The sequence below is a fragment of the Pseudodesulfovibrio nedwellii genome, assembly GCF_027923765.1.
Lineage (GTDB): Bacteria > Desulfobacterota > Desulfovibrionia > Desulfovibrionales > Desulfovibrionaceae > Pseudodesulfovibrio > Pseudodesulfovibrio nedwellii.
Genome location: NZ_AP026709.1, coordinates 480,864 through 538,534 on the forward strand (window position 1 = coordinate 480,864; position 57,671 = coordinate 538,534).

Here is a 57,671-nt window from a genome sequence, read left to right on the forward strand (position 1 = left end):
GAGGGCTGTCAGTTATCGAGACACCGCCGGTTGACCGTAAACCTGTTGAAACGGCGCTTATGGAACGTGAAGCTTTGGAACTCAAGGCCGTTCTGGAGCGGGAGCTTGCACGTGGTGGTCAGATCTACTGGGTGTACAATCGGGTGAACGGGCTGGCGCGAGTCGCTGATTTTGTAAAAGAATTAGTCCCTGGAGCCAAAGTCGGCATGGCCCATGGGCGGATGAATGAAAAAACTTTGGAAGAGGCCATGCGCAATTTTTGGCATGGTGAACTCGACGTGCTTGTTTGTACGGCCATTGTTGAATCCGGGTTGGATTTCCCCAATGCCAACACGTTGATTGTGGATCAGGCGCAATTGTTTGGCCTTGGTCAGTTGTATCAACTGAGAGGGCGCGTTGGCCGAAGTGAACGGCAGGCCTATGCGTATTTTGTGGTTCCCTCCATTAAGGATATTTCCGAAATTGTGCGCAAACGCTTGCGTATCATTCTGGACATGGATTATCTGGGAGCAGGATTCAAGGTGGCCATGGAAGATTTACGTCTTCGTGGTGCTGGTAATATTTTGGGGGAGACCCAGTCTGGTCAGATTGCCAAAGTCGGGCTGGAACTCTTTTTGGAAATGTTGGAGGAAGAGGTTCGACGGTTGCGAGGCGAAGCCGAAACGCGAGCCAGTGATCCGGAACTTAATTTTGTTTTCGAGGCACATATTCCGAGTGGATATGTACCTGATTCAAAGGAAAGACTTCGGTATTACAAGGCGTTGTCGTCAGCCTCTACCGATTTGGAACTCCGTGAATTCGAAGCGGAACTTCGAGATCGTTTTGGGCCATTGCCGGAAGAGTTGGATTCCTTTTTCGGTGTGTTACGCTTGAAGCAGACGTTGTCAAGATTGCAGGCAGCCAGAGCGGAGTTGTATCCGGGGCGGGCTGTTGTTACGTGGAGTGACAACGCTATTGCTGTCAGTCCTGAAAAATTGATGCAATGGGTCGCAGCTCGTGGCGACATGACCCGAATTGTTCCTCCGGCTAAGTTGGAAATTCGATATGGAGAAATAGACTCCATGCGACAGGCCCTTGAAGAAACGGCTATTGATCTGGAAGCAATGTTGGATATGGAATCCGACACCGCAAACGATACAAAATAAGAGTCAACATGTTGCGTAACATTATTTTTTTATTGATTATTGTAGTCATGGCCGGTTGTTCGGGCGATTCCGACGATATCGGGATTGTTGCCAGAGTTAACGAGGCGCCTATCTATTTGACACAGCTGGAATTTCAGCATGATCAATTTCAGGCTGATTCTGTTGGAACCTATGTCCCTAGTGTAGAAAAGCTCAGGAATGAGTATGGAGATATTCTGGCCGATTTGGTTGTGCAGGAATTGGTCGTTCAGGATTTAGTGCGTCGGGATATGGCCGTGACCGATGAAGAGGTGCAAAAAGCCGAAGAGGTTGTTCGGGCGGATTATCCCGAGGGCGCTTTTGAACAGGTTTTGGTCGAAGAATATATTGATTTGAAATCCTGGCGTCGGCAGTTGAAATATTATCTTGCGCAAAAGAAACTTTTTCAACAGGTACTTAGAGCGCAGATCAAAATTGATTATAAAGAGGCTGAAGCCTACTATCGTGAGCATATTTCCGATTTTTATTTGCCGGAAAGCATGCGTATACTCGTTGTGCGCGGCCCTAGTCGGGAGCTGGTGGTCAGGGCTGTTGAGAAATTTAGTCAGGATCAAAATCAGATGGATTTGGCAACGGCCTTTGGCGAAGTGGAAACACGTGAGGTTGTTGTACGTGAAGGGAGACTCTCCGCAGCATGGCGGAGTGCTTTGGAAGGGTTGAAACCAGGCCAGTCAAGCGATGTCCTGACGGATCGACTCGGTTTTGAAGCCTTGGTTCTTCTGGAACGGAGTGAGGCCAAAGTTTTGGCTCCGGCACAGGCGTACCCTCTTGTTGAAGAGGCGTTGCTTGAAAGAAAGTTACATGATGCCTTTGATGCATGGCTTTCAGAAAATCTGGCAACGGCAACGATAACCGTGAGTGAACATCTTTTGGCTGAAGCCATGGAGAAGGACGAGGCAGAAGCTGTCGAGCCGGATATGTCGGCAATTCAGGAAAACATGGAAGAATCAGGCAGTGATGTGTCAACAGAGGGCGCCCTGGGAAATTAAATCGGCGGCTCATTCGTTGCATAGTCTGTCCAAAGTGACTAGAATTCGTCAAAATATCGGTGGAACACACAGTCCGTTTCACTTTTTAAGGAGTAAATGCGTGGTTAAATTTTTCTCGTTGCTCATTGGAGCCATGCTTATGATATCCACGGCCCAAGCGTGGGCTGCTGAGACGGTAATTAACCGTATCTTGGTGAAAATTAACGATAATATCATTACAGAATATGACCTTGATGAAGAAATGAGTCCGATTTTTGATAAGCTTAAAGGACGACAGCTGAGTGCTGCGGAAAAGCAACAACTCGGCAGGATTCGTAAACAGGCTTTGAATAATCTGGTCAATCAGGTGCTTGTGGATCAGGAGGTTGCTCGATACGGCATCAATGTTACTGATGAGGACATTGATAAGGAAATCAAGCGCGTCATGGAGGCCCAAAAATTGGATGATGCCGGTTTTGAAGCCTTGGTTGCCAAAGATGGATTAACCGTTGACGATTTTCGGGTTAAGTTAAAAAAATTGCTCGAAAAGCAGGAGCTTATTGGCTATATGGTCAATAAAAAGGTGCTGGTCACCGATACGGAAATCCAAGAAGAATACACAGCCAGAAAGGATGACTACACGCTCGATAAGATGGTCGAACTCGCCATTATTCTCTTGCCTTCAGACATTTCTGCCGTCGAAGTGAAAGAACGGATTAATGACGACGAATTGACGTTTGCAGAGGCTGTTGCGAAATACAGCGTCGGTCCAGGCAAGGAATCCGGTGGTTCCATCGGTGAACTTGGGTATGCTGATCTGGCTGAAGATTGGAAAAATGCATTGAAAGGCCTCAAGCCGGGTGCGGTCAGTGAGCCTTTGACAATTCAGGGGAAGGAAGCACTTCTTTCACCTGTGAATATTTCGAAAGATCGTCTTGTCCCACTTGAAGAAGTGCGTGACGGGATTTATCAGGAACTGATGCAGAAAAAACGGGATACCATCTTTACTGAGTATTTCGATAAGCTGAAACAAAGTTCGGTCATCGTCTATATGGATGATTCCGCCAAGCCCGATAATGGAGTAGCTCAATGAATTTTCAGGAACTCGGACAAGCGTTGCAAGAAGGGCGCGAAGCCAAGGGTATGACTATAGAGGCGGTCATGGAGGCCACCAAAATCAGCCGGATTAATTTGATTGCCCTTGAGAGCGGCGATAGTTCGTCCATGCCTCATCCTGTTTATACGAAGGGGTTCGTCAAGAGTTACGCTCGGTTGCTTGGCTTGGATGCTGACGAATTATCCATGGTGGTGGACAGGGAATATCAACTTGATGAGCAGAATGCTGATGAAGTTGATTATGAAGTTTCTCCGTCTGCGGAAAAGGCATTTCAGGAGGCAGATGCTCCGGCTGTCAAGAAGCGTTCAGTATGGCCTTCTATTCTTCTTGTTGTTGTGTTGAGTTGTTCTATTATAGCTCTCGTCATGTACTTGAATAAGAGCGAAGAAATTTCGACTCCGGTTCAGACCAGTGAAACCTCCGAATCTGTTGAGACACCAGAATCGTCTGTTGTCATGGAACCGATCGAAGATGCTGTCGAAACAGTTGAACCGGCTGAAGGCGAAGCTGTTGTGGAAGAAGCTGTTACTCCGGTCGAAGTACCTGAAGAGATTAAGCCTGAACCTGCGCCTGCAACGCCTCAACCTGAAGCCGAAAAGCCTGTTGCGGCTCAGCCTGCGATTCCTCAGCCTGGTGCCGGCGAAAAAGAAGTTGTCGCGACACAAGAAGCGGCTCCAGGACAAACTCGATACGCCCATGTGATGATTATCACTGCAACAACGAATAAGGGCTGTTGGATTGGCGTTTGGAAGGGCGATGAGTCAAAAATGGCTCGTGATTTTGTTTTGAAGAAAGGTGAACCTCTTCGGTTGATGTTTAATTATCCCCGGAGAATTCGCATTGGTAACGTGGCTGGTGTAACTGTGACATACAATGGTAAGCCATATGCTCTTGATAAAAACAAAAGCAATATTCAGACATTATTCGTCGGTATGGAATAGACCCTCATTACAAGGATGATCGTATGAGCTCCACTGAAAAAGCTCTAGTACTCAAGGTGGGGCGTTTTCGGGAGGCAGATTGCTGGGTTAAACTTCTCACGCCCGGACGTGGCATTTTTAATGCCTTTGCCTTTGGCGGGTCCCGTAGTCGTCGTCGATTCGTTGGGTGCCTTGATCCTTTAAGCCTTGTTTTATTTACGATTGGAACCAACAAGACCGGGACATATACGGTTCTTGAAGAAGGTTCCCTGCTTCATAATTTCCCTGCAATTCGTGAAGATCCCACCAGAACTGGCCTTGCTGTCAATTGTATCAAATTTATTGAAGCCGTGGAAATCGATCCGTCTGATGCTCGTCCTGTGTATGAGCTTTTGTTGGAAACGCTCCATATGCTGGAAAAGGGTGGTGGAAGCAGCGATTTTACTCCATGGTTGTTTCGTGCGAAATTGGCCTTTGAAATGGGGTTTCATCCGGATTTCCTTTCCTGCGGAATATGTGGTCAATCTGTTGTTTCTCTTGATGGTTGCCATTTCGGAATTGAAGGGGGGCAAGTGGCCTGCCGGACTTGTCTTTCAGGCGGGAAACCGTTAGAGGGACTTGCTCGGCCAGTTTCCACCGGGGTGCTTCGTGCTTTTGATTGGATTCAACATAGTCGTCCTTTGGATTGGCTGACTGTATCCATGAATAATGAAGTCCGGCGGCAAACGAGTCAATTGATCGAGCTTTTCGTTGCGTATCACCTGGGCCTGTCCTGGGATAATGGCATGTATAAAAAGGTATGAGTTGGAGTAAGCAATGAATTTTCAGGATGTTATACTGAAATTGCAGAATTTTTGGGCAGACTATGGCTGTGCCGTTGTCCAGCCCATGGACATTGAGTGTGGGGCTGGGACGTTTAACCCCTCCACATTTTTCCGTGTTATCGGCCCTGAGCCGTGGAAAACCGCGTATGTCGAACCTTCCCGCCGTCCCACTGACGGTCGGTATGGCGAGAATCCCAACCGGTTACAGCATTACTATCAGTTTCAGGTCGTTCTGAAACCTTCTCCTGATAATATTCAGGAATTGTATCTGGAAAGTCTGGCTGCCATCGGTATTGATGCCGCAGCCCATGACATTCGTTTTGTCGAGGATGATTGGGAGTCTCCGACTCTTGGTGCATGGGGATTGGGCTGGGAAGTTTGGCTCAACGGTATGGAAGTGACGCAGTTCACTTATTTCCAACAGGTTGGTGGTATTGATCTCAAACCCATATCCGTGGAAATTACATACGGTCTTGAACGCCTTTCCATGTATTTGCAGGAGAAGGAGTCTGTATACGATCTCATGTGGAATAATGAGATAAAATACGGACATATTTTCCATCAGAATGAAGTTGAGATGTCCAAGTACAACTTTGAGTTGGCGAATACGGATATGCTGTTCGATCTTTTCAACAAGTTTGAAGCGGAATGCCTCATGCTGTGTGAAGAAGGATTGCCCTGGCCTGCGTATGACTGCTGTCTCAAGTGTTCTCACTCGTTCAATATGCTGGATGCCCGAAGCGCGATTTCTATCACTGAACGCGCCTCTTATATTGGTCGTGTGCGTAATCTGGCTTCTAAAATTGCCAGACTTTATGCGGACCAGCGGGAAGAAATGGGCTATCCCATGCTTAATAAGTAGTCGACGCAACAGACACGAATATAGAGAATAAAGAGAAGTACAATGGCCGAATTCATTCTGGAAATCGGAACAGAGGAAATGCCAGCCCGTTTCGTACCCAAGTTGGCTGCCGAGCTGGAAGGCGTCTTTGCCAAGTCTCTCGATGAGGCTATGGTCGAGAATGGGGGCGTGAAATGTTACGCTACTCCTCGCCGTATCACCGCACATGTCGCATCCATTGCCCTGAAGCAACATCAGGAAGAGGAGACTGTGACTGGGCCACCGACCCGTATCGCTTATGATGCAGAGGGTAATCTGACCAAGGCAGGACAGGGGTTCGCTAAAACTCAGGGTGTGTCTGAAGATGCTCTGTTTAAGATGGAAACCGGCAAAGGTGAATATTTGGCCGCCAAGAAGACTGTCGGCGGCGGTAATACCGTTGATATTTTGCCTGATATTTGCATTAAGGGAATCGAATCTCTTTCTTTCCCCAAGAAAATGCATTGGGGCGATTATGATTTTACCTTTGGTCGTCCTTTGCGGTGGCTTTTGGCCCTGCTGGATGATCAGGTTGTTGAATTCACCGTGGAAAACTTGACCACCGGACGAGAAACTCGTGGGCATCGAGTAATGGGGCATGGTCCTCATGTGGTGAATTCCACTGCCGATTATTTTTCTGTCATCAAGAATGATTGCAAGGTTGTCATCGACCCGGAAGAACGGAAGAAGACCATAATTGCAGAAGGCGATCGTCTGGCCAAGGAGCTTGGTGGGGAAATCGTTTGGCATGCCGGATTGCTTGAAGAGGTTGCCAATCTCGTCGAGTATCCCAAGCCGCTCATTGGTGACATTGAAGCCTTGTATCTTGAATTGCCGCGCGAGGTCTTGCTGACGTCCATGCAGTCGCACCAGAAAAGCTTTGGTGTGCAAGGCCCGGATGGCAAATTGATGCCGCATTTCTTGACGACCTTGAACATTGAGCCGCTGGATGTGGCTCTGGTCAAGAAAGGATGGGAACGTGTGCTCAAGGCCCGCCTGGAAGACGCGCGTTTCTTCTGGGAAGCTGATTGCAAGGTTGAATTCGAAACATGGTTGGACAAGCTGGAAAACGTTGTTTTTCTCGGTCCCCTTGGTTCCGTAGGCGACAAGTCTCGTCGTATCGAAACCCTGTGTGGCAAATTGGCTGAAGTTCTTGGCGAGTCCAAGTCCATCATGCCGGGTGAAATTGAAAAATATGCCATGGCTGGTCGTTTGGCCAAAGCCGACCTCGTATCGGAAATGGTCATCGAGTTTGACAGTTTGCAAGGCAAAATGGGTGGCATATACGCGGAACTCGCCGGAAAGGGCGACATCGTTTCTCAGGGAATCTATGAGCAGTATCTCCCGGCAGGTCCTGACACTCCTGTGCCATCCAGTCTGGCTGGTGCGCTTGTGTCCATGGCTGACAAAGTTGATACCATGGCCGGTTGTTTCGGGTTGGGCAAAGTACCTACTGGTGCTAATGATCCGTATGCCCTCAGACGTTGCGCTCTGGGCATTTCCCGTATCATTATGGAACATGAGCTTGATGTGGATCTTGATGTGCTTCTCCGTGAAGCTCAGGGGGCCTATGCAGATGTAAAGTGGAAGGTTGAGCAACCGGAAGCTTTTGTTAAGCTCAAGGATTTCTTTGGACAGCGTCTCCGTGCTTTGTTCATTGGACATGGTTTTGAAACCCGCGTGGTCGATGCGGCTCTAGGTGCCGGATTTAACGACATCCGAACCTTGAAAGCTCGTTTGAAGGCGTTGAGCGAGTTCAGCAAAGAAGCCGATTTCGAACAGGCCGTGCTGACGTTTAAACGTGCTTCGAATATTATCCGCAAGCAAGGGAACGAAGCAGGGCAGACCCTGACGGGTTCTTATGATGCGGATTTGTTTGAAGGTGAGCATGAACAGTCTTTCGGCAGCAAGCTGGAAGAGATCGCGCCCCGTTTTGACGATCTGTGGGAAAGCGGTGAGTTTGGTGGTTTGTTTGGACTTCTCGGAGAGTTGCGTCCTTCCGTGGATGGTTTCTTCGACAACGTCATGGTTATGTGCGATGATGCGGATATCCGGTTGAATCGGTTAAATCTGTTGAAAGCACTGGTTGACCGTTTGAGTCGTTTGGCTGATTTTAACGCATTGCAAGTCTAGTTTCTATTTAGAAAACACTTGACATCAGAGGAAGAGTCCATATAAAAGGCTCTCCCTTTGGGAATAATAACAAGCAATAGTATTTTACTACGATAATAAATTGATCAGGAGAAATTACCTTGGCTAATCACAAGTCCGCCTTGAAGAGGCACCGTCAGAGCTTGAAGCGTCGCGCCCGCAACCGCATTTCCAAGACCCGTATCAAGAACACCGTTAAGGCTGTTCGCGTGGCCATCGAGGAGAAGGATGTTGCAAAGGCTATGGAGGCCCTGAAGGACGCTACGTCCATTCTGGACAGAGCTGCCCGTAAAAAGATCATCCACCAGCGTCAGGCTCAGCGCCGTATTGCTCGCCTTCAGGTGGCAATCAACAAGATCGCTGAATAGCCGTATTTTTGCTGCTATGAAAGTAGCCCGCTGTACATATGTACAGCGGGCTTTTTGTGGTTGGAGTTTTGAGTCGGCGTTTTATCGGCCTTGATCCGCGATATCCTGAAGGGCGGTTTCATCCAGAATGGTAATGTCCTTGCCGCTGACTTCGATAATTTTATCTTCTGCAAAGCGCTTGAAAATGCGGGATAATGTTTCCTGTATTGTGCCAAGGTAGTGCGCGATTTGACCTTTGGGAAGATCAAGTTTGAAGGTCGCTGAATCCTGTGAAGAACGCAGCAGGAGAAGATACGACGCGACGCGTGCAGGTGTCTCTTTGAGGCTTAGGTCATCAATCTTGTTGACCAGAATACGGAGACGTTGAGAAAGCATGGCCATCATTTTCATGGCCAAATCCGGGTCCTCTCGGATAATGCGTTCAAAGTCTTTGCGCGGGAAAAAAAGGGTTTCCAGTTTTTCTAAAGCCTGACCATTCGCTGGGAATGTGCCTCCTTGAAATACCGGCACCTCGCCCACCGCTTCACCAGGGCCAAAAATGTGAAGTATCTGTTCCTTACCAGCCGGGGATGTTCTGAAAATCTTTACTCTGCCAATGACTGGCGCAAAGAATCCGTGGGCTGGCACATCGCCAAGGAACAACGTCTCTCCTTTCTTGAACTTTTTTATAACGGCAATATCTGCAAGCTTAGTGAATTTTTCTTCGGGGAGTCCTTCGAAGAAGGCTATACCTTTGACTGCTGCAAGTTTATCCATGAAATAATTTGCTCCATTTTTCGTTATGATACGGTAATTTGACCTAAGTCATGGTTCCCGTCAAAAAAAAAGTTCATTGTCTGTGTACGGAGAACGAAACAGTGAAAAAGTTTTTTTGGATCATACCTTTGCTTGCCTTACTTTTGCTGGCAGCCCATTCGCTTAGACAAGGCGATTTTGGCTTAATGGCTTCTTTTGTCATTCTGGCCGGACTCCTGTTTACCCGACAGGCGTGGGTGCGCTGGGGTGTCGTTGCAGCTCTTTTGTGGGGTGGATTTATTTGGGCGGACGCCACCGTGGATTTTGTTAGTTTTCGACAGGCGTTTGATCTGCCATGGAAGCGACTGACTGCTATAATGGCGGGTGTTATTGTATTTGATGGCTTTGCCCTGATGGCCATGCTGAGTCAGCGAGCCAAGGATTACTTTTTTGTTGCTCACGACAAGTCTGCGGCGCGTACTGCAATATTTATTTTGACGATTTTGGGACTGGCTTTGGCTCGAACCAAGGTTCCTTTTCCTGTCTTGTTGGCTGACCGGTACCTGCCAGGGTGGGGGTGGGCAGAAATTTTTGCGTTGGGTGTATACGCTCAATGGATTGGTGGGCGCATGATGCAACCTCGTGGGCACCGTACGCTTCGTCCTCGCATATGGGGATTGTTCTCGGTATTGTTTTTTTTGCAATTGAGTTTGGGATTGATGGGCATGGAACAAATGCTCATGACCGGCAATCTCCATTTGCCGGTTCCTGCCTTGATCCTTGGAGGGCCTGTCTTCAGAGGCGGTGGGTTCTTCATGCTCATCCTGTTCTCCGTCACTATATTTTTGGTCGGTCCGGCGTGGTGCAGTCATCTTTGCTATATTGGTGCATGGGATGACACCATGAGCCGCCTTGGTTCGCGTCCTGCGCCCAGTGGGATCCTGAGGCGTCTGAGTATTGTTGGACGTGGTACAACCTTGCTTCTGACAATTGCTACAGCGTGGATTTTGAGGTCCATGGGGATGCCTGGTACTTCGGCCGTCTTATTCGCAGTCTTTTTTGGTCTGGTCGGTGTGGGGATAATGGCATTTGTTTCGCGGAAGGCTGGTATGATGACCCATTGCATCACGTTTTGCCCCATGGGTCTGATTGCAAATATCATGGGTAAGATTTCACCTTGGCGCATTCGTATTAATTCCGATTGCACCAAGTGCGGTGCCTGTTACACGAGATGTCGCTACAATGCGCTGGATGAAAGTAGGATGGAATTGGGGCGTCCGGCTCTTTCCTGTACTCTTTGCGGCGATTGCGTGTCCGCTTGTGTGCACAAGCATATAGGATATAGTTTTCCGGGATTGTCCGGTGAGAATGCCAGAACACTGTTTATAGTTCTGGTTGTCACCCTACACGCCATCTTTCTTGGCGTGGCAAGAATGTAAAGATAAGAGAAAAGAGAGGATATCACCATGTTGAGCACGAGAAAAATGATCACTATTGATGAGGAACTGTGCAACGGTTGTGGCGAATGTGTCCCGTCCTGTGAAGAGGGCGCGCTGGCTATCGTTGATGGTAAGGCACGATTGGTTAAGGAAATCTATTGCGACGGATTGGGTGCGTGTTTGGGCGATTGTCCAACCGGTGCGCTCAAAGTTGAAGTGCGTGAGGCTGAAGATTTCAACCCTAAAGCTGTAACGGAACATCTGAAGGCACAAGGGCGAGAAGTGCCGGATCACATGCCTTCCCCGGAAAGTTTGCGTCTGGATAAGCCTGCCGGTTCTCCCAAGCCCATGGGCGGTTGTCCTGGTGCTGCTATGCATACCATGTCTCCCTGTGAACGGGCCAACATTCCCATGGCGTCGCCTGCCGGTGGTTCTGCATTGTCTCATTGGCCAGTACAGTTGCGGCTTGTTCCGCCGAATGCACCGTTTCTCAAAGGCGCAGATCTGCTTTTGACGGCAGATTGTGTCCCTGTAGCCATGCCATCTTATCATAGTGAATATGTCGCCGGACGTGTTGTGGTTTTGGGTTGCCCCAAGTTTGACAATCAAATGGAATATGTAGAAAAGCTGGCCGATATTTTGACCGAGAATGATTTGAAATCCATCACAGTTTTGGAAATGGAAGTGCCATGTTGTTCCTCCATGTCAGTGATTTTGCGTGAAGCCGTGAAGCGCGCCGGAAAAAAGGTCGATACTGTTCGACTGACAGTCGGTAGAAATGGTAACGTTCTGGAAACTGTTCCTTTGGAATTTTAGCAAGGAGTTTATCCCATGAAGAAGACTGAATTATTCAATGAGCATGGTTTCAAGGACTTGACGTTTTCCAACTTCTTGGTGCACGAATCAGAGTTCATGAAGGTGATCAATTTCAACTTTCGGGCCGGGCAGCAACTTCCTGTGCATTCCCATGAACTGGAAGGAGAATTGACCCTGACCATTCTTGAAGGTGAAGGTGAATTCCTGGCTGCGGATGGTGCGACCATGCCAGCTCGTACCGGTGATATATTGGTGTCGGAAATTGCAGAACCTCACGGCGTGAGGGCCACGACTGATATGCGTGTCCTCGTAACCATAGCTCCCCCTATTTAAGATGGAAATTAAAGAATATATAAAAGAACTCCCAATGCGAGCCGTCAAGCCCCGAGGTGACGGCTCGTTTACTGTGGTGCCTCAGATGAGCCAGGGGCAGGTAGCAGCCAGGCAACTCGCCGCCATTCAGAGCGTTGTGGAAGAATACGGTTTGCCCGGAATTCGTGTCACGGCAGGGCAGCGTGTCATGATCGATGGTGTATCCGCTGATATTCTTCGGGAAGTGGTGGAAAAAGTAGGGCCTGTCGGAGATGTTTTTAGACATAAGGTCCAATCCTGCTTGGGAACGACCGGCTGTAGGCTTGCCATGCAGGATTCCATGGGATTGGCAGCAAGGATGGAGGAATTTTTGAAGGATTACTCTTTGCCTACCAAACTCAAGTCCAGTGTTTCCGGCTGTTCAATGTGCTGCGCGGAGTCCTTGATTCGCGATATCGGATTGATCGGGCGCAAGACTGGCTGGACTGTTTCTTTTGGTGGAAATGGAGGGAAACGTGTTCGTCAAGGAGATGTCCTTGCGCAGGATGTCACCGAAATTGAAGCCTTTGAAATAATCGGAAAGGCGCTTGATTTTTATGCGGAAAACGCCAAGGTTAAAGAACGCACTGCGCGATTTGCAGAGCGTGTTGGTGTGGACGCTATCAAGAAAGCAATCTTTGGCGAATAACTATTCTTATATTTGGAGTTTGTAATCATGGCTCAGAAAGAGACACCCAAGGGCGCGATACTTCAGCGTGACAAGAAAACTTATGCCATCGTTCCCAGAACGCCTGTAGGGTTGGTCACGCCGGATGTCCTTGAAGCCCTCGCCCGGGTCGGTCGGAAATTTGAAATTCCGATTATGAAAATTACATCGGGTCAGCGGATTGCTCTTGTCGGTCTCGAAGAAGAGCAAGTGGATGCCGTTTGGGAAGACCTCAAGATGGACATCGGTCCAGCAGTGGGGTTGTGCGTGCATTATGTGCAGGCGTGCCCCGGCACTGAAGTTTGCAAGCTCGGTATTCGTGATTCATTGGGACTTGGCTTGGAACTCGAAGAGATGTTTGTGGGTAAGGAATTGCCTGCAAAACTTAAAGTTGGCGTGTCCGGCTGTCCCATGTGTTGCGCTGAAAGTTATGTGCGTGATGTAGGCCTTATTGGAAAACCGAAAGGGTGGACTATGGTCGTTGGTGGTAATGCTTCGGGCAGGCCGCGCATTGCGGATGTACTGGCAGAAGAACTAACTCGACAGGAAGCAGTCGAGTTGGTGAAACGTTTTCTTGATTATTATCGTGACAATGCCGGGAAACGCAGTCGTTCTGCGCGTTTGTTGAAAAAAGTCGGTATTGACGAAGTCAAGAAAGCCATATTATAGGCGTGCTGAAAAAAATATGAATGCGGCTCTGAGTGATCAGGGCCGTTGTTGTTTGTAACGATCTAATATTATTGATTCGTACAGTTTTTCATGATGTTGCACTGGATGGGAAACACGCGTAGAAGGGATGGGGTTTTTACTCTCATCCACACAGGAGTTGTCTTTTGAGGGTTATCATCATTGGAGCCGGCGAGGTCGGATTTCACCTCTCTCAGCGGTTGGCGGTAGAAAACAAAGAAGTCGTCGTTATTGATACGAGCGACGAAGCTTTGAGGAAAATCGCTGAAACTTCGGATGTGCAGACTATTAAAGGGTCGGGCAGCAGTCCGAAGGTTCTCGAAGAAGCCGGTGTCGACAAGGCTGATATTTTTTTAGCTGTGACCGATTCTGATGAGATCAATCTTCTTGCTTGTTCTTTTGCCAATCTGTTAAATCCAAATGTCACCAAACTTGCCCGTGTCCGTAGTGAGATGTATACTGATTACAAGAGTTTACTTACTGAACACGGAGCAAAGATCACCAAGATAATCAACCCGGACGAAGAGGTTGTGAATTCGGTTTTACGCCTTATGAGTGTGCCGGGGGCTGTGGAAATCAATGAATTTGCCAATGGCAAAATTCGTTTGATTGGTGTCAATTTACCTGAAGATAGCCATTTAATCGGAAGCAAATTGTATAATTTGCGAGAGAAGATTGGTGATGATCTTGGTATCGTTATCGCTGCTTTGGTCAGGGATGGCGAGTTGATTATTCCTAGCGGTTTGGATGTCATTAAAAAGGACGATCTCGTGTATTTCGTCTGTGATATCCGGGATCAGGATGAAATTCTCCGACAGCTTGGAATTTTTGCTGAGCCTGTGCGCAAGGTTATGATTATTGGCGGCGGCAACATCGGCTTCCGTTTGGCCAAAGCTCTGGATAATAAATACTATCACACCCGTTTGCTCGAAAATAGGCAAAAGCGGTGTGAATATCTCTCTGAGCATTTGGATCGTCCTATTGTTCTCATGGGGGATTCAACAGATCAGGAAATTCTTCGGGAAGAGAACATTCAAGATATGGATATGGTCATTGCCGTGACTGGTGATGAAGAGACTAATATTTTGTCTTGTCTTCTAGCCAAGAGTCTTGGTGCCAAGAGTACTGTTACTCGTGTGAATAATTTTGGGTATATGCCTTTGATCGAGCCGATTGGTATCGATTATGTGGTCTGTCCACGCCAGTCGGCAATCAACACGTTGCTTCATTTTATTCGACGTGGAAAGATTATTTCCTCTGTCTCTATCAAAGGAGAGGCCGCGGAAGCTCTTGAAGCTGTTGCTCAGGAGGATTCTCCTATTGTGGGCAAAGAGGTTAAGGATCTTGGATTTCCCAGAGGGTGTCTTGTTTTGTGTTTCCAGCGTGGTGACGACGTTGTTATTCCTCGAGGTGATACTGTGGTGGAACCCAATGACAGATTGATCATTATTTCCACCAGACAAAATATTCCCAAAGTGGAAAAAGTGCTGACCACGACGGTGGAGTTTTTCTAGATGCGTTGGAAATATGTTCTCCACATCATCGGTGCGCTGGTCGCCTGTATCGGGCTGACCATGGTTTTACCTTTCGGTTGGGGGTTGTATTACGGTGATGGTACCGCTTATCCCATAGGTCTATCCATGGGGATCACTGTTATCGCTGGCGGTCTGGCTTTTGCCTTTTTCCGTGACTCAGAAGCTTCGAAAAAATCTTCTGTCATGACCCACCGCGAGGGCATGGCCATTGTTGCCTTGGGCTGGTTTGCGGCCGGAGTTTTCGGAGGACTGCCGTTCTATCTGGGCGGTACGTTTGAATCCGTGGTGGATTGTGTTTTTGAATCTTTGTCTGGTTTCAGTACAACTGGATCATCGGTTTTGGTTGATATCGAGAGCGTACCCCGTGGCCTGTTATTCTGGCGGAGTCTTACACATTGGCTTGGCGGCATGGGGATTATTGTATTTTCCCTTGCCATTCTGCCGTTTTTGGGGATTGGTGGCATGCAGCTGTACAAGGCTGAGGTGCCGGGACCATCTCCTGATAAGCTCAAGCCGCGTATTAAGGATACAGCCATGACCTTATGGAAGGTCTATCTGTTGTTCAGTGCTGTGGAAACAGTGTTGCTTATGTTTGGCGGCATGGATCTTTTTGACGCCCTATGCCACACCTTCGGCACCATGGCGACAGGGGGATTCTCTACCAGAAATACTTCGGTTGCCGCTTTTGATAGCGCGTATATTGACTACGTCATTACTGTGTTCATGGTTATTGCCGGTGTTAATTTCTCTTTACATTATCTTTTGTTGAAAGGGCGGTTCAAAGTCCTTATCAAAGATCCGGAATTTCGGGTTTTTGCCTTTATGATTGCCATTTTTATCGCAATTATAACTGTATTTGTTTATGCGGAAGGAAATTACGATACTGTTTCCGATTCCATCAGATATACGTCATTTCAAGTTGCTTCTATCTTGACCACAACGGGTTTTGCCACGGCAGACTATGAATTGTGGCCCGGGGTTACTCAGGCCATATTGTTGTTTTGCATGTTCGTGGGCGGATGTGCCGGTTCGACTGGCGGTGGCATGAAGGTCATGCGCATCATGCTGCTGTTCAAGCAGTCCTACCAGGAATTGTTTAGACTCATTCATCCTAGGGCTGTTAGTCATGTGAAGATGGGTAGAACTGTGGTTAAGGATGACGTCATCAGCGGTGTATGGGGCTTCTTTATACTTTGGCTCGGCCTGTTGGTCCTTGCGGCCTTTATTGTTGCTTCCACGGGGGTTGATGTTGTTACTTCGTTTGCCGCCGCTTTGGCTTGCATCGGTAATATTGGTCCTGGTATTGGAGGGGTCGGCCCAACGGATAATTTTGCGTGGCTTCCCGACATTGCAAAATGGGTTCTGACTTTTTGTATGGTTTTAGGAAGGCTTGAAATTTATACTGTTATTATTCTCTTCGTACCGGAGTTTTGGCGAAAATAATTGAATTGTTAAGAAATGGAAAAGCCCGGCAATACATGTGTTGCCGGGCTTTTTATGGTTCCCAATATACGTTTTATTTATCTAGAAATATACTATATTTTTTCTAGAGTCGTTGTTGGGCAACGGTTTCTGTCCTGTGATTTAAGAATCCTTTCAAAAGAGCTGTGTGAATATGTTGTGTTGTGAGATGGTAAAAAAAAGGGTGAAATTCATAATTATTATGAATTTCACCTGAACAGTTGGTGTAAGAAGAAAGCTCGTCAGGTTTAGTCAATGCGATAGTGACAGCCTTTTGTCTTTGTGTTTCTTAGGGCAGCAAGAGTGATGATGTATGCGGCCTGTGACCCATGGAAAAGATCAATGATGTTTTTGCTGACTTCGGTTTCGCGATAGAAATCCTGAAGATTTTTCGTTAATTTGCGCATGTCGGAGAAGGCGCGGCCCAATCTGTTGCTTGTTCGCGCGATGCCCACGTAATTCCACATGGTGTTACGAATGTTAGACCAGTCCTGAGCGATCAGAGCTGGGTCTTCATTGTGCTCGTGTCCAATGCTGATCCAGTCTGGGATTGATTCATTGAGTTTACGACTGAGGGCGGCAGAATGGTTCATGCGCGAAATCATATCTTGTCCGGCACTGTAACCCCAGAGCATTCCTTCCAGTAGTGACGTGCTTGCTAGTCTGTTGGCACCGTGGACGCCGGTACAGCTGCATTCGCCAGCTGCGTAAAGCTTTTCAAGCGTAGAGCGACCTCGGTTGTCTACGAGAATACCACCGCAGAAATAGTGCGCGGCAGGGACGACAGGGACCGGATCTTTGCTTATGTCTATGCCCATCTCTCGACATTTTTTGGAAATGGTAGGGAAGCGTTTGTTGACGTCTTCCTTGATGCCGGAGGTGTCGAGATACACACAGTCGTCGTCGATTTGGAGCATCTCGTCCATGATTGCACGGGTAACAATGTCGCGCGGAGCAAGGTCTGCGCGGGTGTCGTACCGTGGCATGAACGGGTCGCCTTTGGAGTTAATGAGTACCGCTCCTTCACCACGTACAGCCTCAGACACCAGAAAACGCCGTTCTCCGCGTTTTGAGCCTTCGTAAAGAGCTGTAGGGTGGAACTGTACATATTCACAGTTCATAAGCCTTGCACCGGCTCTGTGGGCCATTGCAAGGCCGGAGCCTATCGAGCTGGAAGTGTTTGTTGTGTGCAGGTAAATTTGTCCGATGCCGCCTGTAGCCAGCATGGTGAATTTAGACAAGATGGTTTCCACTTTGCCCAGATTTTCATTGAAGACATAGGCGCCAATGCATTGATTGGAAAGATTGTATTTGAAATCAAGGTGTTTGGCGTGATGCTGTGTGGTCAAGAGGTCAATGGCAGTTCGTTTGGTCAGGACACGGATATTTTCATGTGCTTCAACAGCGGCGCTGAGGACTTCCATGATGTTTCGACCTGTGTGGTCGTCACAATACAGAATACGAGCTAGACCGTGGCCGCCTTCGCGAGTCAGATACCAATCGCCAGGTTTGCGTTGGTTGAAGGGGATTTTGTATTTTTCAAGAAAGGTTTCCTGAAGAACTTCCGGGCCTTTACGAGCCAGAAAACGTACTGCACGCGTGAAGTTGTGTTTCCATCCTGCTGTCAGGATGTCTTTTTCCAACAATTTAGGATCATCGTTTTCGTTGCGATAAACGATGCCGCCTTGCGCAAGAGAAGTGTTGCCGTTGGTGAGATCTTCTCCGGCTGTGATGATAATGACGTCATGCCCTTGGTCGGCCAGGGTGAGAGCTGCCATGGATCCGGCAATACCGGATCCGATAATAAGAGCATCGCTTTGCAATCGGAAATTGTTCATGACGGGGCCTTAGCACGTCTGCCAGTCTAGGAGCAAACTTTGAGCATGCGCTCAAGAGCCAGTTTTGCTGGTTCCTTGATGGAGTCGCTCACAGTGACAGGCGTAGCGGTTTCAAGGTTATCAAGCGTGTGGGCCAGTTTTTCCACGGTTATCTTGGCCATATCGTCGCATTGGCTTGCAATGAGCGGTTTGATGGTCTTTTCGCCTTTGTACTGGTCTGCCAATCGGTTAACGAGGTTTACCTCGGTACCAATGTAAATGGTTGCTCCTTGAGGAGCCTCGGCAGCATATTTTATTAGATAGGTGGTCGAGCCGTTGCCGTCGGAAGCGTGAACCAATGCCGGATCGCATTCGGGGTGAACGACAATACGAGCTTCCGGTTCAGCAGCACGAATCGCCTCGATGGTGTCGAGTGAAAATTCTTCATGAATTGGGCAGTATCCCGGCCAAATGATGAACTGCTTGTCGTCAGTCATGGATGGCGTGACATACAATTCAGGATCACCTTCGATGACATCGACCGGCAGAAGAATGCGTTCTTCTTCGGGGATGCCGAGTGCATTGGCACTGTTGCGGGCCAGATGTTTGTCCGGCAGAAAGAGGACACCGTCACCTTGTTTTATGGCCCAGGAGAGCATGGTTTGAGCGTTGGCAGAGGTGCAGACTGAACCACCATATTCTCCCACCACGGCTTTGACGGCTGCTGAGGAGTTCACATAGGTCAGTGGAACAATCTTTCGACCATTTTTTTGGAGGATATCAAGAACCTGTCTGACTCGTTTACCTTCAGCCATGTCAGCCATGGGGCAGGTTGCGGAGGTATCCGGAATGTGGATTTTTTGGTCCGGTCGGCAAAGAATGGCAGCAGATTCAGCCATGAAAAACACACCACAGAACACTATGTGTTTTGCTTTAAGGTCGTTGATTTTGCGGGCCAACTCAAGAGAATCACCACGAACATCGGTGAAGGCAATGACTTCGTCCGACTGGTAATGATGGCCGAGAATGGACAGGGATTCGCCCATGGCCTCCTTAATCCTAATGATGGTGTCCTTGGGGTTTTCCACAGTGTTCCTCTTTATGATAAAGGTATAAATTTCATACTGAAATCAGATGATATTGCTGAGTGAGTCAGCTTGCCCACCGAGATGAAATTCGGGCCAAGGTCAGCGATCTCTCGGATGTTGTCCAAAGATATGTTGCCACTAATTTCTGTTTCAATGTTCTTCGGAATGATTCCCAAAGCGGTTTTGGCTGTTTCTGCATCCATGTTGTCGAGCATGATGCGCTTGATGTCACACTGACTTGCTTCTTCTACTTCTTCAAGAGTGCGGCATTCAACTTCAATGGGCGGGCAGGGTGAGTGTACCGTCTGGAGTTGGTTGACGGCCTGTGAAATAGATCCGGCCCGATCAATGTGATTGTCCTTGAGCATGAGCATGTCAGACAGTGTGAGGCGGTGATTTTTGCCACCACCGGCGAGTACTGCGTATTTTTCAGGAAAACGAAGGCCTGGCAGAGTTTTTCGTGTGTCGAGAAGTTGGGTTTTGGTTCCCTTAAGAGCTTCAACGTAGCTCGCTGTCAGGTTGGCAATACCGGAGAGATGGCAGAGGAAATTCATAATAACTCTTTCTGCTTTGAGCAGTTGAAGAGCTGGGCCTTGGATGGCGGCCACCATTGTCCCTTCAGAGACGGTGTCACCTTCATCCACATTGAGGTGGGTCTGGCATTCCTCGCTACCGAATTCAAGGATCATCGGTATGAGAGGTAGGCCGGCAACAACGGTTTTTTGTTTTGCCACAATCATGGCTTGTGCCATGTCGTTTTCAGTGAACAGGCCCATGCTGGTCAGATCCGAGGCATCTTCGGCAAGGGCGATACGGATGGTCGCCAGCAGGAACATTTTGGCTTCAGCCTGGAAAAAATCGTCAAAAGCGTTGGTGGGCATCATTTTATCCAATGTAAATAGGGTAGATGAACGCAATTAAGGCACGGATGTTGTTTCGTCAAGGGGAACGACTGTTGATGAAATATTTCACAATTATATAACGCATGAAATGGCGTATTTCTTTGACCTTGAGGTTGAATTGGGCTAGGTCAAGTCCCCATGAGTGTAGAGAAGAAAAATACAACTTTGCAGGATGAAAATTTCGATGGTTTAACCGCTGCCGAAATTGAAGCCCAGCACCCTGCGGATGCTGCCGATACCATTGAAGGTCTCGACATTTCCGATCAGGTGAAATTTATTAAGCAGCTTCCTGTCAAGGATGCTGCTGATTCCATTGCGGAGATGGATGATCTCGACCAGCAGGCACTCATTGTCAACTTAAATAAAGGGTTGGCAGCTCGCATTCTTGAACACATGGCTCCAGATGACGCTACAGACCTTTTGGAAGGATTGGAAGAGGAGCAGCGTCGGGCCTTGTTGAATATGGTTACGGCAGAAGACAGGGCCGAGCTCAACACGCTTCTGACTTTTGATCCAGATACGGCCGGTGGTGTCATGAACACCGAGGTGGTCATTCTTGATCAGGATCTTACTGCCGATGAGGCCATTGCCAAGATTCGTGAAGAAGTCGAAGACAAGGAAATTCCGTATTACGCATATTTGACGGACAAAAAAGATCGTCTGGAAGGTGTGGTTTCTTTGCGTGATTTGCTGCTTGCCAAGCGGGGAGTGATTCTCAAGGAGCTGGTCAAGACCCAGAGTCTGATTACTGTTGGATATAATATAGATAAGGAAGAGGTCGCGCACCTCATTGCCCACTATAATTTATTGGCTTTACCTGTCGTTGATTTTGGCAATCGTCTTCTTGGCGTTGTTACCGTTGATGATGTCATTGATATTATTCATGAAGAAGCCAGTGAAGATATGCAGACCATGGTTGGTGCCGGTGCGGATGAAACCACGGATTCTCCTGTTGGATTTTCCGTGAGAAAAAGACTTCCGTGGCTTATCATCAACGTTCTTTTTTCTGCCCTTTCAGCTTGGGTGGTCCATCTGTTTGAGGGAAATATTTCTGAAATGGCAGTGCTTGCCGTGTTGATGCCCATTGTTGCAAATCAGGCCGGAAATGCCGGACAGCAAGCCTTGGCCGTTATGATTCGTCAGCTTGCCATGGAGCGCTTTGATCGTAAGCGGGCATGGTTATCGGTTTTCAGGGAATTACGTATTGGCTTACTGAACGCAATGATCATTTCCTCTCTTGTTTTTGGAGTTGGTTTTGTTGTTTCCGGAAAGTTGATTCTTTCACTGGTTATGGGGATGGCGTTAGGCGTCGATATGATCCTCGGAGCAGTTGCAGGAGCTTCAATACCTCTTTTGCTTAAGGAGATGGGGCGTGACCCGGCGCAGGCCTCAAGTATTTTTCTAACGGCGATTACTGATTCCATGGGGTTTTTCTTTCTGCTTGGTTTGGCCGGTCTGGTCTTGCTGAACGGATGATTTGATTTCACAAGATTACAAAAAGGGCCGTCTCAATACTCTTGAGACGGCCCTTTTTGTATGAATGAACGCTTGATTAGTCGAGGCCGAGTGAAGCGAGCAGATCGTCTACATCGCCTTGATTGGTGCCTGCGGTTGGTCCTTGCAATTTTGAAGTAGCTTGGGTCTTGGCGGATTCAGATAAGGAATCGATGTCCTGTTGGGGCTCTTTTTCGCGTTGTTGAATCATAAGCCCAGTGGCAAGCATGACTTCGCGGACGATTTTTTCAATCTGTCTGATGGAATTGATAATTTTTTTGATACGTTGGCCGGTCAAATCCTGAAAGCTCAGAGAGACCATTATGTTGGATAGGTCCGTGCCAAGGGTTTTGTTGATTTCTTCAAGTTTTTTGCGGTTTGACTTTGTCACGCCACCGGACTCAAAGCCTTTGACGATGGTGGCCACGGAGCCTTGAAGTTCTTGGAGTTTTTCAACAATGTCGATGATTTCTACTGCGGCTTTTTCCGTAGATTGCATGACGGCATCAAGTTGGTCTGAGGCTTCGGAAAAGAATTCTTCAGGATTAATATCGGTTTCGATACTTTTGATTTCTTTGCCGCCTCGGGCAACTTTGACTTCCTGATATATTTGTTTGAGGCCTTCTTGAAGGTCGTCGTTAACTCTTCGGTAGAATTCCCCTTCAAGAAGAGCCTTGGAAAGGCTGGTGGCGATTTCTCGTTCGACAGAAGCTCGGATGGTATCTTTAAGGCTATCGACAAGTTGGTCGGTTACCTGTTCCATCATCTTTTTTACCAGAGCGTCATTGCTGGTCATATATCAACTCCTGAAGGGGCTACATTTTTGAATTTCTAATTTGTTCACGTTGTTGTTTGAAAACGAATTGAACGATGGTTTCCATATCTGAACCACGCATGTCGACAAATTCAAATCTGTAGAGCCCTGTATCGGATTCCTTGTCCAGTATTCGACCTTTGGAACCGGCCATTTGGACAGGCATTTGGCTGAGAACCAATATTATTTCCAATGGATCATCAGGCTTGAATTGTTCGTTGGAGCGAAATTTGACGCCTGCGCCTGATATTTCCATGATTTCAATATCAATGGAAAAGTCTGAGCGGACACTGTCCTTGCTCAGTATGCCGATGACTTGATCGAGCTTTCTGTCCATTTCGGCCAGGAATGTCGTTAATTCTTCCGGGAGTTTGCTGTTTCTGAACAAGGCTTCACGAGAGGCCGACAGATGCCCTAAGTCTCCAGAGAACAGTTGAGGAGAGTCGATGGACTGCATGGGACGGGCATGTCCCTTCAGTCTGACAGGTATGCGTGAGAAGGATCGTTTTTCTTCGCTCATGAGGCCCCCCGGATCGGTTATTGTCTGGTGTTTTCGTCCAGATCTAAAGTCATGGCTTTGACCGGGCAGACCCTGGTACACATGCCGCAAGCTGAACATTTCTCAACATCAAAGACGATGGTCTTATCACTTTTTTCCAAGGTCAAAGCATCGGTCGGGCACATGGCTGTGCAGACGCCGCAATGAATGCAGGACTCCTCGTTGCGGAAAATCTTGTGGGCAACAGGTGTGATGCGGACGCCATTTTCTTTGAGGTAGCCGATGCCTTTATGGAAATCTTCTTCCATTCCAGACAATTCCAACGTCATTGTGCCTTCGTGTCGAGGGCTGATGTCCGCCTTGAGAATATTGAAACTCAAGTCGAAATTGCGCAGAAGGTTGCAGACTACCGGACGACCGGAAACAGTCGGCGGGAATGAGAGATAAACGATTTTTCGGAAGCCTTTGATGATTTCTTTCATTGATTTACCCTGAATGGAGATTCTGGCACACCCCTACGGATGGCAGCAATTATTTCATTTTATCCAATGAACGTTTAGCCTGCGTGGCTTCAACGGACTTGGGGAACTTCTTGAGAATTTCATCAAAACGCATTTTTGCGAGCTCCGGCTTGCCAAGATAATTCCAGGAATAACCGGATTTGAGGAGAGCGGACTTGTACTTGGAACTCTTCTTGTACTTTTCGATGACATCTTCGAAGAGGATGACAGCCCGTGCATAATCTTTAAGTTTGAAATAGCATTGGCCTTGCCAAAAGACAGCACTGGGTGTGTAGGGATGCTTTTTGAAAGTGTCCGTGAATTCTGCCCAATATGAACGAGCCTTCTCAAATTTATTTTCTTTGTACAGAGCATACGCCTTGTCATAAAGGGCCTTTGCCGGGTCTGTGTCGGCAGGCGGCGTGACCTGGGCAGGGGGCATGGAGCCCTCCGGAGTTGTTGCTGTTAGTGCGTCAGGGGTATTCGGTGTGGCACCGTCTTCACCTGCTACTACCGGAGCAAGGGCCGCTGCCCGTTCTTCTCGAACTTTGGGCAAATCCACCTGCAACTGATTTTCCAGTGCAAATTCGATTTCGGCCAATCGCTCAGCCAGGCTATCCATGGTTAATGTAGAGTCAGTCGCACCGACCTGTCGGTCCATGCGGATATTAACTTCATCCATTTCACCTCGAAGTTTGGCGAAATCTGCTCGCAAGGATTGAATTTCAGCCCACATGTCGGCAGAACGTTCTCGGATGGGCGAGTTTGATTTTTCGATTTCATTCTTGAGAAGCTGCTTGGATTCTTCAAGTTCAGATTCGAGTTGCTTCATACGGTTCAGGTCTTGTTGGCGTTCTCCTTGTAATGTTTCCATATCGGTTTTGCTAGCACAACCGATGAGTGAAAATAGGGATATAACCAACAGCAGTACAGTGAAATTCTTTGCAATTTTCATCATTTCATTAAGCTCCCTCTTTTTCTACCGAGGAAAAGATACGCCAGAGCGCCTAAAATGGGAATAAAAATGCATATCTGCATCCAGAGGGTCTTTTCGTTAGAGGATCCGAAATTTCGTTTCCATACATCGAGTATGGTCCAGACACTGAAGGAAAAGCAAATGAGAATGGAAATAGAGACAATGGCCCATTGAGTTGTTGTCAGGGCTGAAAAGTCCGCGAACATAATTATTTCTCCTTTGACGGCAGGGGATTAATCCTGTTCCGAATTGCGCTGAAGAAGCATTGACAAAATGATGCAACCTGCACCGACAGTCAGGGCACTGTCTGCAATGTTGAAGGCGGGCCAATGATATGTGCCCACGTAAACGTCCAGAAAATCAATGACCGAGCCTAGCCAGATGCGATCAATGGCGTTGCCGATGGCGCCACCTGCGATCATGCCCAAACCGGCGATCATCCATGTGTCTTTTCCTTTGGTCGACTTGAGCATGTAGCCTATGGCAAATACGGCAACGACCGATATCGCGATGAACATCGGTCGTTGCCAGTCAATATTTTCGTCATCCAAAAAACCCCAGGCCGCGCCCTTATTCAGAACGTGTACCAAATTGAAAAAGCCCGGAATCACCTTGAAACCGGTCCACGGTTCAATAGTGTTGAGCACCCACAACTTGGTGATCTGATCAAGTGCGACAGTGGCCGCAGCCCATATGGTTGCCAGAGTATACCGGTTCATTCTGGCCTTATGCGAAGGTTTTCAGGACAGCGGTACAACGGGGACATGCGTCCGGGTATGCTTCATCTGTTCCCAAGTCTTCGCTGATGCGCCAGCACCGTTCACACTTTTCGCCAGTTGCGGCTTCAACAGAGACCTTGAGGTCATCCATGTCTTCGCCTTGATAGGCGTCAGCGGGCGCATTTTCAGCGTCATCCAACACCAGCTTGGATACGATAAAGAATTCGCGCGGGTCGATGTCATTGGATTCCACAAGCGCGCGGATTTCTTTGGTCGCGAAAAGCGTGACTTGTGCGTCAAGGGATTTGCCAATGACGCGGTCTTTGCGTTTGGGTTCGATGGCCTTGTTTACTTCGGCGCGAACCTGAACCAGTTTTTCCCAACGGGCGCGTTCCGCGTCATCCATGCCAGTGGCATCGGGTGCAAAGCGGAGTGCGAAAACCGTTTTGTCCTGCGGCAGAGCCTTTTTAATGGCTTCCGGCAGGTTTTGGAACGCTTCTTCTGCTGTGAAGGAAAGGACCGGAGCCATATCTTCTAACAACATGAGTAAGGTTTGCCACAGTACGGTTTGAGCCGAGCGGCGTTTCAGGCCGTTTTCTTCTTCTACATACAGACGGTCCTTGATGATATCCAGATAGAAAGCGGACAGATCGACCACACACAGGTTGTGCAGGGTGTGATAGACCTTATGGAATTCAAAGTTTCTGTATGCTTCCTGAATGGTCTCGTGATGACGGGACACCATGTCCAGTGCGTAGCGGTCAAGCGGCTGCATGTCGGCTGCTGCGACTTTGTTCGCAGGGTCGAAGTCATTTAGGTTGGACAGCAGGTAGCGGCAGGTATTGCGGATACGACGGTACGCGTCCACGAGCCTGTTTAGAGTTTCATCCGAGATGCGAATGTCTTCCTGATAATTGGAAGCCGAAACCCACATACGCAAAATTTCAGCACCAAATTTGTCGATGATTTCCTGCGGGGCAATGACGTTGCCGATGGACTTGGACATTTTACGGCCTTCGGCATCGACCACGTAGCCGTGAGTCAGGACGGTCTTGTAAGGCGGTACTTCGCGTGTGCCGATGGAAGCGAGCAGAGAGCTGTGGAACCAGCCTCGGTGCTGGTCAGAACCTTCAAGGTACAGATCAGCGGGGAAGCGGGTTTCATTGCGTTGTTCAACCACGGCGGCATAGCTGGTGCCGGAGTCGAACCAGACATCCAAAATGTCGGTTTCACGTTTCCAGTGGGTTCCACCGCATTTGGCGCATTTCAGGCCTTTGGGAACGATTTCTTCAAGCGGAGCTTCGAACCAGTAGTCACAGCCTGTTTCGTGCTGTGCATATTTGTCACAGATGTCGTAGACCCACTGAGCGTCGAACCATGTCTCGTCGCAGTCTTCGCAGATCAACGCGGAGATGGGAACTCCCCAGTTGCGTTGACGGGAAATACACCAGTCAGGCCTATTCTCAACCATGTTGTAAATTCGTTCTTTACCCCAAGACGGGACCCATTGGACATCGTTACGGATTGCGTCCAGTGCTCGGGTGCGCAGATCGTTCTCATCCATGCCGACAAACCACTGGGTGGTTGCACGGAAGATGACTGGCTTCTTGCAGCGCCAACAATGGGGATAGGAGTGGGTGATGTCTTCGGAAGCCATAAGATTGCCGATTTCAGTCAGTTTTTCAATAACCTTGGGATTGGCGTCCCAGACATTCAGGCCGGCAAAGTGCTCGACTTCCTGAAGGAATTCGCCACGGTCATTCATGGGAGAATAGACTTCCAGACCATTTTTGAGGCCGGTTTCAAAGTCTTCTCGACCATGGCCGGGGGCGGTGTGAACACAGCCTGTGCCGGTTTCGAGAGTGACATAATCAGCCAGAACAACCGGAGAGGGGCGATCATAAATGGGGTGCTTTGCCTGAAGGCCTTCCAGTTCTGCGCCGCGAACGGTTGTCAGGATTTTTGGAGTTTCCCATCCAAATTTTGCGGTGCATTCTTCAAGCAGTCCTTCGGCCAGGACGTAGTAGTCTCCACCAACTTCAACCAACACGTAGTCGAAGTCGGGGTGCACGGCCACGGCCATGTTGTCAGGAATGGTCCACGGCGTCGTGGTCCAGATAAGGATGAACAGCTTGTTGATGTCGACATCAGCGATCTTTTTGAACTTTTCGTCAGCCATGGGGAAACGAACGTAGATGGACGGGGAGGTGTGGTCCTCGTATTCTACTTCGGCTTCGGCCAGAGCTGTGCGGCAATCGCAGCACCAATAAATGGGCTTTTTGCCACGCACAACGCCATCACGTTCCATGAATCGGCCCAGTTCGCGGGCAGTGGCTGCCTCGTATTCAGGCTTCATGGTCATGTACGGGTCGTCCCAGACGCCGAGTACGCCCAGACGTTTGAATTCCTTGCGCTGGGTGTCCAACCACTTGGCGGCGTAAGATCGACAAATTTTGCGGATGGTCAGCGTGTCGAGTTCTTTATTCTTTTTCTTGAGTTCCTGTTCAACTTTGTGCTCAATGGGCAGACCATGACAATCCCAGCCGGGAACGTATTGAGCTTTCTGTCCCTGCATGTTTCGGGATTTGACGACGATGTCCTTGAGAACCTTGTTCAGAGCGGTCCCCATGTGAATGTGGCCGTTGGCATAGGGAGGACCATCATGCAGAACATACTCATTGTCTGCGTCACCGGCAGCAACCATAGCGTCGTAAGATTTGTTTTGTTCCCAGAACTTGAGCATCTCAGGCTCGCGTTGCTTGAGGTTGGCCTTCATGGGAAATTTGGTCTTAGGCAGGAGCAGGGTTTTCTTATAGTCGCTCATGGGTTTCGTTTCCTCCAGGAACCGTATATTTCTATAGATGAAAGTCTGTGTTTAAATGAGTCGGCGTAGATTGGTATAAGCCGGACCGTAAGTCAAGTGTTGCGCCTTTTTTGCGATCAATTGCACAATGTTTACATGGCAACAGAAACATGTTTTGTGCTAAATGGACTAGAGCGGTCTGGAATGATACTTTTAGAATTTGGAGAATATATGGGCGTTCATAAGAAAAATCGTGAAATGGAAGATTTGAAAGCGAATTACATGAAGAAATCATCAGCTATATTTTTGGCGGTTGTCGCTTTGCTTGTAGGGGTTTTCATTGGTAACACGGTTACCTCATTATATATGGGGCAACAACAGGCCCGGTCAGGCGGGACGGTGCCGCAGCAGCAGAACAGCGATGAGCCGCATCAGGCCAACCCGGTTGCCTTGGTGAATTTGGAAAAAGCAGCGGCAGATGATCCAACCAATGCGGATAAGTGGATTGAACTTGGCAATTTCTGTTTTGATCATGATCTGTCTGCACAGGCGGTAACCGCATATGAACGCGCTTTAGAGTTGGTGCCAATGAAGGTCAATGTCTGGTCGGATTTAGGCGTCATGTATAGGCGTACGAAACAGTATGAGAAAGCTGTAGAAGCGTTTGGTAATGCTGCGTCATTAGATCCCAAACATTTGACTTCACGCTTTAATATGGGAATAGTATACCTGTATGACCTTAAGGACCAAGCCTCTGCTATTAAAGAATGGAAGGGTATACTGGCTGTTGATCCGAATGCGAAAACACCTTCAGGCGAAAGTTTGGCAGCCATGGTGAAAGACCTGGAAAAATAATCTGATAGCGATAAAAAAAGGGAAGGATGATATACCATCCTTCCCTTTTTTGCGTTTATATTCTCGACAGATTAGATGCCGCCGCCATTTTCAAAGGATTGTTGCGTCGCTCGGGACTGGACAATCTGTGCGCCAGACGGAACATCACGTGTGATCCAGACGTTACCGCCAATGACCGCGCCTTTGCCGATGGTGACACGGCCAAGAATGGTTGACCCCGCATAGACGATGACATCGTCTTCAACGATTGGATGTCTTGGCAGTCCCTTGATCAAACGTTCATCATCCCCTTTGGGGAAGCTTTTGGCACCAAGAGTGACACCCTGATAAATACGGACATTATCGCCAATGATGGTTGTCTCTCCGATAACCGTGCCTGTTCCATGATCAATGAAAAAACTTTTTCCGATGTTCGCCCCCGGATGGATATCGATACCCGTGTTCGAGTGGGCCATTTCTCCAATGATCCGTGGGATAATATCCACACCTAATAGGTATAGTTCGTGGGCAATACGATGATTGGTCAAAGCCCTGATAGACGGGTAGCAAAAAATGGTTTCGCCGTGTGTTTTTGCGGCAGGGTCGCCATCGTAGGCTGCTTCTACATCGGCTAAAAGCAGTTCTCTGATTTTTGGCAGTTTTGTTATGAATTCTTGAGCAATACGTTTTGCCCGAGCTTCGCAATCACTGCATTTGTCTTTTTCTATCGAATCGCAAACAAAACAATACCCTCGATTGATCTGGTCTGCCAGTGTCCGCACCAACTGATCCAGTGTGGAACCGATATAATAGGGCATGGTGTCCGGTGTTATTTCGGACGGCCCGTAATACCCGGGGAATAAAACAGATCTGAGGTCCTCGACAATTTTGGAGAGGATTTCAACGGATGGCATGGGGGCTTCTTCCGTATACCTATGTGAAGCCGGTCCGCTGCTGCCGGATTCGACCAGCAGCGCGACAACGTCGGCAAGGGAATATGTCGTGTTACTCATGGGCTTCCTTTATTCGAAAAGCGAGGTGCTTAGATACCGTTCGCCAGTGTCACAGACAATAAACACAATGAGTTTACCGGCGTTCTCCGGTCTTTTGGCCAGTTCTATGGCTGCCGCGCAGTTAGCTCCAGAGGATATGCCGCACAGAATGCCTTCTGTCATGATCATTTGTTTGGCTGTTTCCAAAGCGGTATCGTTATCAATTTGAATAATTTCATTAATGATATCTGTATTCAGGATTCCAGGAACAAAGCCTGCTCCGATGCCTTGAATCATATGTGGGCCGGGCTTTCCGCCGGAAAGTACCGGGGATGCTTGCGGTTCCACGGCAATGGCCTGAAGTTCCGGTTTCTTTTTCTTGAGGGCTTCGCCGACGCCGGTAATTGAGCCACCTGTGCCGACTCCGGCTACGAAGATGTCTACTTTGCCGTCTGTATCATTCCAGATTTCACGGGCGGTTGTTTTGCGATGCATTGCAGGGTTGTCGGCATTTTCGAATTGTTGGAGCATGAAAGCGTTGTCAGTTTCCCGGACAATTTCTTCAGCGCGATCAATAGCTCCCTGCATGCCTTTGGTTGCTGAGGTAAGGACCAGTTCAGCACCGAATCCCCTGAGCAATTTGCGTCGTTCGATACTCATGCTTTCAGGCATGGTCAGAATAAGTCTTAACCCTTTGACCGCACAGACAAAGGCCAAGCCAATGCCGGTGTTACCGCTGGTTGGTTCTACCAAAGTGGTTTCCGGTGTGATCGTGCCTTTTCCCAAAGCGGCCTCGATCATATTCTTGGCGATACGGTCTTTGACCGAGGCGCATGGATTGTTGAACTCAAGCTTGGCAACTAAGGTTGCATCCAGTCCTTCCGAGAGTTTGTTCAAGCGAACCATCGGTGTGTTGCCGACGAGTTCTGTCATGTCTTGCGCTATTTTCATCGGAAACTCCTTTGGGTGTCTTTATAGACCAAGCCCTTGTTTCTCAGGAGAAAACGGTGAGAGTTTTCTCAAGTTTTCTATGATAGGGGGCAGAGTTTTCAGTACGAAATCAATTTCTTCTTCCGTGTTGAAGCGACTCAGGCTGAATCTGATCGAACCATGCGCAAAAGTGAATGGAACATCCATTGCCCGGAGGACATGAGACGGTTCTAGGCTGCCGGATGTACAGGCTGAACCGGAACTGGCTGCAATGCCTACCTGATCGATCATTAAGAGGATGGCCTCGCCTTCGACATAGCCGAAAGAGATGTTCGACGTATTGGGCAGGCGGTTGTTTTTGTCGCCGTTGAGAATCGAATTAGGGATAGCGGCAAGCAGGCCGTTTTCCAATTTATCTCGCAAGGCACGAACTTTGGTGTTTTCTGTGTCCATATTTTTATGGGCCAGTTCACACGCTTTACCCAGAGCGATAATGCCTGTGGTATTTTCAGTGCCTGCACGACGGCTGCCTTCCTGATGACCGCCAATGAGAAATGGACGGAAGGGCGATCTTTTGCGGACAAATAGGGCCCCAACGCCTTTGGGAGCGTGTAGCTTGTGCCCGGATAAGGATAGCATGTCCACCGGGACGTTCTTGAGGTCGATAGGAACTTTGCCAACCGCCTGAACTGCGTCAGTGTGGAAAAGTACGTCGTTGTCCTTGGCAATTTTAGCCATTTCTTCAATCGGATAAATATTGCCGGTTTCGTTATTGGCCCACATGATGGAAATGATGGCTGTATCAGGACGGATAGCCGCTTTGTATTCATCCATATCAAGACGGCCGTGTTCATCCGTACCCAGATATGTAACTTCGTAGTCATCCTTTTTTTCGAGGAATTTACAAAAACTTAGAACAGCAGGATGTTCCACTGCGGTGGTGATGATGTGCCGTTTTTTCGGTTGGGCGGTCAGAGCTGATCTGATAGCGGTGTTGTCAGATTCCGAACCACAGGAAGTGAAGAGAATTTCTTCGGGCAGGCAATTGAGGGTCTTGGCGACCGATGCACGTGCCTTTTTTATTTCTACGCCAACCTGACCACCGAAGCGGTGCATGGACGAGGGATTTCCGTAGAGTTCAGAAAAGTACGGCTTGATGGCTTCGAAGACAGCCGGATCAACCTGAGTTGTCGCGTTGTTGTCGAGATAGATAGTCTTCATTATTATGCCTCCCGTACCGTGAGGTCTGGGTCGACCTTTTCTCGGAGTTTGCCTTCCACCAGATTGTGCAGGGTGGCTTGGCTAGAAGGGCAACCGGAACACATGCCCATGAATTGAACCACGACCATACCGCCGTCAATGTCCACCAGCCTGATATCTCCACCGTCGGCTTGTAATGCCGGGCGGATGTCATCATCAATGACTGATTCGATGAGGTGCATGCGCTGGATGTTGGTCATGCCCTGTGCCGGGAAAGCCGGTTTGGAGGAGGGCGTTTCACAAACGGATTCACCATGGGCCTGAGCCAGAAGTTTTTCCAGATCACCAATGCATTTCCCACATCCGCCACCGGCTTTGGTGAAGTTAGTGACATCTTCTACTGTCTGAAGATCATTTTCCTTGATGGCGTGAAGAATTTCTTCATCAAAAATACCAAAACATTCACAGATGAGTTCACCCTCATGGGAGTGCTCTGCCTGAGGCGGAGCTTCGCCGCGCATGTTTTTCAGTGCTTGCTCAAGAGCTTCCTGTCCCATGACTGAACAGTGCATTTTCTCTCTGGGCAGTCCCCCCAGATATTCAGCGATATCCTTATTGGTCAGCTTCTCAGCTTCTTCAACAGGCTTGCCGATGAGCAGTTCCGTGAGGGCAGAGCTGGACGCGATTGCGCTGGCACAGCCGAAAGTTTGAAATTTTGCATCTGTGATGATGCCGTTGTCGTCCACTTGAATGTAGAGCGTCAAGGCATCTCCGCAGGCCAGAGATCCGACTTCTCCCACTCCGTCCGCGTTATCAATGGTTCCAACATTCCGAGGATTGAGGAAATGGTCTTTTACCTTATCTGTATATTCCCACATGATTGTCTCCAATAGTGCTGATATTTTTATCGTCAGACAGTGATAATCATTAATCACCAAAGGTCAATTACAGAGACATAAGTCCTGGAACCTGAGCTGCCTTTTCATAGATTTCCATAACATGATCCGAGGAGTACATGGTTGAAATCATGGTGATGCTCGTATATTTCCCTGTCTTTGATTGACGGAGCTTCAGTTCTTCTTTCGGAAACAATTCTTTGAATTGATCGAGATTACCTGCAGGTACTATAAATTTATATACATATGGACAAGGCCATTGATGGTGTCCATCCAACGCTTGCTTGAATTGTTCTCGCTTGTCTGTCATATAATTCTCCTATCTATACTAGATGGTAGCGGTCTATATTAAATTTATTCAATCTGTCAAAAGTTGAAAGATTGCCTTCAAAGATATAAATATTTGAGTTAAATGCAATGAGACTAAAGTAAAATTATAACATCATTTTCTAACGGGTTTTAATATGCTGTTTTTATCATCGGATTTCAAAATGGAAATACGCGATAATAATGAGGAAAAATGAGCGATACTGTTGATGTTCTCGTCGTGGATGACGAACGAATCAATCTCAAATTGGTCGAAGGCATACTCAAAGGGTATGACTTTAATCTTGTAACAGCGTTGTCCGGGGCTCAGGCCTTAGAGTGTCTGTCCAATCATGATTTTGCAGTAGCTCTACTGGATGTCATGATGCCCGGTATGGATGGCTTCGAACTTGCCGAACGGATTCGTAGCTCCGAGTCCACTCGTGATATACCAATAATTTTCATTACGGCCATAAGCAAGGACCAGCGACATGTTTTTCGTGGATACGAACTTGGAGCGGTTGATTATTTATTCAAGCCTGTCGAGCCAGAGGTGCTTCGGAGCAAGATGAATATCTTTGCCGATTTGCATCGTAAAAAGCGGCATCTGGAAGAAACGACATATCGCCTTGAGGCCACGGTGAAGCAATTGGAGGCATCCAAGGCTGCATTGGAAAAGTCCGAGCAGCGATATCGGCTGGTTGCTGATTATAATTATGATTGGGAGTGCTGGATAGGTCCAGAGGGAGATATTCGGTATATTTCGCCATCGTGCGAACGTATCAGTGGATATTCTCCTGATGCCTATGTGCAGGACCCAGATCTTTTTGGGAAAATAGTTCATCCCGATGATCGGCCGGGATGGTTCAGTTTCATGAATGATGAAGCTGTTGGAGGCGACGAGAATCTTGATTTTAGAATTTATGACTCCAACGTCAAGGTCCGGTGGTTGAGTCTTATCAAGCATGCAATTAGGACCGAAGAAGGGACCAATCTTGGCATCAGAATAAGCATGCGTGATATTACCAATCGAAAACGCATGGAAGAGCAACTCAAACATAGTGCCCTCCACGACACACTCACAGGGCTGCCGAATCGAGTTTTATTTTTGGACAGATTGAGCCAAGCCGTTGATAGATCTGTTGAGGATAGTGATTACTACGCTGCCTTGTTTATCAATCTGGATAGATTTCAAGCTGTCAATGATCACTATGGACATGCTGTTGGGGATACGTTGATGATGCGTATCAGCGAGAATTTGAAGGGGATCGTTCGGCCATTGGATACGGTTGCCCGTTTTGGCGGAGATGAATTCGGAATATTGATTCATGAGATGGACAATGTGTTGGATGTACAGGCGCTAATTAAAGAAATTCATAATTCATTTAGTAAATCTGTTGAAGTTGAAGGTATTAAGTTCAACGTATCTGCCAGCATCGGATATGATATTGCCTCTGGTACACAGGTGGAGTCGGAGGAGCTTGTTCACAACGCACAGGTTGCCATGAATGAAGCCAAAGATAGCGGTAAAAATCGTTATGTAGCTTATCATAAGAGCATGCGTGAAGGCGTGATCAACATTTTAGCTGTTGAAAATGATCTCAAGAGAGCTTTGAAGGCTCGAGAGTTTGAAGCTTATTATCAACCTATTGTGAATTTGGCGGATGGTAGGCTTTATGGATTTGAGGCACTTGCTCGTTGGAATCATCCAGAGCGGGGGATGGTCAATCCCGGTGAGTTTATTCCGGTAGCCGAAGAGACTGGGTTGATTGTTGAGCTTGGTATGCAGATACTTGAGCAGGCATGCGGTGTCATGAATACTTGGCGTAAGAAACATCCGATTGCTTCGGAATTGACTATTGCCGTCAATATCTCAGCCAAGCAGTTTGGGGAATCCTCACTGGCTGCGGATGTGGCAAGTCTCTTGGAACGCTCCGGATTGCCTTCATACTGTCTTAAATTGGAGATTACGGAAACTGTTGTCATGTTGGATGCCATGAAATCAACCAATCAGCTGAATCTTTTGAAAGACCTCGGAATTTTGTTGTCTATCGACGATTTTGGAACCGGTTATTCCTCCATGAGTTATTTGCAAAAGTTCCCCACGGATCAACTAAAGATTGATTTGAGCTTTGTGCAGCGGATGGAATCGGCTCCTGAAAATATAGAAATTATAAGAGCCATTGTGAATATGGCGCATAGTTTACGCCTTCGTGTTGTGGCGGAGGGCATCGAAACCGAGAGGCAAAGGGACTTGCTTTATTCATTGCAATGCGATTACGGTCAGGGATATTTATATTCGAAGCCGCTGTGTGAAGCGGATGCCGAAGATTTTGTTAAGAATTCTGAATAAATCGCAAGACTAGAAAGCAATTGGAGCTGTGTCCATGAACCTCAGTGCCCCGCAGTTGATCACCTGGATCATCGGAGTCCTCATCGGCCTTCTCGGTATACTTATTCAAATCGATGTTATGTCTGTTCCCGCTTTGGAAAATGTGATTCAGCCGTTTTGGCTGGTCTCAACCGGATTCATCGTTCTGGCAGTATCCAACGTGTTCCGCAGTTTGTAGGCGGTTTTTCCCTTGAAAAAGATCAATCGACCGGAAGGTCCCGGAGTCTTTGCATGAATTTGTTGCGGCTGAATATTTGGCGAAAGATGATCCTGGCAGGTTTTGTGGTGGCTGTTGTTGCCATGTTTGCCATTGATTGGGGGTATCATTTCCATATAGGTCACGTCGTTCGTCTTTTCGTGGGCGCAGCAGCTTTCTGGTTGGCTGTAGACCGACTGTAAAGTTAGACCGATCAGTCCATGATCTCGTATGGCTACCATAGATAGACAGGCGGTAAACTATAAAGAGCTGGTTAAGAATGACGAGTTCGCAATATGTTTTTTTTCTTTGATGTTTTGATTAAGTAAACACTGAAAATGAAAAAGCTGGAATGAATTACGAAACAGCTTGACCTTTCCAAGGGACAGGACTAGTTGTCTTTTTTAGAAACGAAAAGGATTTTCCCAATGCAGCGTGATTTGAACACCATTTCCAACATCCCCGCCAGCCTAGTAGTGGTCAGCGTATGCGTCGTAGTAGACGTAGTAGTATGCGGTGTCAAAACGGACGCGCCATAACGGGATCATTTTTAACGAATTTTCAACCCCCGTCGGTGCATCCGGCGGGGGTTTTTCTTTTGAATCCCGCCAAACGCTCCGGGGCACACATGAGGAGATGAGTAATGAAATTGAGTGGTGCGGAAATTATTATCAAATTGTTGGAACGGCAGGGAATAGATACTATCGCAGGTATCCCTGGTGGTGCCAATCTGCCCATGTATGATGCGTTGGGGCAGAGTGACTCCATTCGGCATATTCTGACCCGCCATGAGCAGGGAGCCGGCTTTATTGCTCAGGGCATGGCTCGCGTTACGGGCAAGCCGGCGGTGTTTTTCGCTACCTCCGGGCCGGGAGCGACCAATACCTTGACGGCTATTGCCGATGCCAAGCTTGATTCCATCCCTATTATCTGTATTACCGGGCAGGTGCCGCTTTCCATGATCGGTACTGACGCTTTTCAGGAAGTCGACACATATGGCCTGAGCGTTCCCATTACGAAGCATAATTTTCTTGTTCGTTCCGTAAAAGATTTGCTTGACGTCATACCTGCTGCGTTTCGTATAGCGTCAAGTGGTCGGCCCGGGCCTGTGGTTGTTGATGTTCCCAAAGATGTGCAGATGGCCATGTGTGAATTTGATGCGTGGTCGGAAATTGGCGAACGTGAACCGACTGAGGAGTTGATCCCGGCCGAAATCAGACGGGCTGCTGATATGATTAACAAGGCGGAAAGGCCTGTTTTGTATCTTGGCGGTGGCGTTATTCAATCCGATTCGGCTGCCGAGGCCCTTGCTTTGGCGGAAAAGGCGGGTATCCCGTCCGCAATGACCCTTATGGGGTTGGGGGTTATTCCGACGGATAATCCGCTCTGTTTGGGAATGCTGGGTATGCATGCGGCCCGTTATACCAATATGGCCTTGGAAGAATGTGATTTGCTTGTTGCCGTGGGTGTGCGTTTTGATGACCGTGCAACCGGCAAGGTTCCGGAATTTTGTCCCAATGCTAAAGTGATTCATATGGATATCGATCCGAGTGAATTGGATAAAATTAAAACATCCACAGCATCTGTCACTGGCGACGTCCTTGATATTTTTCAAGCCTTGATTCCACAGGTTGAGGAAAAGGTACGCGAAGTATGGAATGCGCAGGTTCAGGCGTTGAAGAATGATCATCCAATGTTGATACCGCATGCCGAGGACCCGACATCAGCGTATGGAGTCGTGTTGAAAGCGGCTGAACTGGCCGGAGAAACTGCGATTGTATGTACTGATGTCGGGCAGCATCAGATGCGGACCGCTCAAGTATATCCTTTCAAACATCCGCGCCAATGGCTGACATCTGGTGGTCTTGGCACCATGGGATTTGGTATGCCCGCATCAATTGGTGCCGCTTTGGCAGCCCCGGATCGTTCAGTGATTTGTTTCAGCGGTGACGGTTCGATTATGATGAATATTCAGGACTTGGCTACAGCCATGGAATACGACATCCCGATCAAGATCATTTTGACCAACAACAATGCGCTTGGTTTGGTTCGTCAGCAACAGGATCTGTTTTACGGCAAACGGTATTTTGCTTCCGATTATTCAAAAAGCGTCGATTTTATCAAAATTGCGGATGGGTTTGGTATCAATACTCATGATTTGGGCACAAGTAGCAATCCCGCCAAGACGTTGGAAGAAGCGTTGGCGGAGTCTGGTCCGTCCTTGATCCATGTGCCCCTTAGTCCCGATGACCCTGTCTATCCGATGGTCCCTCCGGGTGCTGCGAATTCTGAAATGATTGGAGGTGAGAAAAATGTGTAAGCAAACGGTTCTCGAGTTGTCGGTGAACAATCATCCCGGTGTGATGTCTCATATTTGTGGGCTTTTTGCCCGCAGGGCCTACAACGTTGAAGGTATTGCCTGTATGCCGATTAATGGCGGTGGCAAGAGTAAAATATGGTTGCTTGTCAACGCGGATCATCGACTGGATCAAATGATTAAACAGGTAGACAAACTGGAAGACGTTTTAGGGGTAGAGCGTCACGACCACGGACATGAGGTTTTTATGAAAATGTCTGAATTTGTTCAATAAAAAAAGAATATGAGCTTCTGTGTGAAAGGCCGACAAAATGTCGGCCTTTTTTTTGTGTATGAAACATGCCCCCCTAAAGATAGTGCCGAACTCGTCGATAACACATACGGAAGACTTTAACTGCATCTCCGGGAGAGAGAATGTCGCTGTCCGATATTGAAAAGAATTTTTTGTATACGTATTCCTCCCAACTGTTGCAGCAGGATATGCTGACAAATCAGCTGTTTGGTGCGTCCAAGATGGGACAAGATCTTCGAAGTCTTGTCCTTGGTGGTCCTGTGCGTGCAGAAACTTTTACCAATCCTTTTGAAGAGGCCATCAGCGGGCAGTTGCGGTCTGATGCCGGGGCAACTCGACAGGCGTCTCGGAACGTTGGAGAAGCTGCCTCTATGGTTGGTGTGGCACGGACCGACATGGCGACCATCGCTGATGCTCTGGAAGATATGGAAGATATTATCGACAAGATTAATACCGGAGAACTTGATGAAAATAGTGCAGTTGTCAAGGCTGACTACGATGCACTCTTGGACAAAATAACAGGTACGATTTCCAATTCGGATTACAACGGTATTGCCCTGTTGGATGGTTCTCAGTGGGGAACGGACCAGATTGATGCCACAGGCAATGTGCACATTCAATCCAGCAAAAGTGGTGGCTTTGATGTCACGTTTCATAATGTCGATGGATATGATTGGACGGTGTTTGACAGTGCAGACCTCGTGGATGCCGGAGACAGAGCAACTCAATTGGCATCTGTTCAATCCTATTTGTCGGATATGAGTGCTATTCAGGATGTTTACGCTGGTAAAGAGGACAGTTTGCAGGCGCAGGAACTTCATTTACAGAGTCAAGCGCAACTTCTCGATCAGGCCGCACAGATGCGCAAGCCTTCTGACCCGAGTTATTCTATGGAGCAACTCTTGGCGGACCTTATTATTAGAGAAAGTGGAACGTTATTCGATAGCAACGGTTAGTGAACTTTTGGTAAGGAAAAGTATACAACGGGGCATTAAATTGATGTTTTTTATGATGCAATAAGAAAACCGTCATCCCGATGTGGAATGGCGGTTTCGATATATGGAGCTGTCGAGCAGGATTGAACTGCCTACCTCGTCCTTACCAAGGACGCGCTCTACCAACTGAGCTACGACAGCCTTTGGTCAGGCTATGCTACGAAATGATGGGCCGACCGTGAGCCGGTCCATCGGGGTATTTCGTAATTGGTCGGGATGAGAGGATTTGAACCTCCGGCCCCTTGACCCCCAGTCAAGTGCGCTACCAGACTGCGCTACATCCCGACGCGAAGAGAGTAACTATATGTGACAGCGGAGAGTGTCAACCATTGATTGGTGTAATGTGTAAATCTTTTGATCCAAGTGAGTTAAGGAGGAAGAAGTGTCTGGTTGAGGAAGGAGAACGGGTGGTAAAGCTCAATAAAAACCGAGTTCTTTTATGTCTGAATTTTGGTGTCGAAATGAAAAAAAGAAAACCGCCAATCCGAAGATTAGCGGTTTTAATATATGGAGCTGACGAGCAGGATTGAACTGCCTACCTCGTCCTTACCAAGGACGCGCTCTACCGATTGAGCTACGTCAGCATTCCGTCTGTTTTTGATGAAATGCTGGACCGATTTGACTCGGTCCAGCGGGGGATTCCATCATTGGTCGGGATGAAAGGATTTGAACCTTCGGCCCCTTGACCCCCAGTCAAGTGCGCTACCAGGCTGCGCTACATCCCGACGCGAAGTGAGTAACTATCTTTGACCGCTGTGAGTGTCAATCCTTTTTTTGAGAAAAATGCCAAAGTGGTGGTTTTTTTGAGAATCCCCTTGCTGATTGCGTAGTATATTCTATAAGATCATTCATCTGGTCATATTTATAATGGTTTTTCCATGTAAATATGTATTATTAACCACATAAGCATTGACTAAATCATGGGGAAGCGGTTTGTTGCCCTAGGCCCGAATGACTTGTTCATGTCGGATAAAGAGAAAATAAACATAAATTGATCAGGGGGTTGCCATGGCTGATGAAGCTTTGAAAGATATCAATCAGTTTTTGACCTTCACTTTAGGTAAAGAAATTTTTGCGTTGGATATCGGGACGGTACGGGAAGTTCTGGAATTAACGTCCATTACTAAGATCCCTAGGACACCCGAGTTTATGCGTGGTGTTATCAATCTGCGTGGTCATGCCGTTCCGGTTGTGGACATGCGCTTGAAGCTGGGCATGTCGCAGGGTGAAGACACCGTCGATACGTGCATTATTATTGTCGAGATTGAATTTGAGGGAGAATTCACTGTCATGGGTGCTCTTGTCGATTCCGTACGCGAGGTCTTTGAAATGACTCCGGATACTATTGAGCCTGCTCCCAAGATGGGCGCAGCCATCAATGCCGAGTATATTAAGGGAATGGGACGTCAGAACGGGCAGTTCATTATTATCATTGATATCAATAAGATTTTTTCTGCAGAAGAGCTTGCCATTGCCAAGAATCTGGCAGGAGTGGGCGGTGGAGTCGATCAACCACCTGTTGAAGAGGGTGTGGCGGCAACTTCAGCAGCCTCAGCTTAACAAAAATAAAAACCCTCGTTCGAAAGAGCGAGGGTTTTTATTTTATTTAACAGGTCTTGTTATTCATTGTCGTCCCAATTGACCGTAGTATCCCACTTTATCTTGCCCTGAGTCTTCTTCTGTTTGCGGAGGAGTACGTATAAAGCTCCTGCACCACCATCTTTGGGTTGTGCGGTGCAAAAAGCTAAAACAACATGTCTGAGTGGCTCTTTGGTCAACCATGTTTCGGTTCCTGTTCGCAGAATCGATTGTCCACCGGGGGAGTTTTTCCCACGGCCAGTGACGACCAAGACACATCGATGTCCCTGAAGATAGCTTTCTCGGATGAAGAAGAGCAGATTCTCTTGAGCCTGATCCGCTGTCATACCATGAAGATCGAGGTGAGTGGCAACGCTAAGCGAGCCGGATTTGAGTTGTTGAAATATTTTGATATCTAGGCCGCGAACATAACCGTACATGAATTCATCAGTGTATTCGAGTTCGAATTCGATGTCGCCTCGCATAAATCGTTGAGGGTCTTGGGTTTCATCTTCAACGGAAACGACTTGAGACGGGGCTGTTTCAGCTTGGGGAGCCACCTGTCTGCCGCTTGCGCCATCCATTTTTTCCACCCCGCGCATGGCGGCCATGAATACTTCTTCGTCTGCTGGTTCATTTTGTGGGTTGACATTTTCTTTTTGAGGCACATTTTTGTCGTACGGAAGAGAATAGACATCGTCTTTTTTCTTCTCGAATTTGATCTGCTTGAGATCGCCAAGGTTGTTTATACGCTTCTTTTTCATTGCTTATCCTTCCTTTGGTCGAAACGAGTATATCCAAATGCTTGCATGGAGCAAGCTAAAGAGTTGTGTCCCGCGGCGTTCGTACGATTCGCTGGACTTCCAAGGCTGCGTTAAGTAATGAGCCTGTTTGCACAAAGACTTAAAGCGAGGGAACAGATGCTGACCATAGAAGACTTGCATGTCAACATCGGCGATAAAGAGGTCCTCAAGGGGATCAATCTTCAGATAAACGAAGGGGAAACATTTATTTTGTTCGGACCGAATGGTTCGGGCAAGACGTCCCTTCTTATGTCTCTGATGGGCTTTTCCGGATATAATGTCACCAAGGGAAAGATATACTTTAAAGGACAGGACATCACGGAAGTCCCCATGTATGAACGGGCACGCCTTGGTGTTGGTATGTCCTTCCAGCGACCCCCGACCATTCATGGCTTGCGGACCCGCCATCTTGTCCAGAGGTGTTCTCGAAAAGGTGAAGTGAATCCTGAAATGTTGGCTGAAACCGTCAACATGACCGAATTTTTAGATCGTGATATTAACGCCGGTTTTTCCGGTGGGGAAATCAAACGATCTGAATTACTTCAGCTTATGGCACAGCAGCCTGACCTCGTACTTTTTGACGAGCCGGAATCAGGCGTTGATATGGAGAACATGCAGTTGGTGGGCAAGGTCGCCCGCGACGTGCTGGATGGTAATTTTAATATTACTCCTGATTTGAGCCTGCGTGAGCGCAAGGAACAAACCAGAACAGCCGGACTGATTATCACCCATACCGGTTACATCCTTGACTATGTCAACGCTGACCGCGGACAGGTTCTGTATCAGGGCCACCTGTGTTGTGAAGGCCGTCCCAGAGATATTTTGGACCACATCCGGGAGCATGGCTACCAGGAATGTGTTCGCTGCATGAACTAGCAACTCCTTGTGAAGGAGATAGATATGAATAAAGTCGATCTTACCAATTTCAAGTTTGACGGGCTTCAGCAGGAAGCCATTGATGATTTGTCTGTTTTGTCCGAAGAGGACAAGGACCAACTCCTCATGGCTGGCGTTGTTTCTGACCTGAGCACGCGTTCCGCTTCTTATTTGCAGATGGATCAGTCTGCCGTGCATTGTCAGTCCATGGATGATGGTGTTGAGATTATGGACATCAAGGATGCTCTCAAGAAGTATGATGGCCTTAAGGAATACTACTGGACGTTGGTAGACAAAGATAAGGATGAGTTTACCAAATCTGCCTATGACAATTTGCATGGTGGATATTTCATTCGCGTCAAGGCTGGCGCTAAAATCAAGGACCCCATTCAGTCCTGCTTGATGCTTAAGTCCGAGAATGTTGGCCAGAATGTGCACAATCTCGTCATCATCGAAGAGGGGGCAGAGGCGCACATTATTACCGGTTGTTCCGTGGCTCATGGCACAAAGGCTGGGGCGCATTTGGGTATTTCCGAATTTTTTGTTAAAAAGAACGCATCACTGACTTTTACCATGGTACACAACTGGAGCGAGGACGTTGCTGTCCGCCCCCGGTCTGCAGGTGTGGTTGAAGAGGGCGGCAAGTTCCTGTCCAATTATGTTCTGCTCAAGCCGGTCAAGGACTTACAGATGTACCCGTCCATCGAAATGAATGGTCCGCACTCCGTGGCACGTTTCAATTCCGTTGTGATGGCTCCTGAAGGTTCTCATCTGGATATGGGTAACCGGGTAATCATGAACGCACCGCACACACGGTGTGAGATCATTGCTCGGACCATTTCTACCGGCGGCACGATCATTAATCGTGGTCACATCGGTGCACATCATGTGCCGAGTAAGGGGCACCTCGAATGTCAGGGCCTTATTCTTGGTGGTGGTCGTATCTGGGCTATCCCCGAATTGGACGGTACCGTGGAGGGTGTAGAGCTCTCTCATGAAGCGTCTGTGGGTAAAATTGCACAAGAAGAGATTGAATATCTCATGGCTCGTGGCATGGATGAAGACGAGGCAACCTCGACCATCGTCCGCGGTTTTCTGAATACCGATATTATGGGGCTGCCCGCTCGGTTACAGAGGGAAATTGATAAGCAGATTGAGGAATTGCAAGCCTCTGACGCCATGTAGTTTTTATCGAGAATCAAAAAATAAGGCGGTGGCTTTGGCCATCGCCTTTTTTGTGTGCTTTGTGGGAAATACCGCTTGTACAAACGGTTCGGGCGTACTAAACAATGGCAAGAAATTACACATCTGCCGAGTTTTTGGAGGGAAAAAGTGTCAATAGGAAAGAAAGAAAAGATTCTGAGAGCCGCCCAGGAAATATTCGCTCGATGTGGATATGCCGGAACGACCATGAAAATGGTCGCTGAACAGGCTGGAGTGGCATCGGGATTGGTCTTTCATTATTTTGAATCCAAAGAAAATCTCTTCATGGTTGCCGGGAGTGAATTGATCGACACAATGATCACTGAACTGCGTGCAAAAACAGATAATTGCAAGTCCGGTTGTGACGCTCTGGGGGCATTTATTGGAGCATATCTGGATTTTACTGTAGAGAATGAGAAAACATTTCCAACCATTATCCGGTGTTCACCTTTCAGCGATGATAATCCTGATTTGGATCGGGATAAAATTGGTGCTAAGTTTAGAGAACTTATTGATATGATTGAGGAGTTCTTGCGCCGAGGCGTTGAGGACGGATCTCTCAAAAATTTGCCGGTCACTCAGACTGCCTTCATGGTTTATGGAAGTATTGTTGGTGCCGTTCGTACCCGTTTTTTGACGCCGTACAAGGTTGCCGAGTTATATGAAGAGGCTCGTCTGTTTATTTTGCGGAGTGTGTGTACGCCGGAGGCTCTTTAATTTAGTGATTTTTCATTTCTATCATATGGTGATGTATGCCTGATTACCGAGGACATCTTGCTGGTGGCCTTTTTTTTGGCGTCATGGGATTGGTTGGCGCAATACTGCTGGGATGGTTGGTCTTTGACCCACTTCAAGCTATTGGATTGATAGGCTTTTGCCTACTGGGTGCGTTGTTTCCAGATGTTGATACCAACTCCAAAGGGCAGAATCTTTATTATGCCGTTTTTACCGTGGTGGATTTGGTGTTGATACTCAGGGGGTTATATGTCTGGGCCGCTTGGTTTGGACTCTTTTCCATGCTTCCGGCTGTCGGGTCGCATCGAGGATGGACGCATACATGGTGGGCAATGCTTTTGGTGCCTGTTCCTATTTTGGCCGTTCCGTTTTTTATGCAGATGCCAGATGCCGTTCGGGAGTTCATTCCGTTCTATGCGGCTTTTGTTGCGGGCTATTTTTCTCATTTGATTTTGGATGGAAAATTTAAATGATATCAGTGATCAATTTGTGATCATAAGATCCTAGGATGTTGCGCCCGTCAGCCGTTGATAGAGAGCCACGTATTTTTGAGCCATGGTTTTGTCTGTGTAATTGGTCACTGATTCAGAACCATTATTGATCAATTTGTCAGCTAATGTTTGGTCCGTGACCACTCTAACGATGTTCGTGGCTAATTCTTTGGCATTTCGATTGCGGAAGACCAAACCATCATGTTCATGTGTGACCAATTCCAGATTGGAGGGGAGGTCAGACGTAATAACGGGCGTTTTTGTGGCCCATCCTTCCTTGATGACAGCATTGGAGCCTTCTCCGTCAACTGACGGAATAATCAGTACGTCGATTTCCGGAAGTACTATACGGCTGTCTTGATACCCGAGAAACAGGATTGAACGTGCCAGATCCAGTTTCTCAGCCTGTTGTTTTAATTCTCGAAGCAGGGGGCCTTCTCCAGCTATCATACATTGCCAGTCTGGCATTGTTGGCGATTCTTTCAGATGGGCCAAAGATTCTATGAGAACCTCAAATCCTTTCTGCGTACTGAGGGCACCCACTGCACCAAGTGTCAAGACGGGGTGCTGTCGTTGTTCCAATTCATACATTTCGGCATCAATTCCGCTATGGATTGTGCTTGTTTTTTCTTTTGGGATTTCACAGGAAACTAACACTTCCTGAATTTCACGGCTGACTGCGACCAATGCGTCACCAGCAAGATATTTGCTGCGACTCCACCCCGGTTTAAGCTTGTAGGAAACCCTTCGACTGTGAACTAGTTTGAAGCTGTCATTGAATTTTTTGACCAAGGCAGCAAGTGAAGCTCCCTTGGCGTCATTTGTATGGACAACATCCGGTTTGAAAGAACTAATCAAGCGTGTCAGACGAAAAATGTTGAATGGGTTGTAGTCGTTGGATGAGGGGAGATCCGCACAAGGGATCTTTGCTTCTTCCAACAAGGGTTTCAAGGGGGAATTGTTGGGGACTGCAACCAACGGTTCAAATCCGGGGGTTTGAGCTAGGTAACGGGCAAGGTAAAAGACTTGGCGTTGTCCGCCACGTATTATTTTTCCTAAATCAAGGAGCAAAACTTTCAAAATAAACCTCTGTTACTTCAGTGCCTTGGCAGTCATTTTTGCAACGGCCTCAAGGCTCGGGCAGATAGCGAATCCAGCTTTACTCATGGTTTCGAGTTTGCTCTTGATACCACCGCCTTTTTCAAGAATGGCGCCGGCGTGGCCCAATCGTTTGCCGGGAGGGGCTGTCTGTCCTGCGATAAAAGATATGACGGGTTTGTCAAATCCGGATTTTATGACGTATTCTGCCAGATTTTCTTCGGCCTGACCGCCGATTTCTCCAAGAACAACTACAGCCTTTGTCTTATCATGATTGCGAATCATTTCAAACATATCAACGAAATTGACACCAATAAATGGGTCGCCACCAATACCGACACAAAGAGATTGCCCAATGCCAGCTGAAGTCAGACGATCCGCGACTTCATAGGTCAGGGTGCCACTGCGGGAGAGTACGGCTACAGGACCGGGAATGAAAGGCGTCGTGGGCAGAATGCCGATTTTGGTTTTGCCGGGAACAATTATGCCCGGTGTATTCGGCCCGACAACTCGAGTTCGGGAGTCTTTAATTTGTTCGAATGTGGAAAGCATGTCGTGTTGTACAATGCCTTCAGTGATGCAGATGGCCCAAGGAATGTCATTGGACGCTGCTTCGTAAACGGCGTCTGCGGCCATTTTGGGGGGGACAAAGATGATGCTTGCGCCGATCTCATGTGAACGTTTTGCCTCGGCGATGGAGTTGTACACCGGTACGCCGAGTACTTCCTGTCCACCTTTGAATGGGGTGACACCAGCTACCACATTTGCTCCATATTCCTGCATGAGGCGTGTATGAAGTTGGCCTTCGCGACCAGTAATACCCTGAACCAGAATGGGGGTGTCTTTGTCGATACCGAATACGGCGTCATTGGTATAACTGACTGGTTTCGGTGTTTGGCCCGCTGGACAATCCATAGGGGCCGGAAAATCAATAACTTGTACATCCGCAGGCTTGAGTGTGGTTAGAATATCGATAGCCTCTTTCATATCTCCGGCCATGTGCAGGCCGTCCACATTAAGGCTTTTGAGAATTTCCAAACCAGACTTGGCGTCCTTGCCAGACATTCGAGCCACGATGGGCTTTTTCGGGGCGTTCCCCTTGAGGGCACCTTTCATGGCGAGGGCAACTTTTTCACAGGAGAGTATTCCTCCGAAAAGGTTGATAAAAATAGCTTTGACCTGATTGTCGCCAAAAAGTAGTTCCAGTGCCGTTTTCATGCGCTTTTGATCAGCAGCTCCACCTAGGTCCAAGAAGTTGCTGGCAGGTAGTTTGGAAAAGTTCAGCAAATCCATGGTTGCCATGGCCAGTCCTGCACCGTTGACCATTAGGCCGACCCAGCCAGGAAGTTTGACGAAAGAGAGGCCTGCGTCGCGGGCTTCATTTTCTTCCGGCGTGGCGTGTTCGCGTTGGTAGTAAGCTTCCATTTCAGGATCAATGTCAGCATGGTTGTCGTCGATTTCAACCTTGCCGTCCAATGCGATGAACTGATTCTCAGGGGTAATGATCAGGGGGTTGATCTCGGCCATAAGCAGTCCGTTGTTGAGCATTCCCGTGAAAAGGCTTGTCAGTAATGCTGCGAAATCTTTGAGCTGTTCTTTTTTAAGCCCCAGATGAAAGAAAGCGGCCCTGATTTGATGAGGAGCTAGTCCGCCGGGGAGTTTGATTTTTTGAACGAGCAGATTGTCTGCGCCGAGATTTTCGATTTCCACGCCACCTTCACGTCCCACGGTGAGCAGAATGCATTTGTGTTCACGGGATACTGTCAATGAGATGTAGAATTCACGAGCGATTTCCGCGCCGGGTTCGACACGGATAAACGGTACGGAATGGCCCTTTATGTTTAGGGCGAAAAGAGTGCGTGCGGTTGCGGGGAAGTCCTCGGCGGAGTCAATGCGCAGAATACCGCCAGCTTTACCTCGTCCTCCGGTAAGTACTTGTGATTTCAGGAACCACGGTAGGGGAAAGTCTGGCTTGAAGTTGTCTTCTTCGCCTGGGAGGACAGCAATACCCTCGGGAGTGGGGACTCCGGCTTTCTTGAAAAGAATTTTGCTCTTGTGTTCATTAAGCAGCATGTCGAGCTCCTGATTACATTACATATACGGAGGCACCTTATAGTGGGTTTGGGCATACGAATCAACGTAAATGTGCCGCCGCTGTGAGGTTATGGGATAAAAAGTATGTGAATTGTGATTTTGAATGTGTTGAAAATGGAGCAACGCGGCAAAAAAAGTTATATGCCGCGTTGCTGATTTATTGTTTAAGTCTGTTGCCGATAGTGTTTAATGTCGAAAGAGGATCAATGGCTATCCATCGGCATTAATTCGTTTGAGTAGTTTTTTAAGCGTTTCCGAAGTCGCACCTTCAGGGACTTGACAAGTACCGACGGCACGATGTCCACCGCCACCGAACGAGAGCGTCAGTGAGCCAACGTCCGTGTTGCTCGTGCGGTTGAGAATTGAGTGCCCCACGGTGAATACTACGTTTTGTTTTTTGAAACCCCATATGACACGAATGCTGACGTTACACTGGTCGAACAAGGTGTAGATCATGAAGCGATTACCACAATAAATTGGTTCTTGGTCCCTGAGATCCAGCACAACTGCATTGTCGTGGATGCTTGAGTTATTCTTGAGCATTTGAACGAATTTGGGCTCATCAGCGAAGTATTTGTCGATACGTTCTTTGACGTCAGGTTGTTTCATTATTTCTTCGGCGGTCATGGATCGACAATATTCGATCATATCCAGCATAAGCTGGTAGTTGCTGATTCGATAGTCCCTATATCGCCCCAGTCCTGTTCTTGGGTCCATAACAAAGCCCAAAAGAATCCAGCCGGTAGGCGAAGTGATTTCTTTTGCGGTCAGATTGGCGGAGTCAACTTTGTCTACCGCATTCATGAAATCGGTGAATGATTCCGGAAATTTATCCGTACCGTAATAGTCGTAGATAACTCGGGCGCAACTTGGCAGTGGTTTGCTTTCGCCTTCGAATTCAATGTCACCCAAACGGTCTTTTTCGCTGGTGTGGTGATCAAACCACAATCCACATCCTGCCACATACGGGACGTTGGCGAGTATATCATTAGGGGTCACTTCAACTTTGCCGTCCTGAAGATCTTTGGGGTGGGCAAAGAGATAATCGTCTATGAGGCCAAGGTGCTTGAGGAGCGTGGCACAGGCCAGGCCGTCAAAATCGGATCGGGTGACAAGTCTCATCGGCGATTCTCCATTTCATTTTATATGTGCTTGGTTTGTGATGTCTATCTTGTACTTTTCAGGACGATACAGACGTATCTGTTCCAAAATATTTTGTCAAAAAAGAAGCGTTATTTACGAAGTCGTTGGGCTAGGGTTTGTGCTCGAAGGTAGCGAAGCTTTTCACCGGACTTTGCACCGAGGTTTCTATCTTCCGGCCTTAGCTTTACAGCAAGGATAGTCGTCAGGTTTCTGAGGGCATGGCTTCGGAAGTCTTTGTCCTGGTCGACGCGCACGAGTTCAAAGAGAGGGGCCAGCACGCCTGAAAGGTGGGCGTCCATGAGAAGGTCAACCTTGGTGCCTGATCGGAGTTCGTCATATCGGGCTGCGATCATGTGCCACTGCGCGGCTTTTATTCCAGCGGTTTTGAGACGGTTTGATAACCTGACTCGGCGAGCAAGAGTTTTTGCAAGGGGAATCCCTGCGTGATCATGACCATGGTGGCTTGGAAGTTTTTCTTTTGAAGTCAACGTCTTGCCAAGATCATGGCAGAGTCCCATCCAGACGGCTGTTGTGTTTCCGGCCAAAGAGTCCATGGTCCGGCAAATGTGTTCAAGGACATGGGTGTCATGGTAAGGAGTTGGACCTGCCGGTATGGTTGAAGCATTGTGAAGTTCATCAAACCATGGGGACAGGCAATCGGTCTCAGAAAGTAGGCGAAGAAAATTACCCGGAGCCGGTGCTGCAAGCATTTTGTACACTTCCTGACCAATACGATCTGGTGCCAGAGAGGTGAGTTGGTCTGATTTGGCGACGGCTCGCATAGTCTCTTTCAACTCGTCATGCGGCGTGAATTCAGGAAGCTGTGCCCAGAATCGGGCTGCGCGGAATACCCTGAGAGGGTCAGTGTAGAAAGCCTGCTCGGAAGCCGGACGAAGAATTTTATCGTGGAGATCTTTCAGCCCTTTTGGGTGGCAGATCAATTCGCCGTCTTCATTCAGAAGTTGAGCATTGACAGTTAGGTCACGGGATTTTAACTCTTTAGAGAGCGGGGTTGCTCGCGGGAATGAGAATTCCGTTCTGTCCAATATGAAGACCGGGAACGCCAAGCCGACTTCATTAGCGGCAGGAAAGGCTTTCATAAATTCATCACGGGTTGCATCCATGACAAGATAATCTCTGTCGTGGATTGTCCTGCCGAGCAGGAGATCGCGGACAGCGCCGCCAGCCAAGTAAATTCGCATGACCGACACAATAGCATAAGGTAACTCATGATTCCACAAGGTATTTTTCTCCCGGAAGGAACGCCGGAAGAGTTGGCCGCAAACCACAAGGTATGGAGCGCGGATGTCGCTTCTTTGGGGCCGTGGCGGCCTTGTGGTGATGACTGTGGCGAAAACCAGGGGTGGCTCCGTGCTCGTCAGGATTCAGAGTCAACAATTATTGTTACTCAACAGTGCGGGACGACAATGGAGTTGGCCCGTGAGATGGTGGGAAATGGTCTCTTGGGCGAATGGGGGGCTGTTGTCAGCGTTGTGCAGGATGGCGGCAGAGGGCAGCTTCGTCGGCCATGGGTATCCATGCCTGGCAACATGCATGCTTCTATTGTTTTGCCAAAGCCGCCGACAGCAGGGCCATGGGCTGAATCTTTGACAAACTTGTTGCCGTTAGTTGCTGGGGCTTTGTTTGCCAATGTTTTGGAGTCTCTGGGAGCCTCAATTCAGCTCAAGTGGCCGAACGATATTCTTCAAAATGGTCGAAAAGTGGGTGGAATGCTCATAGAAGAGCGAAACGGAATCATAATTTTGGGACTAGGACTGAACCTCGTAGGATGTCCTGAAGATACGCTAATGCGTGAAGATTGTTCGGCTCCTGCGGGGACTGTCGCAATTCCATCCTTCTCAGGCGGTCCGTTGACTCTCCTTGAAACCCTTGTAAGTCGTGGGGAAAATGTGTATGCAGTCATGCTCGACGAGATTCCGCCTACTCAGTTCATTCGTATGATTGAGAACAGGCTGGCTTGGATGGGACAAACCATTCAGGTCCGTGAAGGGAACCTAGATCCATATGAGGCCGTGATAGTGGGCCTTTCCCCTCAAGGTGGGCTCGTTGTTTTACGTGGTGGAGAAGAAACGGTTTTGTTTTCAGGGTCGATTTCTCCTCTCTAAATCCCGTTTGTTGCGGGGCGGTGCAATGCCGTGTGTAGTTATTTCTTTCTAGGAGACCAGTGAGTTCCATGAAGCCGAAGTCCTTTGAAGAGGTTCTTGAAGAGGTCAAAGGGAAGCGTATACTTGTAGCCAACCGGGGTATCCCGGCTCGGCGCATTTGTCGCTCCATTACCGAAATGTTCAACGCGAAGGCGATTATGACCGCCACAGATGTTGATAAAACCTCCCCCGCGACGTCGGGAGCCAATGAGCTGCTTATGCTTGGTTCCGACCCTCGTGCTTATCTCGATCTGGACCGAGTCATCCGTGAAGCCAAAGCTAAAGATGTTGTTGCCATTCATCCCGGTTGGGGATTTGGTGCGGAGGACGATTCTTTCCCTGCCAAATGCAAGGAAGCTGGGATTATCTTCATCGGCCCAGAGCAGGAGCCAATGCGCATCCTTGGTAACAAGGTTGCTGTCCGTAAGCTTGCCATTGAGCAAGGGGTACCAGTTGTTCCCGGTTCCGAAGGGGCTGTGTCCATTCCCGAGGCTCGAGAAATAGCCAAGGAAATCGGATTTCCCGTTATGCTCAAAGCTGAAGGCGGCGGTGGTGGCCGTGGTATTTACGAAGTCTATCAGGATGAAGATCTTGAAAACGCTTTTTCCAAAGCATCCGCACTGGCGCAAGCCTCGTTTGGCAATCCGCGTCTCTATGTTGAAAAATTGCTGACTTCTGTTCGTCATATTGAGATTCAGGTTATCTCTGATCAGTATGGCAATATTTTTTGTCTGGATGAACGAGATTGTTCAGTCCAGCGTAATCATCAGAAACTTATTGAGATCACTCCGTCTCCATGGCCCAAGTACACTGAGGAACTGCGTGCTCAGCTCAAGGAGTATTCAAGACGTCTTGTGTCGGCAGTAGGGTATTATTCTTTGGCCACCGTTGAATTCCTGGTGGATACTGATGGTGTTCCGTTCCTTATCGAAGTTAACACCCGTTTGCAGGTGGAACACGGTATTACTGAATGCCGATACGGTATCGATTTGGTCGAAGAGCAGATTGCCATTGCTTTTGGCTCCAAACTGCGTCTGAATGAAAAAGATACCAAGCCTTACCAGTGGGCCATGCAGTGTCGTATTAACTGCGAAGATCCTCAAAAGAATTTTGAACCCAACTCCGGTCGTATTACCCGATATGTTTCTCCGGGTGGTCAGGGTATTCGTATCGACTCCTGTATTGGTGATGGTTACCGTTTTCCGTCTAATTATGATTCCGCAGCTTCCCTGCTTATATCCTACGGTAACTCATGGAACAAAGTCGTTGCCTTGATGAAGCGTTCCTTGCGCGAATATATGATTGGTGGGCTGAAAACGACGCTTCCATTCCATCGCAAGATTATTGATCAGAAGAAGTTTGTGGACGCTGATTATGATACTAATTTCGTGCGTCAGAATTATACTGAGCTTATGGACTATTCAGACCGTGAGCCTGATTTTCTTCGCATGATGAGGCTTGTTGCCGAGATTTCGGCCCTGGGTCACAACAAGTATGTTCAGTTGGGCGAATACCGTGGGCGTGAAGATAAACGGGTTGGTCGTTTCGAATTGGTCGAGCCTCCCGAAAGATCTACCGGGTTTGAATCCCATTTTTCACGGGAAATGGACCGGGATGCGATTCTCGATACACTGCGTACGGATCGTGAAAGCGGCATCGTTCATATGACGGATACCACCACGCGTGATATCACCCAGTCGAACAGTGGTAACCGCTTTCGTTTGGCCGAGGATCGTATTGTCGGCCCTTCGTTGGATAAATGTGGTTTCTTCTCCCTTGAGAACGGTGGCGGAGCTCATTTCCATGTGGCTATGCTCGCGAACATGACTTACCCATTTGCCGAAGCGGCAGAATGGAATAAATTCGCACCGAATACGCTCAAGCAAATTCTCGTTCGCTCTACTAATGTATTGGGTTATAAGCCCCAGCCGAAAAATGTCATGCGACTGACCGGCGAGATGATCAATGAGCACTATGAAATTATTCGTTGCTTTGATTTCCTGAATCATGTTGAGAATATGCGGCCTTTTGCAGAGGTCGCCATGAATTCCACGCGTAATATCTTTGAACCTGCCATTTCATTGTCTTGGGCCAAAGGCTTTGGCGTAGATCGGTACCTGCAGGTGACTGATTCCATCATCGCCATGTGCGCCGAGGCCGGTGGTGTCACCAAGAAGCAGGCCGAGAAGATGATTATTCTTGGTCTTAAGGATATGGCTGGCGTTTGTCCGCCCAGATTCATGCGAGAACTTATCTCCACCATCCGAGCTAAGTACCCGGAATTGGTTATTCACAGCCATCGTCATTATACAGATGGGCTGTTTGTTCCCACCATGGGAGCAGCCGCTGAGGCTGGAGCACATATTGTGGATGTGGCTATCGGTGCATCCGTGCGTTGGTACGGTCAAGGCGAAGTTCTGTCCACCGCCGCATATATTGAAGATGAGATCGGCCTGAAAACGCATCTTGATAAGGAAATGATTCGGGCGACCAATTTCAAGCTCAAGCAGATCATGCCATATTATGATCGTTATACCGCGCCGTATTTTCAGGGCATTGATCATGATGTTGTTCGCCATGGTATGCCGGGCGGTGCAACTTCTTCGTCACAGGAAGGCGCTCTCAAGCAAGGGTACATCAAGCTCTTGCCTTATATGCTGAAGTTCCTTGAAGGAACCCGTAAAGTTGTTCGTTATCACGATGTTACTCCCGGTTCCCAGATTACCTGGAATACTGCCTTTTTGGCTGTAACTGGTGCATACAAGCGGGGCGGAAGTCGTGAAGTACGGAGATTGCTGAATGTTTTGGATATCGTGACCCTGTGTAAGGAAGAAGAGCTTACCAGTCATGAGCGCGAAGCCAGACTCGCTCTGTATCGCGACTCCAACGATGCTTTCCGTAACCTGTTGCTCGGCAAATTTGGCAAACTGCCTCTCGGTTTCCCGGCAGATTGGGTTTACCAGTCTGCGTTTGGTAAAGGGTGGGAGATTGCCATTAAGGAGCGCACTGAGGAATCTCCATTGACCACATTGGTCGATGTTGATTTGGACGCGGAAAGGCAAGCCTTGCAAACCCGTTTGCATCGGCAGCCTACAGAAGAAGAATTCGTTATGTATCTTAATCATCCCGGTGATGCTATTTCGACTATCGATTTCTGTGAGAAGTTCGGCAACATCAACAATCTGCCCGTCGATGTTTGGTTTGAAGGGTTGGAAAAGGGTGAAGTTCTGCATTTCCAGGGCAATTGCATGAAGCCTCACCGGATGCGTATTTTGGATATCTCTGAGCCAGATGAGAACGGCATGGCCGTTGTCAGATATGTTCTCGATTCTGAAATTATGAGTCACCAGGTCAAGGTTGCTGAGCCGGATGTCGGTGGTAAGGAAGCGACAGAGATGGCTGACCCGACCAATGATTATCATGTCGGTTCGCCGAGTAACGGTGATTTGTGGGTGACGCACGTTAGACCTGGCGACAAAGTTAAGGCGGGCGAAGAGCTCTTCAATATCTCCATCATGAAACAGGAGAAAGCCGTAACCGCAAAAGTAGACAGTACTGTCAGACGTGTTATCAAGTCCGCTAAATACACCGAGGATAAAAAGATGATTCCGGTGGTTGAAGGTGAATTGATTGTTGAACTTGGTCCTGAAGTCGGAGTCTGTCCGACGTGTAAGTTCGATGTCCCTGGCGAGGAGTGTAACTTCTGTCCGAACTGCGGTCAGAAAATTTAAGAAATTTGTTAAGTATAATAAATTGGTCTAGTTTATAAAATTAAGCTCGACGAAATGAGTATTGCGGTAATTTGTAGGCCGACGCGTAGTAACTACGCGTCGGCCTTGTTTTTTGGGGAAATTAGAGATGTTGTTTCCCTGTGCTTTGAGTGTGAAAAATGATTTGATATGCGATTTTTTGGGCCAGTGGTCCAACCAATAGTTTCATTGACGAATAGGTCTGATACCCTGTAAGCGGGAACTCGAAGCTCAAGTCTTGATTGTTCTTTTTAGTATTAAATCTAAATAGTAGAAAGTTAGAGACCTCGGAGCGGAGAGAGAATCTTATCCGTTTACCGCAGGGACTTTCCAGGAGGAAATGATGGCCAAGACCCAGAAAAAGCCCGCCGAAAAGGCATCTGCCAGCAAAGTTGGGGCGAAAACTGAGAGTCTCGAACAGAAGTTGGTCCTGAATGGGGCTGACATCAAGAAGATCGGTGAAGAAGCCGAACTTCTCGTAGGCGGAAAGAACTACAACACCGCCATCATCAGCCAGGTTGCAGGGATCAGGGCTCCTGAATTCCGGGCGATCTCATCTCATGTCTTTCATCATATCCTCGATGAGACCAAGGTCAACGCCGCTGTTGTCCGCGCCACTGTGGACAAGGAATACAACAAGGTTGACTGGACTTCCGACGAAGTTAACGAAGACTCCGAATATTTACAGCAGTTTGTGCGTGATGTTGGCAAGAAGGTTCGTGAGCAGTCTGAAAAGCAGTCTGGAACCCCCATCAAGCTGCGCACCTTTATTAATAATGTTGTAGAAGGGTTTGCAACTTCTCCTGAAGGCATTGATCAGCTCCGCATGCGTTCGGTTCTGGTTCAGTCCGCTATTTTGTCCGTTGAAATTCCTGTCAAAATTGGCAAGGAAGTCATGGGCGCATATAATTCTATATGTAAAGAAGCCGGTATGGATGATGTTCCTGTTGCCGTGCGTTCTTCCGCTGCCGGTGAAGATAGCCGCAAGAAGGCTTTTGCCGGATTGCAGGATACCTATCTGAATATTGTTGGCGCTGATGAGTGCCTTGAAGCATACCATTGGGATTGCGCTTCCGCATACAATCTCCGTTCTATGACCTATCGCCGTGAGGCCATTCTTGATGCCATTACAAAGGCTGAGGAAACCGGTGATGTTGCCATTGCCGAACTCGCCAAGAAAGAGTGGGCTATTGAGCATACCTCTTTGTCTGTGTGCATCATGCGCATGATCAACCCGGTTATTTCGGGTACAGCGTTCAGCGCGGATACGGCCACAGGTTGCCGTGGTACTGATCGGAATGATCTAGTGTCCATTGATGCCAGTTACGGTTTAGGTGAGGCTGTTGTCGGCGGCATGGTTACTCCTGATAAATTTTATGTATTCCAGCGTGATGGTGGACGTGAAGTCGTCATTCGTTACATGGGCTGCAAAGAAAAGAAGATTATTTACAAGGAAGACGGCAGCGGGACCCAAGTGGTCAAGGTGCCTGAGAATGAAGTTTATCGATGGGCTCTTTCCATTGCGCAAGCTGAGGTGGTTGCGCAGGGTGTGCGAGCTATTTCCAAGGCGTATGGCGGCATGATCATGGACTCTGAGTTCTGCATCGACAAGTCTGATCGACTCTGGTTTGTTCAGGCTCGTCCCGAGACTCGTTGGAATGAGGACATCGAACAGCATCCTAATACAATCTTTATGCGTCGCCTTGAAGTTGATAAGAAGGCCATTGCTTCGGCCGAAGTCATTCTTGAGGGCAACGGTGCTTCCCGTGGAGCAGGACAGGGTACGGTCAAGTATCTTCGTTCCGCTCTTGAATTGAATAAAATCAACAAAGGCGACATCTTGGCCGCCGAGCGCACTGACCCGGACATGGTTCCCGGTATGCGTGTTGCATCCGCTATTCTCGCCGATGTCGGTGGTGACACGAGTCACGCAGCCATTACTTCTCGTGAATTGGGTATTCCGGCTATTATTGGTATCCAGCGTCTTGAGTCCTTGCGGTCTCTTGATGGGCAGCAGGTTACGGTCGATGGTTCCCGAGGTAAGGTTTACCGCGGAGAATTGCCACTGGTCGAAGTAGGCGGTGAAATTAATGTTGCAGAACTGCCTGCCACCAAGACGAAAGTCGGTCTGATTTTGGCTGATGTCGGTCAGGCGTTGTTCCTGTCTCGTCTTCGTGATGTGCCTGATTTTGAGATCGGGTTGCTTCGTGCCGAGTTCATGCTTGGTAACATTGGTGTTCATCCTATGGCTCTTGAAGCTTATGACAAGGATGTTCTGAATGATCTGGTGGAAGAGAAAATCCAGCAGATGGATATGCGGCTGACTAAAGTCATGAAAGAACAGCTTGCGTCTGGTTTGATTACTATGCCGCTCAAACTTCGTGAATACGTTGGTCTTATTACCGGCCTGACTTCTAAGATGGAAGCTTTGGCAGAGCAGGAAAGTGCACGCAGTACGGACGAAGTTCTGGCCATGCATCGTCGCCTACGCGAGATGGATCACAAGTTGGATGATCACATTGCTTTGGCAACAGAACGGCTTGATATCCTTAAGACGTCCATTGACGCTGAAGCTCACGTTGCTGTGGTTCTTGGGTATCATGATATGCTGGAAACCATGCCGGAGATCCGGTCTGAGGCGTGGACCATACGCCAGCAGCATGAAAAAATT

52 protein-coding genes and 4 tRNA genes (2 of these 56 cut by a window edge) are annotated in these 57,671 nt (G+C 48.1%); 31 read left to right on the forward strand and 25 right to left on the reverse strand.

The window, feature by feature from the left end; all coding sequences use genetic code 11:
• The 8 genes from mfd to rpsT form a co-directional block, all read left to right on the forward strand.
• A protein-coding gene (gene mfd / locus SYK_RS02305) for a transcription-repair coupling factor (RefSeq protein ID WP_281762009.1) crosses the window boundary here: on the forward strand, positions 1 to 1,145 show its 3' end. 2,341 nt of this gene lie to the left of the window's left edge; only the last 1,145 of its 3,486 coding nucleotides appear in the window; its start codon lies beyond the left edge, outside the window; it ends in the stop codon at positions 1,143 to 1,145.
• Between the two features lie 8 nt (positions 1,146 to 1,153).
• Positions 1,154 to 2,173, forward strand: coding sequence for a peptidylprolyl isomerase (locus tag SYK_RS02310; RefSeq protein WP_281762010.1), 1,020 nt, complete (start codon positions 1,154 to 1,156; stop codon positions 2,171 to 2,173).
• A 100-nt stretch (positions 2,174 to 2,273) separates the two neighbouring features.
• On the forward strand, positions 2,274 to 3,245 hold the full coding sequence (locus SYK_RS02315) for a SurA N-terminal domain-containing protein (RefSeq protein ID WP_281762011.1): 972 nt from the start codon (positions 2,274 to 2,276) through the stop codon (positions 3,243 to 3,245).
• A complete protein-coding gene (locus SYK_RS02320) occupies positions 3,242 to 4,210 on the forward strand; it encodes a helix-turn-helix domain-containing protein (RefSeq protein WP_281762012.1) in 969 nt (322 codons plus the stop codon). Before SYK_RS02315 ends, SYK_RS02320 begins: the two co-directional genes overlap by 4 nt.
• Positions 4,211 to 4,233: 23 nt before the next feature.
• Positions 4,234 to 4,992, forward strand: coding sequence for a DNA repair protein RecO (gene recO / locus SYK_RS02325; RefSeq protein ID WP_281762013.1), 759 nt, complete (start codon positions 4,234 to 4,236; stop codon positions 4,990 to 4,992).
• A gap of 13 nt (positions 4,993 to 5,005) precedes the next feature.
• A complete protein-coding gene (glyQ, locus tag SYK_RS02330; protein WP_281762014.1) occupies positions 5,006 to 5,875 on the forward strand; it encodes a glycine--tRNA ligase subunit alpha in 870 nt (289 codons plus the stop codon).
• 42 nt (positions 5,876 to 5,917) lie between these two features.
• Positions 5,918 to 8,026, forward strand: coding sequence for a glycine--tRNA ligase subunit beta (gene glyS, locus SYK_RS02335; protein ID WP_281762015.1), 2,109 nt, complete (start codon positions 5,918 to 5,920; stop codon positions 8,024 to 8,026).
• Positions 8,027 to 8,145: 119 nt separating this feature from the next.
• Entirely contained in the window at positions 8,146 to 8,412 is a 267-nt protein-coding gene (gene rpsT / locus SYK_RS02340) for a 30S ribosomal protein S20 (protein WP_281762016.1), read from the forward strand.
• An 81-nt stretch (positions 8,413 to 8,493) separates the two neighbouring features.
• On the opposite strand, the gene SYK_RS02345 is transcribed toward rpsT, so the two are convergent.
• Positions 8,494 to 9,168, reverse strand: coding sequence for a Crp/Fnr family transcriptional regulator (locus SYK_RS02345; protein ID WP_281762017.1), 675 nt, complete (start codon positions 9,166 to 9,168; stop codon positions 8,494 to 8,496).
• Between the two features lie 101 nt (positions 9,169 to 9,269).
• On the opposite strand from SYK_RS02345, the gene SYK_RS02350 reads away from it, so the two are divergent.
• The 7 genes from SYK_RS02350 to SYK_RS02380 all read left to right on the forward strand — a co-directional run bounded on the left by SYK_RS02350 (position 9,270) and on the right by SYK_RS02380 (position 16,085).
• Entirely contained in the window at positions 9,270 to 10,586 is a 1,317-nt protein-coding gene (locus SYK_RS02350) for a 4Fe-4S binding protein (RefSeq protein ID WP_281762018.1), read from the forward strand.
• 27 nt (positions 10,587 to 10,613) lie between these two features.
• Positions 10,614 to 11,402, forward strand: coding sequence for an ATP-binding protein (locus SYK_RS02355; protein WP_281762019.1), 789 nt, complete (start codon positions 10,614 to 10,616; stop codon positions 11,400 to 11,402).
• 15 nt (positions 11,403 to 11,417) lie between these two features.
• A complete protein-coding gene (locus tag SYK_RS02360) occupies positions 11,418 to 11,735 on the forward strand; it encodes a cupin domain-containing protein (RefSeq protein WP_281762020.1) in 318 nt (105 codons plus the stop codon).
• A gap of 34 nt (positions 11,736 to 11,769) precedes the next feature.
• Positions 11,770 to 12,402: a nitrite/sulfite reductase domain-containing protein gene (locus tag SYK_RS02365; RefSeq protein ID WP_281762021.1), complete on the forward strand. Its 633-nt coding sequence runs from the start codon at positions 11,770 to 11,772 to the stop codon at positions 12,400 to 12,402.
• 27 nt (positions 12,403 to 12,429) lie between these two features.
• Positions 12,430 to 13,089 carry a nitrite/sulfite reductase domain-containing protein gene (locus SYK_RS02370; RefSeq protein ID WP_281762022.1) on the forward strand — a complete coding sequence of 220 codons (660 nt, stop codon included), beginning with the start codon at positions 12,430 to 12,432 and terminating at the stop codon, positions 13,087 to 13,089.
• 164 nt (positions 13,090 to 13,253) lie between these two features.
• On the forward strand, positions 13,254 to 14,621 hold the full coding sequence (gene trkA / locus SYK_RS02375) for a Trk system potassium transporter TrkA (protein WP_281762023.1): 1,368 nt from the start codon (positions 13,254 to 13,256) through the stop codon (positions 14,619 to 14,621).
• On the forward strand, positions 14,622 to 16,085 hold the full coding sequence (locus SYK_RS02380) for a TrkH family potassium uptake protein (RefSeq protein ID WP_281762024.1): 1,464 nt from the start codon (positions 14,622 to 14,624) through the stop codon (positions 16,083 to 16,085).
• 266 nt (positions 16,086 to 16,351) lie between these two features.
• Here SYK_RS02380 and nadB read toward each other — a convergent pair whose 3' ends face one another.
• Genes nadB through nadC form a run of 3 tightly spaced genes read right to left on the reverse strand, consistent with a single transcriptional unit; the run spans position 16,352 to position 19,889 of the window.
• Complete coding sequence (gene nadB / locus SYK_RS02385) at positions 16,352 to 17,941, reverse strand: L-aspartate oxidase (protein WP_281762025.1); 1,590 nt, start codon at positions 17,939 to 17,941, stop codon at positions 16,352 to 16,354.
• 26 nt (positions 17,942 to 17,967) lie between these two features.
• Entirely contained in the window at positions 17,968 to 19,008 is a 1,041-nt protein-coding gene (gene nadA, locus SYK_RS02390; RefSeq protein WP_281762026.1) for a quinolinate synthase NadA, read from the reverse strand.
• Between the two features lie 11 nt (positions 19,009 to 19,019).
• Positions 19,020 to 19,889, reverse strand: a complete 870-nt coding sequence (gene nadC / locus SYK_RS02395) for a carboxylating nicotinate-nucleotide diphosphorylase (RefSeq protein ID WP_281762027.1) — start codon at positions 19,887 to 19,889, stop codon at positions 19,020 to 19,022.
• Between the two features lie 159 nt (positions 19,890 to 20,048).
• On the opposite strand from nadC, the gene mgtE reads away from it, so the two are divergent.
• Positions 20,049 to 21,386, forward strand: a complete 1,338-nt coding sequence (gene mgtE / locus SYK_RS02400; RefSeq protein ID WP_281762028.1) for a magnesium transporter — start codon at positions 20,049 to 20,051, stop codon at positions 21,384 to 21,386.
• A gap of 76 nt (positions 21,387 to 21,462) precedes the next feature.
• Here the strand turns inward: mgtE and SYK_RS02405 are convergent, their stop codons facing one another.
• Genes SYK_RS02405 through ileS form a run of 7 tightly spaced genes read right to left on the reverse strand, consistent with a single transcriptional unit; the run spans position 21,463 to position 27,736 of the window.
• Positions 21,463 to 22,200, reverse strand: a complete 738-nt coding sequence (locus SYK_RS02405; protein WP_281762029.1) for a protein phosphatase CheZ — start codon at positions 22,198 to 22,200, stop codon at positions 21,463 to 21,465.
• A gap of 19 nt (positions 22,201 to 22,219) precedes the next feature.
• Positions 22,220 to 22,738 carry a PilZ domain-containing protein gene (locus SYK_RS02410; protein ID WP_281762030.1) on the reverse strand — a complete coding sequence of 173 codons (519 nt, stop codon included), beginning with the start codon at positions 22,736 to 22,738 and terminating at the stop codon, positions 22,220 to 22,222.
• Between the two features lie 17 nt (positions 22,739 to 22,755).
• Positions 22,756 to 23,199 carry an NIL domain-containing protein gene (locus SYK_RS02415; protein WP_281762031.1) on the reverse strand — a complete coding sequence of 148 codons (444 nt, stop codon included), beginning with the start codon at positions 23,197 to 23,199 and terminating at the stop codon, positions 22,756 to 22,758.
• A 49-nt stretch (positions 23,200 to 23,248) separates the two neighbouring features.
• On the reverse strand, positions 23,249 to 24,175 hold the full coding sequence (locus SYK_RS02420; RefSeq protein WP_281762032.1) for a tetratricopeptide repeat protein: 927 nt from the start codon (positions 24,173 to 24,175) through the stop codon (positions 23,249 to 23,251).
• Positions 24,172 to 24,399 carry a PLD nuclease N-terminal domain-containing protein gene (locus SYK_RS02425; protein WP_281762033.1) on the reverse strand — a complete coding sequence of 76 codons (228 nt, stop codon included), beginning with the start codon at positions 24,397 to 24,399 and terminating at the stop codon, positions 24,172 to 24,174. The genes SYK_RS02420 and SYK_RS02425 overlap by 4 nt, the downstream gene beginning before the upstream one ends.
• A 27-nt stretch (positions 24,400 to 24,426) precedes the next feature.
• Entirely contained in the window at positions 24,427 to 24,912 is a 486-nt protein-coding gene (lspA, locus tag SYK_RS02430) for a signal peptidase II (protein ID WP_281762034.1), read from the reverse strand.
• A gap of 7 nt (positions 24,913 to 24,919) precedes the next feature.
• The gene (gene ileS, locus SYK_RS02435) at positions 24,920 to 27,736 is read right to left on the reverse strand and encodes an isoleucine--tRNA ligase (RefSeq protein ID WP_281762035.1); all 2,817 of its coding nucleotides are present in this window, start codon (positions 27,734 to 27,736) and stop codon (positions 24,920 to 24,922) included.
• Positions 27,737 to 27,871: 135 nt separating this feature from the next.
• Here ileS and SYK_RS02440 point away from each other — a divergent pair, with 135 nt between their 5' ends.
• Positions 27,872 to 28,570: a tetratricopeptide repeat protein gene (locus tag SYK_RS02440; RefSeq protein ID WP_281762036.1), complete on the forward strand. Its 699-nt coding sequence runs from the start codon at positions 27,872 to 27,874 to the stop codon at positions 28,568 to 28,570.
• Between the two features lie 71 nt (positions 28,571 to 28,641).
• Here the strand turns inward: SYK_RS02440 and epsC are convergent, their stop codons facing one another.
• The 5 genes from epsC to SYK_RS02465 all read right to left on the reverse strand — a co-directional run bounded on the left by epsC (position 28,642) and on the right by SYK_RS02465 (position 32,877).
• Positions 28,642 to 29,562, reverse strand: a complete 921-nt coding sequence (gene epsC, locus SYK_RS02445) for a serine O-acetyltransferase EpsC (RefSeq protein ID WP_281762037.1) — start codon at positions 29,560 to 29,562, stop codon at positions 28,642 to 28,644.
• Between the two features lie 9 nt (positions 29,563 to 29,571).
• Positions 29,572 to 30,492 carry a cysteine synthase A gene (gene cysK, locus SYK_RS02450; RefSeq protein WP_281762038.1) on the reverse strand — a complete coding sequence of 307 codons (921 nt, stop codon included), beginning with the start codon at positions 30,490 to 30,492 and terminating at the stop codon, positions 29,572 to 29,574.
• 21 nt (positions 30,493 to 30,513) lie between these two features.
• Entirely contained in the window at positions 30,514 to 31,692 is a 1,179-nt protein-coding gene (nifS, locus tag SYK_RS02455) for a cysteine desulfurase NifS (RefSeq protein ID WP_281762039.1), read from the reverse strand.
• Positions 31,693 to 31,694: 2 nt separating this feature from the next.
• Positions 31,695 to 32,549 (reverse strand): Fe-S cluster assembly protein NifU, encoded by an 855-nt coding sequence (nifU, locus tag SYK_RS02460; protein ID WP_281762040.1) that lies wholly within the window; start codon positions 32,547 to 32,549, stop codon positions 31,695 to 31,697.
• Between the two features lie 67 nt (positions 32,550 to 32,616).
• Entirely contained in the window at positions 32,617 to 32,877 is a 261-nt protein-coding gene (locus SYK_RS02465; protein WP_281762041.1) for a DUF493 family protein, read from the reverse strand.
• 210 nt (positions 32,878 to 33,087) lie between these two features.
• On the opposite strand from SYK_RS02465, the gene SYK_RS02470 reads away from it, so the two are divergent.
• From SYK_RS02470 to SYK_RS02495, 6 genes are all read left to right on the forward strand, one after another.
• On the forward strand, positions 33,088 to 35,226 hold the full coding sequence (locus SYK_RS02470; protein ID WP_281762042.1) for a putative bifunctional diguanylate cyclase/phosphodiesterase: 2,139 nt from the start codon (positions 33,088 to 33,090) through the stop codon (positions 35,224 to 35,226).
• A gap of 34 nt (positions 35,227 to 35,260) precedes the next feature.
• Positions 35,261 to 35,443 carry a hypothetical protein gene (locus SYK_RS02475; protein WP_281762043.1) on the forward strand — a complete coding sequence of 61 codons (183 nt, stop codon included), beginning with the start codon at positions 35,261 to 35,263 and terminating at the stop codon, positions 35,441 to 35,443.
• A 53-nt stretch (positions 35,444 to 35,496) separates the two neighbouring features.
• Positions 35,497 to 35,664, forward strand: a complete 168-nt coding sequence (locus tag SYK_RS02480) for a hypothetical protein (protein WP_281762044.1) — start codon at positions 35,497 to 35,499, stop codon at positions 35,662 to 35,664.
• 440 nt (positions 35,665 to 36,104) lie between these two features.
• A complete protein-coding gene (gene ilvB, locus SYK_RS02485) occupies positions 36,105 to 37,781 on the forward strand; it encodes an acetolactate synthase large subunit (RefSeq protein WP_281762045.1) in 1,677 nt (558 codons plus the stop codon).
• Positions 37,774 to 38,052 (forward strand): acetolactate synthase small subunit, encoded by a 279-nt coding sequence (gene ilvN / locus SYK_RS02490; protein ID WP_281762046.1) that lies wholly within the window; start codon positions 37,774 to 37,776, stop codon positions 38,050 to 38,052. Before ilvB ends, ilvN begins: the two co-directional genes overlap by 8 nt.
• 140 nt (positions 38,053 to 38,192) lie before the next feature.
• Positions 38,193 to 39,026 (forward strand): flagellin, encoded by an 834-nt coding sequence (locus SYK_RS02495; protein ID WP_281762047.1) that lies wholly within the window; start codon positions 38,193 to 38,195, stop codon positions 39,024 to 39,026.
• Positions 39,027 to 39,130: 104 nt separating this feature from the next.
• Here the strand turns inward: SYK_RS02495 and SYK_RS02500 are convergent.
• The 4 genes from SYK_RS02500 to SYK_RS02515 form a co-directional block, all read right to left on the reverse strand.
• A tRNA-Thr gene (locus SYK_RS02500) sits at positions 39,131 to 39,206 on the reverse strand.
• Between the two features lie 67 nt (positions 39,207 to 39,273).
• Positions 39,274 to 39,350, reverse strand: a tRNA-Pro gene (locus SYK_RS02505).
• Between the two features lie 223 nt (positions 39,351 to 39,573).
• A tRNA-Thr gene (locus SYK_RS02510) sits at positions 39,574 to 39,649 on the reverse strand.
• A 64-nt stretch (positions 39,650 to 39,713) separates the two neighbouring features.
• A tRNA-Pro gene (locus SYK_RS02515) sits at positions 39,714 to 39,790 on the reverse strand.
• A gap of 283 nt (positions 39,791 to 40,073) precedes the next feature.
• Here SYK_RS02515 and SYK_RS02520 point away from each other — a divergent pair.
• A complete protein-coding gene (locus SYK_RS02520; RefSeq protein WP_281762048.1) occupies positions 40,074 to 40,625 on the forward strand; it encodes a chemotaxis protein CheW in 552 nt (183 codons plus the stop codon).
• Positions 40,626 to 40,684: 59 nt separating this feature from the next.
• Here SYK_RS02520 and SYK_RS02525 read toward each other — a convergent pair whose 3' ends face one another.
• Positions 40,685 to 41,407 (reverse strand): Smr/MutS family protein, encoded by a 723-nt coding sequence (locus SYK_RS02525; protein WP_281762049.1) that lies wholly within the window; start codon positions 41,405 to 41,407, stop codon positions 40,685 to 40,687.
• Between the two features lie 156 nt (positions 41,408 to 41,563).
• Between SYK_RS02525 and SYK_RS02530 the strand changes: the two genes are divergently transcribed.
• The 4 genes from SYK_RS02530 to SYK_RS02545 all read left to right on the forward strand — a co-directional run bounded on the left by SYK_RS02530 (position 41,564) and on the right by SYK_RS02545 (position 44,733).
• Entirely contained in the window at positions 41,564 to 42,322 is a 759-nt protein-coding gene (locus SYK_RS02530) for an ABC transporter ATP-binding protein (RefSeq protein WP_281762050.1), read from the forward strand.
• A 24-nt stretch (positions 42,323 to 42,346) separates the two neighbouring features.
• Positions 42,347 to 43,507 (forward strand): SufB/SufD family protein, encoded by a 1,161-nt coding sequence (locus SYK_RS02535; RefSeq protein ID WP_281762051.1) that lies wholly within the window; start codon positions 42,347 to 42,349, stop codon positions 43,505 to 43,507.
• A 147-nt stretch (positions 43,508 to 43,654) separates the two neighbouring features.
• Entirely contained in the window at positions 43,655 to 44,242 is a 588-nt protein-coding gene (locus SYK_RS02540; RefSeq protein ID WP_353618271.1) for a TetR/AcrR family transcriptional regulator, read from the forward strand.
• 35 nt (positions 44,243 to 44,277) lie between these two features.
• Positions 44,278 to 44,733 (forward strand): metal-dependent hydrolase, encoded by a 456-nt coding sequence (locus tag SYK_RS02545; protein ID WP_281762052.1) that lies wholly within the window; start codon positions 44,278 to 44,280, stop codon positions 44,731 to 44,733.
• Positions 44,734 to 44,763: 30 nt separating this feature from the next.
• On the opposite strand, the gene SYK_RS02550 is transcribed toward SYK_RS02545, so the two are convergent.
• From SYK_RS02550 to SYK_RS02565, 4 genes are all read right to left on the reverse strand, one after another.
• On the reverse strand, positions 44,764 to 45,831 hold the full coding sequence (locus SYK_RS02550) for a glycosyltransferase family 4 protein (protein ID WP_281762053.1): 1,068 nt from the start codon (positions 45,829 to 45,831) through the stop codon (positions 44,764 to 44,766).
• Between the two features lie 12 nt (positions 45,832 to 45,843).
• Positions 45,844 to 47,922: a succinate--CoA ligase subunit alpha gene (gene sucD / locus SYK_RS02555; protein ID WP_281762054.1), complete on the reverse strand. Its 2,079-nt coding sequence runs from the start codon at positions 47,920 to 47,922 to the stop codon at positions 45,844 to 45,846.
• A 231-nt stretch (positions 47,923 to 48,153) separates the two neighbouring features.
• Entirely contained in the window at positions 48,154 to 49,065 is a 912-nt protein-coding gene (locus SYK_RS02560) for a DHH family phosphoesterase (protein WP_281762055.1), read from the reverse strand.
• A gap of 110 nt (positions 49,066 to 49,175) precedes the next feature.
• A complete protein-coding gene (locus SYK_RS02565; protein WP_281762056.1) occupies positions 49,176 to 50,288 on the reverse strand; it encodes a tRNA nucleotidyltransferase/poly(A) polymerase-related protein in 1,113 nt (370 codons plus the stop codon).
• A gap of 27 nt (positions 50,289 to 50,315) precedes the next feature.
• Here SYK_RS02565 and SYK_RS02570 point away from each other — a divergent pair, with 27 nt between their 5' ends.
• The 3 genes from SYK_RS02570 to SYK_RS02580 form a co-directional block, all read left to right on the forward strand.
• Complete coding sequence (locus SYK_RS02570) at positions 50,316 to 51,212, forward strand: biotin--[acetyl-CoA-carboxylase] ligase (protein WP_281762057.1); 897 nt, start codon at positions 50,316 to 50,318, stop codon at positions 51,210 to 51,212.
• 68 nt (positions 51,213 to 51,280) lie between these two features.
• A complete protein-coding gene (locus tag SYK_RS02575) occupies positions 51,281 to 54,982 on the forward strand; it encodes a pyruvate carboxylase (RefSeq protein ID WP_281762058.1) in 3,702 nt (1,233 codons plus the stop codon).
• Positions 54,983 to 55,343: 361 nt separating this feature from the next.
• Positions 55,344 to 57,671, forward strand: partial view of a PEP/pyruvate-binding domain-containing protein gene (locus tag SYK_RS02580; RefSeq protein ID WP_281762059.1) — the 5' portion only. The gene runs 1,254 nt beyond the window's last position; the window shows 2,328 of its 3,582 coding nt (coding positions 1-2,328); it begins with the start codon at positions 55,344 to 55,346; its stop codon lies beyond the right edge, outside the window.

Coding starts and splice junctions, on each gene's coding strand:
- SYK_RS02310 (WP_281762010.1), top strand. CDS start 1,154: ATGTTGCGTAACATTATTTTTTTATTGATTATTGTAGTCATGGCCGGT.
- nadC (WP_281762027.1), bottom strand. CDS start 19,889: ATGCCCACCAACGCTTTTGACGATTTTTTCCAGGCTGAAGCCAAAATG.
- SYK_RS02440 (WP_281762036.1), top strand. CDS start 27,872: ATGGCAACAGAAACATGTTTTGTGCTAAATGGACTAGAGCGGTCTGGA.
- SYK_RS02380 (WP_281762024.1), top strand. CDS start 14,622: ATGCGTTGGAAATATGTTCTCCACATCATCGGTGCGCTGGTCGCCTGT.
- SYK_RS02405 (WP_281762029.1), bottom strand. CDS start 22,200: ATGACCAGCAATGACGCTCTGGTAAAAAAGATGATGGAACAGGTAACC.
- ilvN (WP_281762046.1), top strand. CDS start 37,774: ATGTGTAAGCAAACGGTTCTCGAGTTGTCGGTGAACAATCATCCCGGT.
- ilvB (WP_281762045.1), top strand. CDS start 36,105: ATGAAATTGAGTGGTGCGGAAATTATTATCAAATTGTTGGAACGGCAG.
- ileS (WP_281762035.1), bottom strand. CDS start 27,736: ATGAGCGACTATAAGAAAACCCTGCTCCTGCCTAAGACCAAATTTCCC.
- SYK_RS02570 (WP_281762057.1), top strand. CDS start 50,316: ATGATTCCACAAGGTATTTTTCTCCCGGAAGGAACGCCGGAAGAGTTG.
- epsC (WP_281762037.1), bottom strand. CDS start 29,562: ATGAGTAACACGACATATTCCCTTGCCGACGTTGTCGCGCTGCTGGTC.
- SYK_RS02480 (WP_281762044.1), top strand. CDS start 35,497: ATGAATTTGTTGCGGCTGAATATTTGGCGAAAGATGATCCTGGCAGGT.
- SYK_RS02345 (WP_281762017.1), bottom strand. CDS start 9,168: ATGGATAAACTTGCAGCAGTCAAAGGTATAGCCTTCTTCGAAGGACTC.
- SYK_RS02560 (WP_281762055.1), bottom strand. CDS start 49,065: ATGAGACTTGTCACCCGATCCGATTTTGACGGCCTGGCCTGTGCCACG.
- mgtE (WP_281762028.1), top strand. CDS start 20,049: ATGAGTGTAGAGAAGAAAAATACAACTTTGCAGGATGAAAATTTCGAT.
- SYK_RS02425 (WP_281762033.1), bottom strand. CDS start 24,399: ATGTTCGCGGACTTTTCAGCCCTGACAACAACTCAATGGGCCATTGTC.
- SYK_RS02360 (WP_281762020.1), top strand. CDS start 11,418: ATGAAGAAGACTGAATTATTCAATGAGCATGGTTTCAAGGACTTGACG.
- nifU (WP_281762040.1), bottom strand. CDS start 32,549: ATGTGGGAATATACAGATAAGGTAAAAGACCATTTCCTCAATCCTCGG.
- glyQ (WP_281762014.1), top strand. CDS start 5,006: ATGAATTTTCAGGATGTTATACTGAAATTGCAGAATTTTTGGGCAGAC.
- SYK_RS02475 (WP_281762043.1), top strand. CDS start 35,261: ATGAACCTCAGTGCCCCGCAGTTGATCACCTGGATCATCGGAGTCCTC.
- SYK_RS02355 (WP_281762019.1), top strand. CDS start 10,614: ATGTTGAGCACGAGAAAAATGATCACTATTGATGAGGAACTGTGCAAC.
- SYK_RS02470 (WP_281762042.1), top strand. CDS start 33,088: ATGAGCGATACTGTTGATGTTCTCGTCGTGGATGACGAACGAATCAAT.
- SYK_RS02530 (WP_281762050.1), top strand. CDS start 41,564: ATGCTGACCATAGAAGACTTGCATGTCAACATCGGCGATAAAGAGGTC.
- lspA (WP_281762034.1), bottom strand. CDS start 24,912: ATGAACCGGTATACTCTGGCAACCATATGGGCTGCGGCCACTGTCGCA.
- SYK_RS02575 (WP_281762058.1), top strand. CDS start 51,281: ATGAAGCCGAAGTCCTTTGAAGAGGTTCTTGAAGAGGTCAAAGGGAAG.
- SYK_RS02465 (WP_281762041.1), bottom strand. CDS start 32,877: ATGACAGACAAGCGAGAACAATTCAAGCAAGCGTTGGATGGACACCAT.
- glyS (WP_281762015.1), top strand. CDS start 5,918: ATGGCCGAATTCATTCTGGAAATCGGAACAGAGGAAATGCCAGCCCGT.
- SYK_RS02565 (WP_281762056.1), bottom strand. CDS start 50,288: ATGCGAATTTACTTGGCTGGCGGCGCTGTCCGCGATCTCCTGCTCGGC.
- SYK_RS02535 (WP_281762051.1), top strand. CDS start 42,347: ATGAATAAAGTCGATCTTACCAATTTCAAGTTTGACGGGCTTCAGCAG.
- recO (WP_281762013.1), top strand. CDS start 4,234: ATGAGCTCCACTGAAAAAGCTCTAGTACTCAAGGTGGGGCGTTTTCGG.
- SYK_RS02420 (WP_281762032.1), bottom strand. CDS start 24,175: ATGATGAAAATTGCAAAGAATTTCACTGTACTGCTGTTGGTTATATCC.
- nadB (WP_281762025.1), bottom strand. CDS start 17,941: ATGAACAATTTCCGATTGCAAAGCGATGCTCTTATTATCGGATCCGGT.
- SYK_RS02370 (WP_281762022.1), top strand. CDS start 12,430: ATGGCTCAGAAAGAGACACCCAAGGGCGCGATACTTCAGCGTGACAAG.
- cysK (WP_281762038.1), bottom strand. CDS start 30,492: ATGAAAATAGCGCAAGACATGACAGAACTCGTCGGCAACACACCGATG.
- SYK_RS02320 (WP_281762012.1), top strand. CDS start 3,242: ATGAATTTTCAGGAACTCGGACAAGCGTTGCAAGAAGGGCGCGAAGCC.
- SYK_RS02415 (WP_281762031.1), bottom strand. CDS start 23,199: ATGAAAGAAATCATCAAAGGCTTCCGAAAAATCGTTTATCTCTCATTC.
- SYK_RS02520 (WP_281762048.1), top strand. CDS start 40,074: ATGGCTGATGAAGCTTTGAAAGATATCAATCAGTTTTTGACCTTCACT.
- SYK_RS02495 (WP_281762047.1), top strand. CDS start 38,193: ATGTCGCTGTCCGATATTGAAAAGAATTTTTTGTATACGTATTCCTCC.
- nifS (WP_281762039.1), bottom strand. CDS start 31,692: ATGAAGACTATCTATCTCGACAACAACGCGACAACTCAGGTTGATCCG.
- SYK_RS02545 (WP_281762052.1), top strand. CDS start 44,278: ATGCCTGATTACCGAGGACATCTTGCTGGTGGCCTTTTTTTTGGCGTC.
- SYK_RS02410 (WP_281762030.1), bottom strand. CDS start 22,738: ATGAGCGAAGAAAAACGATCCTTCTCACGCATACCTGTCAGACTGAAG.
- SYK_RS02525 (WP_281762049.1), bottom strand. CDS start 41,407: ATGAAAAAGAAGCGTATAAACAACCTTGGCGATCTCAAGCAGATCAAA.
- SYK_RS02365 (WP_281762021.1), top strand. CDS start 11,770: ATGCGAGCCGTCAAGCCCCGAGGTGACGGCTCGTTTACTGTGGTGCCT.
- sucD (WP_281762054.1), bottom strand. CDS start 47,922: ATGCTGCTTAATGAACACAAGAGCAAAATTCTTTTCAAGAAAGCCGGA.